Origin of the sequence: Mycobacterium sp., from assembly GCF_035633495.1 — a bacterium.
Lineage (GTDB): Bacteria > Actinomycetota > Actinomycetes > Mycobacteriales > Mycobacteriaceae > Mycobacterium.
Map to the genome: position 1 here is coordinate 1 of NZ_DASQEU010000063.1, position 57,671 is coordinate 57,671.

Annotated in this window: 43 protein-coding genes and 13 pseudogenes (1 of these 56 running past the window's edge); 30 read left to right on the forward strand and 26 right to left on the reverse strand. The window is 65.8% G+C overall.

Translation table 11 applies throughout. From position 1 onward, the window contains the following. Together VET27_RS10575 and VET27_RS10580 are read right to left on the reverse strand one after the other, a co-directional pair. A pseudogene (locus VET27_RS10575) lies at positions 1-145 on the reverse strand (acyl-CoA dehydrogenase family protein); the annotation flags it as partial. Beyond that, a pseudogene (locus VET27_RS10580) lies at positions 142-1,252 on the reverse strand (acyl-CoA dehydrogenase family protein). The pseudogenes VET27_RS10575 and VET27_RS10580, both read right to left, overlap by 4 nt. Here VET27_RS10580 and VET27_RS10585 point away from each other — a divergent pair. Continuing rightward, positions 1,214-1,879 carry a FadR/GntR family transcriptional regulator gene (locus VET27_RS10585; RefSeq protein ID WP_526517881.1) on the forward strand — a complete coding sequence of 222 codons (666 nt, stop codon included), beginning with the start codon at positions 1,214-1,216 and terminating at the stop codon, positions 1,877-1,879. The pseudogene VET27_RS10580 and the gene VET27_RS10585 overlap by 39 nt on opposite strands. Before the next feature lie 16 nt (positions 1,880-1,895). On the opposite strand, the gene VET27_RS10590 is transcribed toward VET27_RS10585, so the two are convergent. The 4 genes and pseudogenes from VET27_RS10590 to VET27_RS10605 all read right to left on the reverse strand — a co-directional run bounded on the left by VET27_RS10590 (position 1,896) and on the right by VET27_RS10605 (position 4,491). Next, positions 1,896-2,549 (reverse strand): VTT domain-containing protein, encoded by a 654-nt coding sequence (locus VET27_RS10590; protein ID WP_526517783.1) that lies wholly within the window; start codon positions 2,547-2,549, stop codon positions 1,896-1,898. Positions 2,550-2,607: 58 nt separating this feature from the next. After that, positions 2,608-3,002: pseudogene (locus VET27_RS10595) on the reverse strand (AMP-binding protein); the annotation flags it as partial. Next, positions 2,981-3,253, reverse strand: a complete 273-nt coding sequence (locus VET27_RS10600; RefSeq protein ID WP_526517889.1) for a hypothetical protein — start codon at positions 3,251-3,253, stop codon at positions 2,981-2,983. The gene VET27_RS10600 and the pseudogene VET27_RS10595, both read right to left, overlap by 22 nt. A 518-nt stretch (positions 3,254-3,771) precedes the next feature. Continuing rightward, complete coding sequence (locus VET27_RS10605; protein WP_526517785.1) at positions 3,772-4,491, reverse strand: TetR/AcrR family transcriptional regulator; 720 nt, start codon at positions 4,489-4,491, stop codon at positions 3,772-3,774. Between the two features lie 131 nt (positions 4,492-4,622). Between VET27_RS10605 and VET27_RS10610 the strand changes: the two are divergent. Together VET27_RS10610 and VET27_RS10615 are read left to right on the forward strand one after the other, a co-directional pair. Next, positions 4,623-5,046 (forward strand): annotated as a pseudogene (locus tag VET27_RS10610) (acyl-CoA dehydrogenase family protein); the annotation flags it as partial. Between the two features lie 111 nt (positions 5,047-5,157). Beyond that, positions 5,158-5,286: a hypothetical protein gene (locus tag VET27_RS10615; RefSeq protein ID WP_526517787.1), complete on the forward strand. Its 129-nt coding sequence runs from the start codon at positions 5,158-5,160 to the stop codon at positions 5,284-5,286. Between the two features lie 11 nt (positions 5,287-5,297). Here the strand turns inward: VET27_RS10615 and VET27_RS10620 are convergent, their stop codons facing one another. Then, positions 5,298-5,933 carry a TetR/AcrR family transcriptional regulator gene (locus tag VET27_RS10620; RefSeq protein WP_526517789.1) on the reverse strand — a complete coding sequence of 212 codons (636 nt, stop codon included), beginning with the start codon at positions 5,931-5,933 and terminating at the stop codon, positions 5,298-5,300. 105 nt (positions 5,934-6,038) lie between these two features. Between VET27_RS10620 and VET27_RS10625 the strand changes: the two genes are divergently transcribed. Both VET27_RS10625 and VET27_RS10630 read left to right on the forward strand, forming a co-directional pair. Beyond that, on the forward strand, positions 6,039-7,073 hold the full coding sequence (locus VET27_RS10625; RefSeq protein WP_526517791.1) for a Rieske 2Fe-2S domain-containing protein: 1,035 nt from the start codon (positions 6,039-6,041) through the stop codon (positions 7,071-7,073). Positions 7,074-7,113: 40 nt separating this feature from the next. Next, positions 7,114-8,205, forward strand: a complete 1,092-nt coding sequence (locus VET27_RS10630; protein WP_526517793.1) for an NAD(P)H-dependent amine dehydrogenase family protein — start codon at positions 7,114-7,116, stop codon at positions 8,203-8,205. Here the strand turns inward: VET27_RS10630 and VET27_RS10635 are convergent. From VET27_RS10635 to VET27_RS10650, 4 pseudogenes are all read right to left on the reverse strand, one after another. Then, positions 8,202-8,560 (reverse strand): annotated as a pseudogene (locus VET27_RS10635) (alpha/beta fold hydrolase); the annotation flags it as partial. The gene VET27_RS10630 and the pseudogene VET27_RS10635 sit on opposite strands and share 4 nt — an antisense overlap. 42 nt (positions 8,561-8,602) lie before the next feature. Beyond that, positions 8,603-8,940, reverse strand: a pseudogene (locus tag VET27_RS10640) (SDR family oxidoreductase); the annotation flags it as partial. A gap of 4 nt (positions 8,941-8,944) precedes the next feature. Further along, a pseudogene (locus VET27_RS10645) lies at positions 8,945-9,031 on the reverse strand (SDR family mycofactocin-dependent oxidoreductase); the annotation flags it as partial. Between the two features lie 42 nt (positions 9,032-9,073). Then, positions 9,074-9,735: pseudogene (locus VET27_RS10650) on the reverse strand (SDR family NAD(P)-dependent oxidoreductase). A 724-nt stretch (positions 9,736-10,459) separates the two neighbouring features. Between VET27_RS10650 and VET27_RS10655 the strand changes: the two are divergent. Genes VET27_RS10655 through VET27_RS10695 form a run of 9 tightly spaced genes read left to right on the forward strand, consistent with a single transcriptional unit; the run spans position 10,460 to position 20,250 of the window. Continuing rightward, positions 10,460-10,693 (forward strand): thiolase C-terminal domain-containing protein, encoded by a 234-nt coding sequence (locus tag VET27_RS10655; protein WP_526517883.1) that lies wholly within the window; start codon positions 10,460-10,462, stop codon positions 10,691-10,693. Further along, entirely contained in the window at positions 10,683-11,492 is an 810-nt protein-coding gene (locus VET27_RS10660; RefSeq protein ID WP_526517795.1) for an MlaE family ABC transporter permease, read from the forward strand. The genes VET27_RS10655 and VET27_RS10660 overlap by 11 nt, the downstream gene beginning before the upstream one ends. Positions 11,493-11,501: 9 nt before the next feature. After that, entirely contained in the window at positions 11,502-12,359 is an 858-nt protein-coding gene (locus VET27_RS10665; RefSeq protein ID WP_526517797.1) for an MlaE family ABC transporter permease, read from the forward strand. A gap of 12 nt (positions 12,360-12,371) precedes the next feature. After that, complete coding sequence (locus VET27_RS10670) at positions 12,372-13,562, forward strand: MCE family protein (RefSeq protein WP_526517799.1); 1,191 nt, start codon at positions 12,372-12,374, stop codon at positions 13,560-13,562. Next, on the forward strand, positions 13,559-14,584 hold the full coding sequence (locus VET27_RS10675; RefSeq protein ID WP_526517801.1) for an MCE family protein: 1,026 nt from the start codon (positions 13,559-13,561) through the stop codon (positions 14,582-14,584). Before VET27_RS10670 ends, VET27_RS10675 begins: the two co-directional genes overlap by 4 nt. Beyond that, positions 14,584-15,669 (forward strand): MCE family protein, encoded by a 1,086-nt coding sequence (locus VET27_RS10680; protein ID WP_526517803.1) that lies wholly within the window; start codon positions 14,584-14,586, stop codon positions 15,667-15,669. Before VET27_RS10675 ends, VET27_RS10680 begins: the two co-directional genes overlap by 1 nt. Before the next feature lie 5 nt (positions 15,670-15,674). After that, positions 15,675-17,147 (forward strand): MCE family protein, encoded by a 1,473-nt coding sequence (locus tag VET27_RS10685; protein ID WP_526517805.1) that lies wholly within the window; start codon positions 15,675-15,677, stop codon positions 17,145-17,147. Next, complete coding sequence (locus VET27_RS10690; RefSeq protein ID WP_526517807.1) at positions 17,144-18,520, forward strand: MCE family protein; 1,377 nt, start codon at positions 17,144-17,146, stop codon at positions 18,518-18,520. Before VET27_RS10685 ends, VET27_RS10690 begins: the two co-directional genes overlap by 4 nt. Further along, a complete protein-coding gene (locus VET27_RS10695; RefSeq protein WP_526517809.1) occupies positions 18,520-20,250 on the forward strand; it encodes an MCE family protein in 1,731 nt (576 codons plus the stop codon). The genes VET27_RS10690 and VET27_RS10695 overlap by 1 nt, the downstream gene beginning before the upstream one ends. Positions 20,251-20,303: 53 nt before the next feature. Here VET27_RS10695 and VET27_RS10700 read toward each other — a convergent pair whose 3' ends face one another. Next, positions 20,304-20,816 carry an Rv2253/PknI dimerization domain-containing protein gene (locus VET27_RS10700; protein ID WP_526517811.1) on the reverse strand — a complete coding sequence of 171 codons (513 nt, stop codon included), beginning with the start codon at positions 20,814-20,816 and terminating at the stop codon, positions 20,304-20,306. 223 nt (positions 20,817-21,039) lie between these two features. On the opposite strand from VET27_RS10700, the gene VET27_RS10705 reads away from it, so the two are divergent. After that, the gene (locus VET27_RS10705) at positions 21,040-21,444 is read left to right on the forward strand and encodes a hypothetical protein (RefSeq protein ID WP_526517813.1); all 405 of its coding nucleotides are present in this window, start codon (positions 21,040-21,042) and stop codon (positions 21,442-21,444) included. 23 nt (positions 21,445-21,467) lie between these two features. Here VET27_RS10705 and VET27_RS10710 read toward each other — a convergent pair whose 3' ends face one another. Both VET27_RS10710 and VET27_RS10715 read right to left on the reverse strand, forming a co-directional pair. After that, the gene (locus VET27_RS10710) at positions 21,468-21,866 is read right to left on the reverse strand and encodes a hypothetical protein (RefSeq protein ID WP_526517815.1); all 399 of its coding nucleotides are present in this window, start codon (positions 21,864-21,866) and stop codon (positions 21,468-21,470) included. A gap of 155 nt (positions 21,867-22,021) precedes the next feature. After that, positions 22,022-23,360 (reverse strand): annotated as a pseudogene (locus VET27_RS10715) (cytochrome P450). Between the two features lie 194 nt (positions 23,361-23,554). Here VET27_RS10715 and VET27_RS10720 point away from each other — a divergent pair. Then, positions 23,555-24,166: a TetR/AcrR family transcriptional regulator gene (locus VET27_RS10720; RefSeq protein WP_526517817.1), complete on the forward strand. Its 612-nt coding sequence runs from the start codon at positions 23,555-23,557 to the stop codon at positions 24,164-24,166. A 16-nt stretch (positions 24,167-24,182) separates the two neighbouring features. Here the strand turns inward: VET27_RS10720 and VET27_RS10725 are convergent, their stop codons facing one another. Next, on the reverse strand, positions 24,183-24,641 hold the full coding sequence (locus VET27_RS10725; protein WP_526517819.1) for an Rv2576c family protein: 459 nt from the start codon (positions 24,639-24,641) through the stop codon (positions 24,183-24,185). Positions 24,642-24,736: 95 nt separating this feature from the next. Here VET27_RS10725 and VET27_RS10730 point away from each other — a divergent pair, with 95 nt between their 5' ends. Next, positions 24,737-25,267 (forward strand): VOC family protein, encoded by a 531-nt coding sequence (locus VET27_RS10730; RefSeq protein WP_526517821.1) that lies wholly within the window; start codon positions 24,737-24,739, stop codon positions 25,265-25,267. Here the strand turns inward: VET27_RS10730 and VET27_RS10735 are convergent. Further along, a complete protein-coding gene (locus VET27_RS10735) occupies positions 25,264-25,989 on the reverse strand; it encodes an enoyl-CoA hydratase/isomerase family protein (protein WP_526517823.1) in 726 nt (241 codons plus the stop codon). The genes VET27_RS10730 and VET27_RS10735 overlap by 4 nt on opposite strands. A gap of 83 nt (positions 25,990-26,072) precedes the next feature. Between VET27_RS10735 and VET27_RS10740 the strand changes: the two are divergent. The 6 genes and pseudogenes from VET27_RS10740 to VET27_RS10765 all read left to right on the forward strand — a co-directional run. Then, a pseudogene (locus VET27_RS10740) lies at positions 26,073-26,747 on the forward strand (AMP-binding protein); the annotation flags it as partial. Positions 26,748-26,751: 4 nt separating this feature from the next. Further along, positions 26,752-28,076: pseudogene (locus VET27_RS10745) on the forward strand (FadD3 family acyl-CoA ligase); the annotation flags it as partial. 148 nt (positions 28,077-28,224) lie between these two features. After that, positions 28,225-29,166, forward strand: a complete 942-nt coding sequence (locus VET27_RS10750; RefSeq protein ID WP_526517825.1) for an Rv1363c family protein — start codon at positions 28,225-28,227, stop codon at positions 29,164-29,166. After that, positions 29,163-29,804: an Rv1363c family protein gene (locus VET27_RS10755; RefSeq protein ID WP_526517827.1), complete on the forward strand. Its 642-nt coding sequence runs from the start codon at positions 29,163-29,165 to the stop codon at positions 29,802-29,804. Before VET27_RS10750 ends, VET27_RS10755 begins: the two co-directional genes overlap by 4 nt. A gap of 22 nt (positions 29,805-29,826) precedes the next feature. Further along, the gene (locus VET27_RS10760) at positions 29,827-30,828 is read left to right on the forward strand and encodes a patatin-like phospholipase family protein (RefSeq protein WP_526517829.1); all 1,002 of its coding nucleotides are present in this window, start codon (positions 29,827-29,829) and stop codon (positions 30,826-30,828) included. A gap of 20 nt (positions 30,829-30,848) precedes the next feature. Continuing rightward, positions 30,849-31,535 (forward strand): IspD/TarI family cytidylyltransferase, encoded by a 687-nt coding sequence (locus VET27_RS10765; RefSeq protein ID WP_526517831.1) that lies wholly within the window; start codon positions 30,849-30,851, stop codon positions 31,533-31,535. Here VET27_RS10765 and VET27_RS10770 read toward each other — a convergent pair. The 3 genes from VET27_RS10770 to VET27_RS10780 are packed head-to-tail and all read right to left on the reverse strand — an operon-like array spanning position 31,513 to position 32,912. Beyond that, positions 31,513-32,238: an IspD/TarI family cytidylyltransferase gene (locus VET27_RS10770; protein ID WP_526517833.1), complete on the reverse strand. Its 726-nt coding sequence runs from the start codon at positions 32,236-32,238 to the stop codon at positions 31,513-31,515. The genes VET27_RS10765 and VET27_RS10770 overlap by 23 nt on opposite strands. Before the next feature lie 9 nt (positions 32,239-32,247). Then, positions 32,248-32,499: an SHOCT domain-containing protein gene (locus VET27_RS10775; RefSeq protein ID WP_526517835.1), complete on the reverse strand. Its 252-nt coding sequence runs from the start codon at positions 32,497-32,499 to the stop codon at positions 32,248-32,250. A 2-nt stretch (positions 32,500-32,501) separates the two neighbouring features. Then, on the reverse strand, positions 32,502-32,912 hold the full coding sequence (locus tag VET27_RS10780) for a DUF6325 family protein (protein WP_526517837.1): 411 nt from the start codon (positions 32,910-32,912) through the stop codon (positions 32,502-32,504). Between the two features lie 547 nt (positions 32,913-33,459). Here VET27_RS10780 and VET27_RS10785 point away from each other — a divergent pair. After that, complete coding sequence (locus tag VET27_RS10785; protein WP_526517839.1) at positions 33,460-36,318, forward strand: MMPL/RND family transporter; 2,859 nt, start codon at positions 33,460-33,462, stop codon at positions 36,316-36,318. Between the two features lie 41 nt (positions 36,319-36,359). Here the strand turns inward: VET27_RS10785 and VET27_RS10790 are convergent. After that, positions 36,360-37,374, reverse strand: a pseudogene (locus VET27_RS10790) (NAD-dependent epimerase/dehydratase family protein). A 125-nt stretch (positions 37,375-37,499) separates the two neighbouring features. Here VET27_RS10790 and VET27_RS10795 point away from each other — a divergent pair. After that, the gene (locus VET27_RS10795; RefSeq protein WP_526517885.1) at positions 37,500-38,714 is read left to right on the forward strand and encodes a low temperature requirement protein A; all 1,215 of its coding nucleotides are present in this window, start codon (positions 37,500-37,502) and stop codon (positions 38,712-38,714) included. Positions 38,715-38,743: 29 nt separating this feature from the next. On the opposite strand, the gene VET27_RS10800 is transcribed toward VET27_RS10795, so the two are convergent. After that, positions 38,744-40,015 carry an MFS transporter gene (locus tag VET27_RS10800; RefSeq protein WP_526517841.1) on the reverse strand — a complete coding sequence of 424 codons (1,272 nt, stop codon included), beginning with the start codon at positions 40,013-40,015 and terminating at the stop codon, positions 38,744-38,746. A gap of 122 nt (positions 40,016-40,137) precedes the next feature. On the opposite strand from VET27_RS10800, the pseudogene VET27_RS10805 reads away from it, so the two are divergent. After that, positions 40,138-40,662: pseudogene (locus tag VET27_RS10805) on the forward strand (MerR family transcriptional regulator); the annotation flags it as partial. A gap of 6 nt (positions 40,663-40,668) precedes the next feature. Here the strand turns inward: VET27_RS10805 and VET27_RS10810 are convergent. The 4 genes from VET27_RS10810 to VET27_RS10825 are packed head-to-tail and all read right to left on the reverse strand — an operon-like array spanning position 40,669 to position 44,595. Beyond that, on the reverse strand, positions 40,669-41,469 hold the full coding sequence (locus tag VET27_RS10810) for an ABC transporter permease (RefSeq protein WP_526517843.1): 801 nt from the start codon (positions 41,467-41,469) through the stop codon (positions 40,669-40,671). Further along, a complete protein-coding gene (locus tag VET27_RS10815; RefSeq protein ID WP_526517845.1) occupies positions 41,469-42,323 on the reverse strand; it encodes an ABC transporter permease in 855 nt (284 codons plus the stop codon). Before VET27_RS10815 ends, VET27_RS10810 begins: the two co-directional genes overlap by 1 nt. Further along, entirely contained in the window at positions 42,320-43,513 is a 1,194-nt protein-coding gene (locus tag VET27_RS10820) for an ABC transporter substrate-binding protein (RefSeq protein ID WP_526517847.1), read from the reverse strand. Before VET27_RS10820 ends, VET27_RS10815 begins: the two co-directional genes overlap by 4 nt. Positions 43,514-43,554: 41 nt before the next feature. Then, on the reverse strand, positions 43,555-44,595 hold the full coding sequence (locus VET27_RS10825; RefSeq protein ID WP_526517849.1) for an ABC transporter ATP-binding protein: 1,041 nt from the start codon (positions 44,593-44,595) through the stop codon (positions 43,555-43,557). Between the two features lie 182 nt (positions 44,596-44,777). Here VET27_RS10825 and VET27_RS10830 point away from each other — a divergent pair, with 182 nt between their 5' ends. The 4 genes from VET27_RS10830 (at position 44,778) to VET27_RS10845 (ending at position 57,231) form a co-directional block, all read left to right on the forward strand. Beyond that, complete coding sequence (locus tag VET27_RS10830) at positions 44,778-45,515, forward strand: glycoside hydrolase domain-containing protein (RefSeq protein WP_526517851.1); 738 nt, start codon at positions 44,778-44,780, stop codon at positions 45,513-45,515. Between the two features lie 524 nt (positions 45,516-46,039). Beyond that, entirely contained in the window at positions 46,040-55,324 is a 9,285-nt protein-coding gene (locus VET27_RS10835) for a fatty acid synthase subunit beta domain-containing protein (RefSeq protein ID WP_526517853.1), read from the forward strand. Positions 55,325-55,367: 43 nt separating this feature from the next. Beyond that, positions 55,368-55,763 carry a holo-ACP synthase AcpS gene (acpS, locus tag VET27_RS10840; RefSeq protein WP_526517855.1) on the forward strand — a complete coding sequence of 132 codons (396 nt, stop codon included), beginning with the start codon at positions 55,368-55,370 and terminating at the stop codon, positions 55,761-55,763. A 76-nt stretch (positions 55,764-55,839) separates the two neighbouring features. Next, positions 55,840-57,231 (forward strand): dipeptidase, encoded by a 1,392-nt coding sequence (locus VET27_RS10845; RefSeq protein WP_526517887.1) that lies wholly within the window; start codon positions 55,840-55,842, stop codon positions 57,229-57,231. Here the strand turns inward: VET27_RS10845 and bcp are convergent. Next, on the reverse strand, positions 57,220-57,671 hold the 3' portion of the coding sequence (bcp, locus tag VET27_RS10850; RefSeq protein ID WP_526517857.1) for a thioredoxin-dependent thiol peroxidase. Its footprint extends 22 nt past the window's final position; only the last 452 of its 474 coding nucleotides appear in the window; its start codon lies beyond the right edge, outside the window; it ends in the stop codon at positions 57,220-57,222. The genes VET27_RS10845 and bcp overlap by 12 nt on opposite strands.

Below are 57,671 nucleotides of genomic sequence, written 5' to 3' on the forward strand. Positions count from 1 at the left end.
CGTAGAGCGAGCCTCCAACGAGTGCCTCGCGTACCGCCGGGTCGGCTTCGGCCCGCTGCACCAGCTCATCGCCGCCGGCCGCTTCAAAGGCCCGAAGAGCCTGGCGCCCAAACTCCTTCGCCTCGTCGCCAAGGTCGGTGATCATCGTGCCCCCAGCAGGTATCGCGACAGCAGGACGCGTTGCATCTCGATGCTGCCCAACGAGACGGTGGAGGCCTGCGAGCAGGGCCAGTGGTCTTCGACCTCGCCACGGAACAACGCGGTGCCCTCCTCCGGCGCTTCGGCGGCGATCTCCATCAGGACCTCGGCGCTGTCGTGGTCCAGCTTCGTGACGGCGATGCGGTAGGCCGCGACGTCGGTGGGCTGCACGCGCCCCTCGCTCTGCAGCGACACCAGGCGATAGGCGAGCAGTCGCGCGCGGCGGCAGTGGGTGAGCATCTGGGTCCACCGACCGCGCAGTTCAGCGGGCAGGCCAGCCCAGCGTTCGCCAAGCTGCTCGGGCGCCATCTGCAGCAGTCGTTCGCACCGGGTATGGCGGGCGATGCCGAGACGTTCGAACGACAACACGTCGGCGACGGTCGACCAGCCGTCGTCGAGTATCCCGAGAATGTCGGCCTCGGTCACCCGGAGGTCGTCGATGAAAACCTGGTTGGTGATGCGGGCCATCATGCAGCCGATCGGCCGCACGGTGATGGCGGGGTCGTCCATCGGCACCAGGAAGATGGTCAGCCCTGCCTGCTTCTTGGTGGTGTTCTTCTCCCACTTGGTCGTTCGCGCGAGCACGAAGCACCACTACGCCATGGTGGCGTACGACGTCCAGATCTTCTGGCCGTTGATTCGCCATCCGTCGCCGTCGCGTGTGGCCGCCGTGCGGAGCGAGGCCAGGTCCGAGCCGGCCTCGGGTTCACTGAATCCCTCACACCAGATGACCTCGCCCAGTGCGATCGGCGGCAAGTGCCTGAACTGTTCTTCGGCGGTGCCATGGCGCATGAGCGTCGGCCCCACCCAGTTCACGCCCGTGTACTGCGCGCCGCGGGGTTCGTGGTGGGCCCACATCTCCTCACGCACCACGGTCTGCTCCCAGACGGACGACCCGCGCCCCCCCGAACCCTGGCGGCCACGACATGCATAGCAGGCCGCGCTCGGCGAGGAGGTGACAGAACGTCTATGCGACCTCCAGATCGGCGGGGTCGCGAGCGAGCTGCGCGAGGGCATCCTCACGGGGCGGATGGGTGACCGCCTTCCCACCCAGGACCAGCTGGTGAGCGACTTCGTGGTGAGCTATCCGTCTGTGCGCGAAGCATCGCGGATCCTCGAGACCGGGGGACTGGTCACCGTGCGACGGGGCAGCATCGGAGGCGCGGAGGTGCACCGACCCGATCAATCGTCGGGCGCGTATCACCAGGGACTGCTGCTGCTCGAACCGTTGTGCGCTGGCGAGGTGGCCCGGCGCACGGACCGTGGTACTGCCGTCGTCCCCGCGCTGACCGCCAACGTCGATGCCTCCGCGGACGCGGTGTCCGACGGCGTCGCCTTCACGCGCATCGCGCGCGAGTTCCACGACCTCGTCGTTGCTGCGTCCACCCCGAACGACACGATGCTCTACGTGGTGCGAAGCCTCGTCGCACTCTGGTCGGCTCAGGAACGGCAGTGGGCGCCGACACGGACCAAGCTCGGTGAATACCCCTCGCCGACTGCCGCACGGGGTGCGGTGCGTACCCATCGACGGCTCGTCGACGAGATTGCCGCCGGGCACGCCGACGAGGCGAAGTCGATTGCGCGCAGGCATCTGGCTGCGACGCAGGCTCTGGTGCTGGAACGCTTCACCGACGACGTCGTGAATGCTGCCTCCGCGCGCTCGGGGCGTGTCGTGCCGTGACGCCGGCGGGATCTCGCTAGATCTTCCTGAGCGTGTCCCAGTCGTGCTCGTCCTCCAACTTGGCGATCGCAGTGGCGGTCCGTTCCTTCATCACCAGCGTGAAGGCGACGCCGATCACCACGGCGAGGACCAGCGCGACCCAGGAGAACCGGGACAGCCATTTCTCCGCGGCCAGGCCAAGGTAGTACACGACGGCAGTGGTGCCTCCCGCCCAAAACAGGGCACCAGATGCATTGGCGGCCAAAAATTTTCGGTACGGCATCTTCAGCGCTCCCGCGAGCGGCCCTGCGAAGATGCGGAGCAGCGCGATGAAGCGTCCGAAGAACACCGCCCACACGCCCCACCGGGTGAAGAGCTGCTTGGCCAAGGCGACGTGGCCGGGGCCAAAGTGCTTGGGGAAGCGGCTGCCCAGCCGTTCGAAGAGCGACATGCCGTAGCGATGGCCGATGCTGTACCCGATCGTGTCACCGATGATCGCGCCGATGGTGGCCGCGGCGGCGACGCCCGCGGGGTTGATGTCGAGGGTGTGTCGTGAGGCGAGGAGCGCAGCGCTGACGAGGGCGATCTCGCCAGGCAGCGGAATGCCCAGGCTCTCCAACCCGATCACCACGCCGACCACGAGGTACACCGCCAACGGCGGGATGGTCTGCAGCAGGGCGTCGACGTTCACGCGCTAAGAATGCCTGATGGGTCGGTCGGCACGTGGTTTAGCCGCGATCTGATGGGCTAGAGACCTGTTCGCCGCGGACGTAGAGCTCGCCGGTGTGGCCGGGGCCAAGCACGGTGCCGTCGTCTGCGCGGATCTGGACCTCGATGCCGGGAACGGGTTGGCCGACCGAGGCGACGCGTCGCGCGGCGGTCTCGGTGAGCCCGTAGCCGTTGACGAACCGAACCCGACCGCCGGCAGCAAGGACAGCGCCTTGCGGACCAGCGGGAGGGCAACCTTGGATCCGCCGTAGGCCAGAGTGCGCGGGGAGGGCAGCGTGGCGCTGGTGGATTCGAGCACGGCGACGATGCGGTCGAGCATGGTCGGCACGACGGTGGGGGACGTGACGTTTTCGGTACCGACCAGGCGGACTCACTCATTGGCGTCGAAGTGGTTCAGAGACAACATCTTTCGGCCGTGCTGTGGACCGAGGTTCCGCCGGCTTGGCGCGCGGCGGTGACCTTGGCGTGCGTCGCACGGTCCATCGAGGCGGGATGGTGCAAGAGGCCGCACGTCGTGACGACGTTTGATGCAGCGGCGAGCAATCGGCAGATCTGATCGACGTCCGGCGCGTTGGGCATCGCGTTGGGCATGTAGAGCACGCAGTCCGGCGCAATGTCCACGATGGCCTCGGCGTCGTCGGTCGCGAGGACGCCGGTCGGCGACAACCCGGACAGGTCACCGGCATCTTGCCCTTGTCGCTGCCGTGGACGTAGACGCCGACCAGTTCCAGGTCGGGGTGGTCGACGATTCCGCGAATCGACCGGATTCCGATGGTGCCGGTGGACCACTGGACTACCCGGTAGGTCGGAATCGGTTGCACTGTCCCTCAGTTCGTCATGCGCGATTCGACTCTTGGCGGTACCAGGCGACAGGAGGCCATCGGTCCCTTCGTCTGCCTCGCCGTGATGGACAGCGTGCTAAATGACCGGCCCTCGTGATGCCGGGTGACGTCGTACTCGACGGCTTCACCGGCGCGGCCCTCCACAGGGAGGCGGCTCGGACGAACTGGGCTAGCAGTTGTCCGCCGAAGACGCGGTAGTACTCGAGGTGTTGTTTGTGGCCGGTGAAGCGGATCTCCGAGCCGTCGCCGTCGAACCGCAGACACCCCAGCAGGTCTGACCAGGTATCGGGCACTCGACCATTACAAGCGGAACTCTCCGAGAAGGAGAATGCAATTCTCGGATTAGTCGGCGGCGAAACCTCGAGCCACGAAGTCCCAGACTTCGTCCGCCGAAATCGGCTTGTTGGCCTCGTCATCGGAGCCACTCGACTGAGCGACGAACATTGCAGTCTGCATGGTCATGGCGGCGATGCGCTTGGGGTTGATGCTTGGGCGAAGTTTGCCCGCAGCGGCCGCGTCTTCCATCAGCTCCGTCAGAAGCATCAGAAGCGGCGCATGAGCCACCTTGACCTCCGGCGCATGCGATACCAGCAGCCTGGGCGCGAAGTCGGTGAACAAGGGGAGCTTTGCTGCCGGGTCCGGACGGGACGACTCGAAGAGCAGTTGAACGGCCACCTTGAGCCGCTCCAACGGATCCATCTGGCCCGAGGTCGCGGCGCGGATCTGGTCGGCCGAGCGGCTCAACGCATCTTCGAAGAGCGCGAGCAGAAGTTCGTGTTTGCCGTCGAACTGGAGGTAGAAGCTGCGCAGAGACTGGCGCGAGCGATCGACGACCTCTTGCACGGTGAAGTCGGTGCTGCCCTTTTCGATGATGATCGCCTGGGCGGCATCGAGAAAGCGCTGCACCCGCTGTGCGGCACGCAATTTCGCGGTCTTGATGGAACGTTCGACCGCGCGCTGCTTCCACGCCGGTTCTTCGCTAGGACTGGTAGTCACCGGTGCCTCTGACGTGGGCCGATCCCGGAGAACATGCATGGACTGTACCGGAGAACGCCTCTGCATCATGCTCTGGCCTTCCTTGGGTTAAGCGTGCCTGAGATTGTAACTTTCTCATCCTGAGAATATTATTCTCGTTTCCCTAATCAAGACTATTAAGAGAAGTCTCTTGGGGAAAGGCGCATTCCAAGGAGTAAGTGCAGCTGACGTTCGATCCCCAGGTCGAGATCTTCCTCACCGACTTCGTGGCGTTCGAACAGAACGCCCCCGCCGACGCAGAGCGCTCGAACGGCCGCGGTCGTCCTCGCACGTGCCGGACTGGGCCCGTCGGTGGCAGCGGATGTTGTTCAACGCCGGCTGGCTGGTGCCGGGCAACCCGCCGGAGTTCGGCGGCCGCAACGCAACGATCCTCCAGCAGCACGTTCACCAGACGGAGATGGCCCGCCGCAGGATCGTTCCGAGCTTCAACTCACGAGACGTCGGGATCATCGCGGCGTCGCTCATCACCTTCGGCAGCAGCAGAAGTGGGCGATACCGATCCTGCGCGCCGAGATGACGGCTGTGTTGGGCATGAGCGAGCCAGGCGCCGGTTCCGATCTGGCATCGCTGCGTACCAAGGCCGAACGTGTTCCCGCGCTGTCAGTGTTGAAGCTCCTCGGCGCCGAGACGGTGTAGGCGGCCACGGAACGCGCACTCGACTCGCGAGGCGCATAGGGACTCAATCACCAGCACATGACCGCCCCGTGCGTGCCGCTCGACCTCTACGCGTACGCAGGCTGTTGGGCCGACCGCTTCATCCACTCGTTCGCAGGCACCATCGCAGGCGCGGAGTGCAACGGGGTCATCGTCTCCGGCTTCTGAGGTTCGGGGCCCTAGCCGTCTACCGGCGACTGAGACAGGTAGGCGACGAGGGCCTTGGTCAGCGTTTCCCTGGCGACGTCGAGATCGGCATAGGAACCCAGTTGGCGTTCCGAGACAAGACCCCGCATCGCTCCCGGGATGAGCGTGGCCACTCCGTGCACTCTCTCGGGTGCGATGTCGAGGCCGACGAATGCCCTCTGGCAGGTCTCGAGCCAACTCTTGCTCCAGGAGGCAAGCTCCGCAGCCGTTCGCGGGTAGAGCCGCTCGAGCTCGTCGGGATCACGAGGCAACGCCGCCCGGAGATTCTCGATTGCGCGTGAATCTGCCGACGACAGACCGTGATACAGGGTGTCGACGATGCGACCCACGCGCCGATGCAAAGACGTATCCGGTTCCACGGGCGTGGACAGCAGGCCGGCCCTGCGTTCGGCGGTGCGGTGAAGGACCGCCGCCCAGAAGCCGTCGATGTCGCCGAACTGGTACTTCACGGCACCCCAGGTGGCACCGACGTCCTTGGCGATGCGGTTTGCCGACACCGATCCCGGCTGTCCAGAGGCGAGTGACTTCAGCGCCGCCTCGAGAATGTTCTCGCGGGTCGCGAGGCCACGGCGGTTGGTGCGCCGCCCCACGATTCCCGCCTCGGTCATGAGCCGATCGTATCGGCTAGGCAAGTTTCACAGAACCCGCTGTCATTTTTTCATCGAAGTATCTACCATTCGACGCGGGCGCACACACAAGGAAGGGAAGCGAAGATGGCGAAGCCGCCGTTGTCGATGAAGCCGACCGGATGGTTCCAGGTGGCATGGTCCGAGGAGATCGGCGTCGGCGACGTCCACACGATGAAGTACTTCGGCCAGGAGATGATCGCCTGGCGTGCGGAATCGGGTCAGCTGACGGTGATGAACGCCTACTGCGAACACCTCGGCGCCCACCTCGGTTTCGGCGGCACGGTCGTCGGCGAGGTGTTGCAGTGCCCGTTTCATGGCTGGCAGTGGAACCAGGAGGGTCGCAACGTCTGCATCCCCTACGAGGACCGCCCCAATCGCGGCCGACGCATCACGACCTACCCGGTGACCGAGTGCAACCAGTCCGTCTACGTCTGGCACGACCTTGACGGCCGCACGCCGTTCTTCGATGCGCCCGACGTGTTCGCAAGCTTCGCTGACGGCAGCAGCCTCGGCGCGTATTACCCCCAGCAGCGACTGTTCCGGCAGGGGCTGGAGCTGCACCCGCAATACGTGCTGGAGAACGGTGTGGACTTCGCCCACTTCAAGTACGTCCACGACACGCCGATCGTCCCGGTGTTCACGCGTCACGACTTCGCCGACCCCGTCTCGTACGTCGACTTCACCATCACCTTCGAGGGCGACGACGGTCAGAAGATCGAAGACGTCAACAGTGGCGTCGAGGCCATCAACGGTGGGCTGGGCATCGCCGTCACCAAGAGTTGGGGCATGGTCGACAACCGCACGATCTCGGCCGTTACCCCGGTCGACGAATTCACCTCGGACGTCCGGTTCATGGTCTACATCGGGCGGCCGGGCGGGCGGACTGCCGAGAAGGACCCGGGGCGTGCCGAGACGAAGGCAAGGGCTTTCGGGGAAGAAGTCATCCGGCAGTTCAGCCAGGACGTCCATATCTGGGCCCACCAGCGCTACTCCGATCCGCCGGCCCTGGCGAACTCCGAGCGGGAGGGATTCACCGCAATCCGCAAGTGGGCCAAGAAGTTCTATCCCGACGGCAGGGGCGGCAGCGCAGCCGAGTTAGCCGCCGCCGCACAATCCTGACCCAACCCGACAACGACGACGTTCCGAGAAAGGCGATCGCATGACCAAACCCGCCACCCTGCCGATCAAGGTCTTCCAGGTTGCCACCGGCAACGTGGGCAGCGAGATGATCAAGCGCATCCAGACCCAGCCCGATCTAAAGTTGATTGGGGTGCATTGCTATTCGGCCGACAAGGTCGGCAGGGACGTCGGGGAGCTGGTCGGCATCGGACCCGTCGGCGTCACGGCCACCGGCAGTATCGAAGAGATCATCGCCGCCAAGCCGGACGTGCTGACTTTTCACGGGGTGTTCCCCGACGAGGATCTCTACGTGAAGGTCCTCGAGGCCGGGATCGACATCGTCACGACCGCCGACTGGATCACCGGCTGGCACCGGGACAGGAATCATCCCCACCCGTCGGGCAAGCTGGTGTCGAAACTCCTTGCCGAAGCGTGTGAGAAGGGCGGCTCGACCTTCTATGGCACCGGAATGAACCCTGGCGTGAATCAGATTCTGGGCGTGGCGTGTTCGGCCGACGTCGCCGACATCGAGAACGTCACGACCATCGAGTCGGTCGACGTGTCCTGCCACCATTCGAAGGACACCTGGCTCGAGGTCGGCTACGGGTTGCCCGTAGAAGACCCGAACATCCCCGGAAGGCTGGAGAAGTACACCCGCGTGTTCGCCGACAGTGTGCTGATGATGGCCGACTGCTTCGGCCTGGAGCTCGACGAAGTCAAGTTCACCTACGAACTCGGCGCCTGCACCAAGGACGTCGACCTGGGTTGGTACATCCTGCCGAAGGGATCGCTGGGCGGCAACTACATCAAGTACCAGGGCATGGTCGGCGGGGTGCCGAGAGTGGAGACCCACTTGGAGTGGCAGATGACGCCGCACACCGACCCGAGCTGGGACATCAAGGGCTGCCACATCACTCAGATCAAGGGCGATCCCTGCATCTATAACAAGCACATGATCTTTCCCAGGCCCGGCGTCGACCTGTCCAACCCGGACAACTTCGCGTCGATCGGGATGACCGTCACGGGCATGCCAGCGCTCAACTCGATCACGTCGGTCGTCGAGGCACCGCCGGGATTGCTCACCAGTGCAGATCTCCCGCTGCGCGGGTTCGCCGGACGGTTCACGCTCTAGTCGGGGACGAGAGGCCCGACTGGCATGGTCGTGGCGGCATGCACCGGAGTCTTGCAAGCTCTGCCGGCCTGGACAGGAACGGCGAGTGCGATGCGTCGATGGTCAGTTGCTCGACGCCGAGTCGCCGTGCCACCGTATCGGCCAACCACCGCGGTATCGATCTGTCCTGCTAGCAGAGGATGTGGCTGCGCGGCAGGTCGGCCTCCCAGAAACGGGCAACCGACACCGGCGTGACCGTCGTAACGCCGAAGCGCTCCCGGCCGAGGCGTTCGAATGCCCAGCCTGCCGTTTCCTCGTCGCAGTCGTGGTAGAAGTCCTTCTACGCACCGTAGAAGTCGGCGAAGGTCATGGCGCCCTTCCGAGATCGCGAGTTCCGTTGTCCAAGAGTTAATTGGCGTCAGTTGTGGTAGTCGTACCACTTGAGGTAGCCGCCCGCGTCGACGCGCAGCTGTGCGCCGGTGACGAAGCGTGACTCGTCCGAGGCCAGCCACAGCACGGCGTTGCTGATGTCCTCGGGTTCGATGAACGCCACCTTCATCGCCTGCTGCACGGTAGGACACCGGCTCGGCGTCGGGTGCTCCAGATCGGGTCGGAACGACCGGTACATCGGATCGCTCTGCAGCATCGGCGTGTTGCACTTGGTGGGTGCACGACGTTGGTCCGGATTCCGCGCGGTGACAGCTCGGTGGCCAGGTCGTGGACGAAGTTGGACAGCGCCCGCTTGGAGTGCACGTGTCCGCTCTTCGGCCAACCGGATTGCGTGACTGCGCCCCTGCCCGCGTGCGGCGCCCGTGATGAATGCGACCTTGCCCTCAACACGTCCCATGGTTTGTCCTCTCGTCAGCCTGTTCGGTCATTGGGTGTTGGGTTAGATGTTGCGGCCGCCGTTGACGCCGAGGATCTGGCCGGTGATGTAGCCGGCTTCGTCGGAGATGAGGAACGAGCAGGCGGCGGCGATGTCCTCGGGCTTGCCGATCCGCCGTACCGGGGTCTGTTCGATGGTCTTCTCGATGTCGCCGAGGAAGCCGCGGCGCTCCGCTTTGCGCAGCATGGGTGTGTCGATGAAACCGGGCGGGACCGCGTTGACCGTGATGCCCGCAGACCCGTATTCGAGGGCCAAGTTCTTGCTGAGTCCGTTGACCGCGACTTGGCCGATACGTAGTGCGACATGTAGGGAGTGCCCGAATGCGTGCTCGACGAAGAGATGTTCACGATGCGCCCCCAGCCCGCTTCGACCATGTCGGGCAGCGCCGCTTGGATGCAGTGAAAGACTCCGTTCAGGTTGACGTCGATGACACGTCGCCAAGTGTCGAAGTCGATGTCGAGGAAGCGCTTGAAGCCGTCCAGACCGGCAGCGTTCACCAGGATCCGTGCCCAGCTGGGTACGGATGCCGTCCAGCGCTGCGTCGATGGCCGCGCGGTCGGTCACGTCCGCCGTGAAGGCGAACTCCTCGTCGGAGGGGTTCAGATCGAGCGTCGCGCGTGATAGCCGTCGGAGGGCAGGCGGCGGTTCGCGATCGCCGCGCCGATGCCAGAACCGACTCCGGTGACGACGGCGTTCCTCCCGCTAGGTCCTCCAGGGACGGTCGTGCGATATGTTAAGAATACTGCTTCCGAATTTGAGAACTCTAATCTCGAATAAGGTGATCTCGCAAGACAACTAGCCGATCGGTTCGCCAGAACCGTGCTCGTCGCAAGCCTCCCGACCCTTTGACGAGGTGCTCTACGCCTGCTTGTGTTCTCATCGAGCGAATGTAGGATTCGCCACTGATGAGAACGAAATTTCCATCATACTGAGGAGGATGATGGGCCAGACACCGACGATCCCCACTGACGGGCACGCAGATTCGAGTGCGCACGCGCCTCGGTCGAACAGCGATCGGCGCATGCTGATCGACGGGAAACTCCTCGAGACCGAGCGGACCTTCGCATCCCTCAACCCCGCGACCGGTGAGGTGTTAGGACCCGCGCTGAACGCGACGGTCGAGGATGCGCAGGCCGTTGCCGCGGAGCCGTCAATCCTCGGGCGCGCTTGCGATTCGACATCACCGTCGAGCAGTCCCTGGCTGAGCCCGGTCCTCAAAGTGACTGTGCCGCAGCTCTCGTCGTCGCGGCCGAGCACTTCACGGGGACGGAATCCGCTATGCGTCAACATGAGTCGGAGGCGACTACCCGCCGGGCTACCGTGAGTACGACCGGCCACGTCTTCGCGATGGCGCGGCTCGTGCAGTCGGACGTCAGCTGCGGAAGGGAGATGTCCACCGTCGGCAGTTCGTTGCCCGTGAATCTCGCTCGAGGTTTAAAGACCAAAGCGCACCCCCCGGGTGCCAATGGTGTGGCACAGTGCGTCGAGTTGTTCCAAGAACTCTGTGGTGAGGCCGTCAATCACGTCGGCGGTGCCCGGATTGCACTGGCGCTCAACATCGGGGGTTCGGCTGCAGGGCCAGTCGTGACGATTCTGGAAGGACCCGGAACCAATGGCAGTTAAGGGGCCGGAACGCTGGTCGCCGGGCATCTACCTGCCCAAGGGGTTCGCCGGGGCGATGCAGGCCGTCGGCGGCTTGTTCTCGATGGGCGTGGATGCGTTCAAGTTCATCTTCGTGCGGCCGTTTCAGTGGCGGGAGTTCCTGGAGCAGTGCTGGTTCGTGGCACGGGTGTCGCTGGTGCCGACTTTGTTGGTCGCGATCCCCTTCACGGTGTTGGTGAGCTTCATCCTCAACATCCTTCTGCGAGAACTGGGTGCGGCCGACTTGTCAGGGGCGGGTGCCGCGTTCGGTGCCGTCACTCAGGTCGGCCCGCTCGTCACGGTTCTCATCGTCGCCGGGGCGGGAGCGACGGCGATGTGCGCGGATCTGGGGTCACGCACCATCCGGGAGGAGATCGACGCCATGGAGGTGCTGGGCATCAATCCGGTACAGCGCTTGGTGACGCCGCGCATGCTTGCCTCGTGCTTGGTGGCGTTCCTGCTCAACAGCCTGGTGGTGATCATCGGCATCCTCGGCGGCTACTTCTTCTCGGTCTTCGTCCAGGATGTGAACCCAGGCGCGTTCGCCGCCGGGATCACGCTGTTGACCGGTGTTCCCGAGGTCATCATCTCCTGTGTGAAGGCCGGGTTGTTCGGTCTGTTCGCCGGCCTCATCGCCTGCTACCGCGGGCTGACGATCACCGGCGGCGGCGCCAAGGCCGTCGGTAACGCGGTCAACGAGACGGTGGTGTTCGCGTTCATGGCGCTGTTCGTGATCAACGTTGTCGTCACGGCCATCGGCATTCAGTTGACGGCGAAGTAGGGGCCGGCCATGGGAACCTTGCAAGTTCTGCGGGGCACGTACCCCCGGGCCTTTCGGACGTTCAACCGTCCGGTCGGGGTGTTAAGTCGCATCGGGGATCAGACGCTGTTCTTCGGCAAGGCCATTGGTGGGATACCTCATGCGGCGGCGCACTTCCGCAAGGAGATCATCCGTCTGATCGCCGAGATCAGCATGGGCGCAGGCGTTCTGGCCATGATCGGCGGAACGCTGGTGATCGTCGGGTTCCTGACCCTGGCCACCGGCGGCACGCTGGCCGTGCAGGGCTACAGCTCGCTGGGCAACATCGGCATCGAAGCGCTCACTGGATTCCTGGCCGCGTTCATCAACGTCCGCATCGCCGCACCCGTCGTGGCAGGTATCGGCCTGGCTGCCACCTTCGGCGCCGGGGTGACCGCGCAATTGGGCGCGATGCGCATCAACGAGGAGATCGACGCGCTGGAGTCGATGGGCATTCGGCCGATCGAATACCTGGTGAGCACGCGCATCGTGGCGGGGTTGATCGCGGTCACGCCGCTCTACTCAATCGCGGTGATCCTGTCCTTCATCGCCAGCCGGTTCACCACCGTCGTGCTCTTCGGGCAGTCCGGTGGCCTGTATGACCACTACTTCGGGACGTTCCTGAACCCGATCGACCTGTTGTGGTCGTTCCTCCAGGCATTTCTGATGGCGCTGGCCATCTTGCTGGTGCACACCTACTACGGCTTCTACGCCACCGGTGGCCCGTCCGGTGTCGGGGTCGCCGTGGGCAACTCGGTGCGGACCTCGTTGATCATCGTGGTGTCGGTGACCCTGCTGATCTCGCTGGCGGTCTACGGCTCAAGCGGCAACTTCAACCTGTCGGGTTAGGGAGGTACATCGATGTCCAATGCCGTCCGCCCGCTGGCGGGTCTGGCCACCGTCATCGTCATCGTCGCGGTCGTCGTCTTCTCCATCGTCATGTTCCGGGGTGGGTTCGGCCAGACCGTGCCGGTCACGGTCGTCTCCGAACGTGCCGGCCTGGTGATGAACCCCGAAGCCAAGGTCAAGATGCGCGGGGTTCAGGTCGGCAAGGTGCAGTCCATCGAGACCCGACCGGACGGCAAGGCCGTCCTCCACCTGGCGATGGATCCGGCTCAGCTGAAGGACATTCCGGCCAATGTTCTCGTGGACATCACGTCGTCCACGGTGTTCGGCGCCAAGTTCGTGCAGTTCGTCGAGCCCCCCGATCCATCGGCGGAGAGGCTTGCCAAGGGACAGCAGGTCGACGTCCAACACGTCACCGTCGAGATCAACACGGTCTTCCAGCAGCTCACCTCGGTGTTAAAGGCGATCGACCCGGTGAAGCTCAACGAGACCCTGGCAGCGGTTTCGGGGGCGCTGAACGGCCGCGGCGAGAAGCTGGGCCAGACGGTGACCGACTTCGACCAGTTCCTGACCAAGATCAATCCGAGTCTGGACAACATCAACCGCGATCTCGAGCTCGCGCCGGTCGCGCTCAACGCGTACGCCGATGCGGCACCTGATCTCATCAGCATCCTCGACAACACCACCAAGGTGAGCAACACCCTGATCGACCAGGAAGACAACCTCGACAGGTTCCTCGTCAGCGCCATCGGACTGGCCGACGTCGGCAACGACGTGCTCGGCGAGAACCGGCAACCGCTCACCGACGTCCTGCGGATGCTGGTGCCCACCACCGACCTGACCAACGAGTACAGCGACGCCCTCAGATGCGGAATCGAAGGCCTGTTTCCCTCCTTCAAGTGGCTGCCGTTGCAGAAACCCGGTGTCGACGTGTCGTCCACTTTCACGTTGGGCGTCGAACGCTACCGCTACCCCGATGACCTGCCCAAGGTGGCGGCCACGGGTGGTCCGCAATGTAAGTCGCAGATGATGCCCCTGTTGCCGAACGGAAAGTTCCCGCCCTTCCTGGTCGCCGATGTCGGTGCCAACCCGTGGAAGTACGGAAACCAGGGAGTCCTGCTCAACTCCGACGCGCTCAAGCAGGCGCTCTTCGGACCCATCTCGGGGCCACCGCGAAATTCCGCGCAGATTGGACAACCCGGATGACCGATTCGCGGAACACGATCATCAAGTTCGTCATCTTCGCGGCGATCATGTCGCTGCTGACGGTGTTCCTGTTCTTCACCTTCGGGCAGTATCGGACCGGATCCACCAACGGGTACTCTGCTGTCTTCACCGACGCCTCGCGGTTGGCGGCGGGGGAGACGGTACGCGTGGCAGGCATCCGGGTGGGAACGGTGACCGACGTCTCGCTGCAACCGGATCGCACGGTGGTCGTCGAGTTCGACGCCGACCGCGCGATTCCGCTGACCACCGGAACCCAGGCCGCGATCCGCTACCTCAACCTCACCGGCGACCGCTTCCTCGACCTCATCGACGGTCCCGGCTCGACCCGGTTGATGCCGCCCGGATCACAGATCCCGGTGGACCGCACCCAACCCGCACTCGACCTGGACCTTCTTCTCAGCGGCCTGAAACCGGTCATTCAGGGGCTGAACGCGCAGGACGTCAACGCGCTTAGCGCGTCGCTGGTGCAGGTGTTCCAGGGCCAGGAGGGCACCCTCGATTCCCTGTTGGCCAAGACCGCGTCCTTCACCAACACGTTGGCGGACAACAGTCAGACCGTCGAGGATCTGATCGACAACCTCAACACCGTCCTCGACACCCTCTCCAAGGACGGCGAGCAGTTCTCCGGCACGATCGACCGACTCGAGAAGCTCATTACCGGGTTGTCGCAAGACCGCGACCCGATCGGTACCGCCATCGCTTCGCTCGACAACGGCACCGCGTCCCTCGCGGATCTACTCACCCAAGCGCGGCCGCCGCTGGCAGGCACCATCGATCAACTGAATCGCCTGGCCCCCAACCTCGACGCCAAGACGTCGGTTCTCGACGGGGCGTTGCAGAGGTCGCCGGGCAACTACCGCAAACTGGCGCGGATCGGCGCCTACGGCTCGTTCGTGCAGTACTACATCTGTGACCTCACCATCCGCGTCACCGACCTCCAAGGGAGGGCTTCCCTATTCCCCTTCGTGAAACAGGAAAACGGAAGGTGCGCTGAGCCGTAATGCTGAAATATCGCGCCGCAAACCTCGTCCGCGCCGGCTTCATCGGCGTCGTCCTCGCCATCCTGGTCATCGCCGTAGGGCTGCAACCGGAACGGCTGCTGTCCTATGCGACGTCGCTGCAATATCAGGCGCGGTTCGCCGAGGCGGGCGGCATCTTCGTCGGCAACGACGTGACCCTGTCGGGCATCAAAGTCGGTGCCGTGACCGATGTTTCGCTCGACAACGGAGACGCCCTCGTCGGGTTCACGATCGACAGCAAATACCCGCTCGGGTCGGAGACCTCCGCCCACATCCGCACCGGATCACTCTTGGGGCAGCGGGTGTTGAGTCTGGAATCAGCCGGCAGCGGGGCATTGAATCGCGCCGACGCCATTCCGGTGTCGCGGACGTCCTCGCCGTATTCGCTCAGCGATGCGGTCGGCGAGCTGACCACGAACACCGCAGGTACCGACACCCAAGCGCTCAACCAGTCGCTGGACACCCTGTCGACGACCCTCGATCAGATCGCGCCGCAACTAGGCCCGGCCTTCGACGGACTCACCCGGTTGTCCCGATCCCTGAACAGCCGCGACGAAAAACTGGGCGAGCTTCTCAAGTCCGCCGCGGACGTCACCGGGATCCTGTCTGAACGCAGCCAGCAGGTGAATACCCTGATTCTCAACGCCGACGATCTTCTGGCCGTGCTGGTCGAGCGCCGTCAGGCGATCGTCGGCCTCCTCGCCAACACGTCGGCCGTCTCCAAGCAGCTGGTCGGCCTCGTCGCCGATAACGAGAAGGAATTGGCACCGACGCTGGGAAGGCTCAACCGGGTGAACGCGGTGCTCGAACGCAACCGCGACAACATCGCCAAGGCATTACCGGGCCTGGCGAAATACCAGGTCACGCTCGCCGAAGCCGTCTCCAGCGGCGGCTACTACACCGCGTACGTCCCGAACTTCTCACCGGCGCAGACATTGCAGCCGTTCCTCGACTACGCATTCGGATTCCGGAGGGGCCCATTCGGCAGCGGAGCCCCGCCCGCCGAGGCCGGGCCTCGCGCTGAGCTGCCGCTCCCGTACAACGCGGTCCCCGGAGGTTCTCGGTGACCTCAGTGACGTCCCGGAAGTGGTTCGTGCCCGCCGTCGCGGCGGTGCTGGTGGTCGCGCTCGTCGGCGGCGGCTTCCTCGCCATCCGTGCAGCGTTCTTCGCGCCCAATACGATCACCGCGTTCTTCACGACGGCCACGGCCATCTATCCCGGCGACGACGTGAAGGTCTCCGGTGTCAAGGTCGGCACGATCAGTGCGATCGAACCACAGGGTACTCAGACCAAGATCACCATGGCGGTCAACTCGGGCGTGCCGGTGCCTGCCGACGCGCAGGCGGTCATCGTCGCGCAGAATCTGATCGCCGCCCGCTACATTCAGTTGACACCGGCATACCGGTCCAGTGGCCCGACGATGGCCGATGGCGCCCTTATTCCGCTGGAGCGCACCGCGATTCCCGTCGAATGGGACGAGGTCAAGGTGCAACTCAACCGCCTGGCGACCGACCTCGGGCCCAACGGTGACTTGTCGACCAGTTCGGTGGGCAGGTTCATCGAAAGTGCCGCTGGCGCTCTGGAGGGCAACGGCGACAAGCTGCGACAGACGCTGGCGGAGCTCTCCGGAGTAGGCCGGATCCTGGCCGAGGGAAGCGGCAACTTCGTCGACGTCATCAAGAACTTGCAGGTCTTCGTCACGGCGCTGCGCGACAGCAACCAACAGATCGTGGCCTTCAACAACCGGCTGGCGACGTTGTCGAGCGTGCTCGACGGGAGCAAGTCCGACCTCGATGCGGCTCTGACGGATCTCTCGGTTGCGGTCGACGAGGTGAAGCGCTTCGTCGTGGGATCCCGCGACCAGACGGTCGAACAGATTCGGGGGCTGACCAACGTCACCCAGACATTGGTCGACTCCAAGCTGGACTTCGAACAGATACTCCACGTCACGCCGAACGCGATCGCCAACGCCTACAACATCTACGATCCGGACATCGGCGCGCTTCGCGGCGGGTTCGCGATCCCGAACCTGTCCAACCCCATGCAGTTCATCTGTGGCACCATCGGCGCCCTGCAGAACACCACTGCGCCCGAAACCGCGAAGCTGTGCAGCGACTACCTCGGCCCCGCATTGCGGTTGCTCAACCTCAACTACGTTCCGGTTCCGATCAACCCGTACCTTGCCAAGTCGGCCAGCCCCGACAACATCGTCTACTCGGAACCCAGGCTGGCGCCAGGCGGCGAAGGGCCCAAGCCGGGACCGCCGGAGATACCGCCGTCGGTCTCCGCGTACACCGGGCTGGACGGCGACGTCCCGCCGCCGCCCGGCATGGGGCCTCCTGGCGTGCCGCTCCCGGTCAACGATCGACTGCCGGCCTACCCGTCGCCCGCGCTGTATCCGGGCGCCCCGGTGCCGCCTGGGCCGCCCCCGCCAGCTCCGCCGGGGACGCCGAGCCTGCCAGCATTGCTGCTTCCCGCCGAAGCCCCGCCACCGGCTCTGGGCCCCACGCCCGGGCCGCCACCTGCCGCCGAGGGGACACCATGACGACGCGAGCAACGATCGGTCGGCTGTTCGCGGCGGGTACGTGCGTGGCGCTGACCGCTACGGGGTGCGCATTTCAGGGAATCAACTCGCTCCCGTTGCCCGGCGCGGTGGGACGCGGCTCAGACGCAGTCATCTACCACGTCGAGATCGCGAATATCTCTACACTGGAGTCGAATTCTCCCGTTCTCATGAACGACGTCGTGGTCGGCAGTGTCGGCAAGATGGAAGTCAAGGACTGGCACGCCAACGTCGAGATATCGGTCCAGCCCGGTGTCGACGTACCGGCCAACGCGGTAGCGAGCGTCGGGCAGACCAGCCTCCTTGGCTCGATGCACCTGGCCCTGAATCCGCCGCCCGGCCAGCAGCCTGAGGGCAAGCTGGCGCCCGGCGCCACGATCGGGCTCAACGACTCGTCGACCTACCCCTCGACGGAACAGACCCTGTCCTCCCTGTCCGTCGTGGTCAATGCGGGCGGCCTGGGCCAGATCGGCGATATCGTCCATACCTTCAATATCGCCCTGTCGGGACGCGAAGCCGACTTCCGTGATCTGCTGACCCGACTCGACACCTTCATCGGCACTCTCGATCAGCAGCGTGACAACCTCGTCGGGACGATCGACGCGCTCAACCGGGTCGCCTCGACCTTCGCCGGGCGCCGCGACGTCATCAACGAGGCATTGCAGCGGATACCACGTGCGCTCGAAGTGCTGGACCGTGAGCGGCCGCAACTGACCACCGCGCTCACCAAGCTCGGAAACTTCAGCGACACCGCCAACCGGCTCGTCAAAGACACTCGGGCTGACCTGGTGAAGAATCTGCAGAACCTCCAGCCGACGATTCAGGCGCTGGCCGACGTCGGACCGGACCTCACCGAGGCACTCGCCTATCTGACGGTATTCCCGTACGGCCAGGGTCTCATCGACCGGGGGGTGAGGGGTGACTTCATCAACCTGTTCGTGACAATCGACATCTCGGGCCCTCGACTGCGTCGGTCGATCTTCCTGGGATCACGTGCTGGACAGGAAGGCCGTGACCTGGTTCCGCTTCCCGGCGAGCCGTTCTTCCAGCGTTACACCTATGATCCGCTGGGGCGCCCGCTGGCGCCTCCGCCGCCGGGTGGCCCGCTCTCGGCGCTGCCCGGAAATCCCCCGACGGCCGGATTGCAGGCTGACCCGCCTGGGGCCGAACGAAGCTTGCCGGGGCCGGGGTCGCTGCCGGCCCAGGCGCCCCCGCCGGTCACCGGACCCGTATTGCCCGTGGTTCCGCAGCAGACTGCCGACGAGGCGGCGAGCGACAGCCCACGGCCACCGGGGGGCGGCGGTCCAATCTTCGCCGGGCCGTACGCAGCCGCACCGACGGCCGGAGGTAGCTGATGTTGACACGGCTGATCAAGATCCAGCTGGTGATCTTCACGATCGTGTCGATCATCGGCGTGGTGGTGATGGCCTTCACCTACATTCAGGTGCCCACTCTTCTGGGGATCGGCCGCCTCACCGTGAAGTTGCAGTTGCCCTCCTCCGGTGGGCTCTACCGGTTCAGCAACGTGACCTATCGTGGCGTCGAAGTTGGCAAGGTCACCGGGGTGGAGCTCACTCCGGACGGCGCAGAAGCGACGATGAGAATAGCCACTTCCCCAAAGATCCCCGCGGACCTCCAAGCCGAGGTCCGCAGCATCTCGGCGGTGGGCGAGCAGTATGTAGACCTGCGGCCGCGGACCGATTCGGGGCCGTATCTGCACGACGGTTCCGTCATCACGGCGGCGAACACCACCCTGCCCCAACCCGTTGGGCCGGTGCTGGACCGGGTCAGCACGTTGGTGGACACGTTCCCGAAGGACAGGCTGAGCGCCCTGCTAGACGAGACGTACAAGGGGTTCAATGGTGCCGGTGACGATTTCGGCTCGTTGCTGGACTCCGGCGCCACGCTGAGCGCCGACCTCAACGGTGTCGCCGATCAGGCCCGCGCCCTCGCCGACGACAGTCGCCCGCTCCTGGCGTCGCAAGCCGATACCGTCGACTCGATCCGAACGTGGGCGCGCAGCCTCGCGGGGTTCACCGGTCAACTCGCCACCAACGACCCGCAGTTCCGCGCGGTGCTCCAGAAGGGGCCGGCTTTCGCGGACGAGGTTTCGGGTCTACTCAGCGAGATCAAGCCGACGCTCCCGGTCCTGCTGGCGAACCTCGGCACCGTCAGCGAGATCCTGATGACCTACAACGCGTCGCTCGAGCAGCTTCTGGTACTGCTTCCGCCGTATGTCGCTCAGCAACAGTCGTATTCGCCGACTAACGATTCAACCGGCGCCGCTCGGGGGGACTTCGCGATCACGGTGAGCGATCCGGCGCCGTGCACGGTCGGCTTCCTCCCGCCGTCGTCGTGGCGTTCACCCGCCGATGAATCCGACATCGACACCCCGGATGGGATCTACTGCAAACTGCCGCAGGATTCGCCTATCGCCGTTCGCGGTGCCCGAAATTACCCATGCATCAGGAAACCGGGTAAACGCGCGCCGACGGTCGCGATCTGTAACAGCGACAAACCGTTCATGCCCCTGGCGCTGCGACAGCACGCGCTGGGCCCGTATCCGATCGATCCCAGCCTGATAGCGCAGGGCATCCCGATCGACGACCGCTCGACTCTCAAAGACGACATATACGCGCCAGTGGAGGGCACGCCGTTGCCCCTCGGGGCGGTTCCGGCCGGAACGCCCCCCGGCGCACCGCCCGGTGCGCCTCCGATCTCGCCACTGGAGGCGCCGTTCACACCTGCCGCGACTCCGCCACCTCCGCCCGAAGGCAATTCGTTGAACGGCCAACCGATTCCGCCGCTTGGTCCGCAGCCCGGGCCCGTGCCCGGGGAGGTGCCGCAGGTGCCTGCGCCACCGACGGATGTGCTGCCGGCCCCTGCCGCGGACGGCGCAGCGCCCATCGCTGCGCCTAGTTCATTCAGTACTGGCACGTCAGGAGCCGTTCCGAAAGTTGCCGTTGCCGAGTACAACCCGCGTACGGGCGAGTACATCGGGTCCGACGGCAAGCAGTACAAGGTCACGAACCTCGCGGCCAACACTCCGCTTCCGAAGACATGGCGGGACATGCTGCCTCACTAGCGCGTACACGCGCGAACGCCCGCCGACGACGGCGGGGCGGCGCAGGCCGACGATCAGTCGATCTTGGTGATCTTGACCGGCAAAACGAGCACCAGCGAGCGGTTCCTGCCGCAGTTGCCACTGACGCCGGTCGTCTCGTCCACGCCGAGCAAAAGGTTTGACCCCTGTTGGCCCCCGCCTTCCTCGTTCGCGTGATTGAAACGGTAGACCTGAAGCCCGGGTGCTCTGGTGCCGTCCGGGCACGGAATCCAGTCGGGGACATAGTGTTTGACGTACCAAATGCCGCTCGTAGTGTAGATGTCTTCGGTCCAGCCCAGGCTGCTGGTGACCTTGCCGGCACAGGTGATGGCAGTGGAACAGGTGCTGCTCACGGTCCACGTGCTGCGTACCGTCGGCTCATCCTGGTATCGGTCGTTCATCGTGGCCCATTCACCGTTCGACACCACGGAGAAGGTCCCGTTGATGGCGTAATCACCGTCGGTTGCGGTTGCCGATGGTGCAGTTCCCAATCCGATCGCAGCCGCGAAGAGCACCGCGACGCCCGGGATCAGCTTCGTTGAGCCCATGACTTGCTCCTCGATACGTCCACGTTGCATGCCCACCGCCGTGGCGTGTGCTCGCCGTGGCAATGTCATTCTCATGCAAGAGAATAACACCGCGGCGACCTGCCAAGGATGGGTTCGAGCGACGTCGGCCTACCGTTCGCCGTGGCGCTTACCAGCGGGCCCGCGGCCATCCAGCTTCTTCGAACGGACAAATTTTGCTCTCCTTCATGCGAGAGTAGCTACCGTGCGCATCGTCGTGGCTGCCGTTGCCGGCCTGTTGGCTGCCGGGCTCTTGACCGCACCTTCCGGATCAGCGGATCCGGCTGACCCTGCGCCAGCCGATGATCCGACGTCATGCAATGAACCCGCATGCGTGCCGGGCATCATGCCGGGCGTGGTGCTCGGTGCCCCGTGCGAACAGACCACCTATTACGTGTTCGGGGTGACCGACTGGGGCAGGGTGGTGTTCTGTGGATCTCCGCGGCGATATGCACCTCGCTGGTTCCGGTCCCCTGAACTGCGCGGCGTCAAGCTCGAGGGCGGCAATTGCTCGGGCCGTGACGGCGAGATGGCGCAGGCGCCCGACGGGTTGTTCCTGTCCTGCGACACGCGTAACGGCGTAAGTGTCTGGACGCGCGGCGACCTCTAAACTTAGGCACGTCCGCCGCTGACTCAGAACCGTTGCAGCGAAAAGGTATACGTGCTGGTGCCACCGGGCGCACCGTAGCAACCGGCGTCGTACGTCGACACGATCGTGCCAGCCAGTGTCGCTGCGTCCCAGGAGTAGACGTCGTGCGAGTGCAGGTTGAAGCCGATGCACCGCACGCCGTCGATGACATCGACCGTGAGGGTGTACCGGCCGTCGGCGAAGAACGCCGTGTTCTGGAACCTCTGACTCTTCAAGGGTCGGGGGATGGCGATCACGTTGAGGTTGTCGGTTGCGGGGGCGATGATCGGGTCGACGAAGTAGGTGCCACATTCGGGGTCGTTCTTGCACGAATGCGTGACCGACCAGACCCACGAGTGATCATTCCAGCGGTCATTTAGAACTTCGTAGTTTCCGATCTTCATTCCGGCAGCATGGGCGGCCGGAGCGCATACCATCGCCGCGGTCAAGAACGCAGCGCCCACTAATGGCATCGCTGCCTTTGCCGTTGTGGCCATGGCCCTCTCCCGTCCTAGCGTGTTCGGATCCACTCGCAGCCTATCGGGACTCGCGTCCGCGATCAGCCCGTTTGGCAGCGGCATTTCTCAACGCGTTCAACGGATTCGCGAAGCGCGTTGACTTGGGCCACGGGCGAGAACATGATGTTGATCTCCGTGAGCCCGCGCAGGATGAAGGTGGGCTCGTAGTCGAAGCTGCGATCGCCTGCGGTCCGTGCTCCTCCTCGTCGATGGTGATATCAGCCATCCGGTCGAGGATGCGCTCGATGGACACCCGGCCCTCGACGCGGGCCAGTGGGCCGCCTGGGCATGAGTGCACGCCGCGGCCGAAAGCGATGTGTTCGCGGACGTTCTTGCGGTCGAGGCTGAACTCGTGCGGATGTGCGAACCGCACGGGGTCACGGTTCACCGCGCCAGGACACACCATCAGCGTGGTGCCCGCGGGCACCTCCATGTCGCCGACGGTGGTGTTCTTCTTGGCCAACCGGAACTGGCTCTTGACGGGAGCATCCATGCGAAGCGCCTCCTCGATGAATATCGGGATGCGACTGCGGTCTTCTCGCAACGCATCCTGAATGTCGGGACGGTCGCCAAGCACCTTCAACGATGCCGACAGCAGCTTGGTCGTCGTCTCCTGACCGGCGGCGAAGAGGAATGTCGCCGAACGGGCCACCTCGATGACTGGCGGAGTGGAGCCGTCGGGGTACTTCGCGGTGGCGAGCGCGGTGAGCACGTCGTCCCTCGGAGTCTCGCGGCGGTCTTCGAGGTAGGAGACGAACTTCTCGTCGAGCCACTCCAGCGGGTTGCTCCCGACGGACTCGTGGTCGAGGGATCCCACCACTGAACCGGGGCGAGGTGACCCTAGAACGTTGCGGAACTCGTCGTGATCCTCGTGCGGAACGCCCAGCAGGTCAGCAATCACCAACAGGGAGAACGGCTTTGCGTAGGCGCCCAGGAATTCGCACTTGCCGTCGGCGACGAAGTCGTCGAGGCACTCGTCGGCCAGGCGCCACATGAAGTCCTCGTTCTCCTTCAGCCGGCTTGGGGCGAGGAGCCTGTTGAGGAGGGAGCGGGCGTTGGTATGGTCTGGCGGATCCATGGTGACCATGTGCTCGAACATCGGCATCAGCGGGCGATGCGCGGTGATCTGGTCGGAGATGTCGTCGCCCTCGGGGTGAACGGCAGCGGGGGAAAGGGGCCCGCCACCGCGATGCACGACGAGAACGTGTCGGTGTCCTTCAGCACGGTGTTGGCTTCGTCGTAGCCCGTGATCGCCAGCACGCCGTAGTGCGGTTCACGGACGACGGGGCACATGCTGCGCAAGTGGTCGAAGTACGGATGCGGGTCGGGCACCAGTGACTGATCGGTGAAGTAGTCGACGGTGTCGAAGTCGGCGGTCATCTCTTGGGTTCCTTCCAGAACTTCGTCTAGCGAAAGTGCGTGCTTTGTTAGCGGCGCAAAGCGCCCGGCGAAAAGAAGCTGAAAGTGCTGAGCGCCTGCTTAGCATGGGCTAGTGTCGAGGTCAAGGTCACGTGGCCGACCGGCGTCTACGATTTGCCTGTCGAAACGCTCGAGCCCAGCGAAGGAAGGTTGGCATGGCATCGGACCGGAGGATCGGGGCCCCGGACGCCAAGAACCGCGGCGTCCTGCTCGACGCCGCCGAGCAGCTCATGCTCGAAGACGGATACGCGGCCGTGACGTCGCGGCGGGTCGCCGAGCGCGCGGGCCTGAAGCCGCAGCTCGTCCACTACTACTTCCGCACGATGGACGACCTCTTCATCGAGGTGTTTCGTCGCCGTGCCAAGCAGGGTCTCGAAGCCCAGGCGCGGGCGCTCGAGTCGACGCAGCCGCTGTGGGCGCTGTGGGAGTTCGGCACCGATCCGGCCGGCACCCGACTGACCATTGAGTTCATGGGATTGGCCAACCATCGCAAGGCGTTGCGTGCCGAGATCGGCGTGTTCGCCGAACGCTTTCGCGAGCAGCAGGTCGCTGCCATCGCCACCGCACTGCGACGGTACGGCTTCGAGACGTCCGACGTACCGCCGGTGGTCTGGGCCGTATTCGCGACGAGTGTCTCCCGAGTCCTGATCATGGAACAGGCGCTCGGGATGTCGGCCGGTCACGGTGAGATGCTGACGTTCTGCGAGCGTTGGCTGCACCGCCTGGAGGGCGAACGGATACCCGTGTCGAGCCCGGCATCTGCCTGAGTCGCCCGTTGCCGCCTCACCAATTGCGAATCGAGCAGAGTGCTCCCTTGGGCCCCTCGTTCGTGAACACCACTTTGCCGTCTACGGCGATCACGCAGTGGAAGTTCGGCCGTTGCGGAGAGTCGAGGCTGCTCGCCGTGACCATCGCCCACTGGTCGGGATTGGCGAGCATCACGTCCATGGTCCACATCTGACTCGGCCCGACGTCGGCCTCGACGTTCGGGCTGAACTGATACGGGTTGTGGCTGTAGTCCGCCCAGTTCGCCGGATCGACGTCGCGGTAGTAGATCTCGGCGTTCCGAAACGGTGTCTCGGAGAAGACGGTGTACTGGACGTGATGCAGCGGTGGACCCGGGACCGGGTCGTCGTCCGCGGTGGCCACGGCGGTGCCGAACACCAGGCTCCCCGCCGCAATCAATGGGCCGAGCCCTAGCAACAGATGGCGAGCTGGCCCCTGACGTCCCGGAAAGATCATTTCCAGATTTTAGAACGTGATTACCCAGGGGTGGTGAGAATGGCGTAGAAACGGGTCCCGATGGTGAAAGTTGAAAACGCCACGGCGAGTACGTCGTGACCTCGCCACTGCCCGGTCCGATTCGTCAGATCGGTTACGTGGTGCGCGATCTCGATGCGGCGCTGACCGAGTGGATCGCGTTGGGCGTCGGGCCGTGGTTCGTCGTCCGCGAGTACGCCCAGCAGGTGATCTATCGCGGTGAGCCGTGCGAGGTGACGATCTCGATCGCACTCGCCAATTCCGGTGAGCTGCAGGTCGAGTTGATCCACCAGCAAGGCGACACCCCGTCGATCTTCACTGAATTCCTCAACTCTGGACGCGACGGATTTCACCAGTTCGCCTGGTGGGTCGAAGAATTCGATTCCGCAGTGGCTGCGGCCGAAGCCGCAAGCTGGCCGGTGGTGTGGTGCGGTGCCGAGGAAGCAACGACCCGCTTCGCCTACGTCGAGCCGTCCGCCGGTGGACCCGCGACGATCTTCGAGATCATGGAACTCAACGAGGCCACCGCCGGCATGGGCGCCTTCGTCCGCGATGCGGCGAAGGACTGGGACGGCAGCGACCCGGTCCGGACCGTCGGTGGCGGCTAGTCGGACCGCTTGCCGCGGTTCATCACCCGGTCCGCGGCGGCCCAGTGTTCGTCGGACACCCAGAGCGTGGCGAACGCTCCGATGGCGTCGTCGGCCGAGGATCCCGCGATCACACCCTTGATGGCGGCGACCGGCGGGGCGGCCAGCTTGCGGGCCAGCGCGCGCCACTCGTCCTCGAACGACGAACGGGGCACGACGACGTCGACCAGGCCCAGTCGCTGAGCCTCGACCGCGTCGAGTACGGAGCCCGTGCCCGCCAGAAGCAGGGCCCTGCCCTTCCCGACCAGTGCGGCGAGCCGCTCGGCGCCGCCCCAGGCGGGCATGATCGCCAACGACACCTGGTTGAAGCCGATCTTGACGTCGTCGGCAGCCAACCTGATGTCGGCGGCCACGGCGACTTCGGCGCCGCCACCGAGGGCATGGCCGTTGAGCGCCGCCAGCACGGGACCCGGGAACGCCGCAATGCGGTCGCACACTCCACGCATTCGCCGTGCCATCGCCGCTGCATCGGCCTCGGTCCTCAGCGCGCTGAGTTCCTTGAGGTCACCGCCGGAGACGAAGGCCTTGTCGCCCGCGCCCTTGATCACGAGCGCGCGAGCGCCCTCTGCCCCGTCCAGGGCGTGGTCGAGCTGATCCATCGTCTCGAGCGAGATGGCGTTGCGCGCATGTGGCCGGTCGATGGTGACGACGGCCACGCCATCCTCGACTTCCAGGTCGACCATGTGTCGTTGTCCCACCGTTCTCCGCGAGCGATATTAGCATTCTCGTTTTGGGAGAATGGCATCGCCATGTGGTCGCCCACTCCTTGCGCATCATCCCTGCCGAGCTGGCAAGACACTATGCGGATCAGGGCTGGTGGACGTCGGAGACCCTCGGAGCCATGGTGGCGCGAGGACTCGAGGCCGCTCCGGATGCCGGCTTCCACGTGCACTCCGACCAGCGGGCATGGTCCGGCTCATTCCGCGACGTCGAGATCGTGGCCCGTCGGCTCGCGTCGGGTCTGCGCAAGCGGGGGCGTCGGCCCCGGCGATGTCGTCGCACTGCAGTTGCCGAACTGGATGGAGGCTGCGGCGGGATCGTGCACTTCTACGGACGCAAGGAGGTCTCGCACATCCTCGCGACCGCGAAGTCGACGGCCTTCGTCACGACCCGGCAGTTCGGTCGGATGACGTTCCAGCCGGACCTCTCCGAGGACGTGCCCGTCGTTGCGCTCGTCGGCGAGCAGAGCTTCGACGACCTTCTCGACGACGTGCCGCTGACGGGCACCCTCGACACGGATCCCGCCGCTCCAGCACTCATCGCGTTCACCTCCGGCACCACCCGCGATCCGAAGGGCGTCATCCACAGCCACCAGACCCTCGGCTTCGAGACGCGCCAGCTGTTGGTGAACTACCCGCCGGACCGTGGCAGACAGCTGACCGCCACCCCCGTCGGCCACTTCATCGGGATGATCGGCGCGTTCCTGATTCCCGTCCTCGAGCAACGCCGCGGGCGCGTTCGCCGGGTTCGGCATCGGCAAGGGGGACCGGGTCGCGGTGTGGGCCCCCAACTCCGCGGAATGGATCGTCGCGGCCTTCGCGATCATGACCGCGGGTGCGGTGCTGGTGCCGGTCAACACCCGGTTCAAGACCGAGGAATGCGCCGACGTCGTGTCACGCAGCGGCGCCAAGGCGGTCATGGTTCAACGAGGTTTCCTCGGGCAGGACTTCGGCACGGCACTGGATGTGCCGACGATCGACCTTCGGTCGGAATTCCTGGCCGGCGGGTCGCGGTTCGAGCGCGACCCGGGGGAGTGGCTGGACGGAGCCGACGTCTCCGACGTCATCTACACGTCGGGCACGACGGGTCGGCCCAAGGGCGCGATGATGAACCACCGCCAGACGCTTCGGATGTACGAGGAGTGGGCGACACTCGCCGATCTGCGCGAGGGCGACCGCTACCTGATGATCAACCCGTACTTCCACACCTTCGGCTTGAAGGCGGGACTCGTCGCGTCCTTCCTCCGCGGCGCCACGATGCTGCCGGTGGCCGCTTTCGACATCGATCAGGTCGTGGAACTGATTGACCGCGAACGCATCACGATGCTTCCGGGCCCTCCGACGCTGTATCACTCACTGCTCACGGTTGCCGACAAGGGCAGGTTGTCCACGTTGCGCGCAGGCGTGACCGGTGCGGCCGACATCCCGGTGGAACTCGTGCGGCGCATCCATGACGAACTCCCGTTCCACACGTTGATGACCGGCTACGGGCTTACCGAGTCCGGGAACGTCACGCTGTCCCGTCCCGGCGATTCGTTCTCCGACGTGGCCACCACGGCCGGCCTCCCGTGCGACGACGTCGAGGTTCAACTGGCCGATGACGGTGAGGTCCGGTGCGTGGATACAGCGTCATGCAGGGTTACCTCGACGATCCGGTCGCGACCGCCGAGGCGATCGACGCGAACGGGTGGCTGCACACCGGAGATCTCGGCGAGTTCACCGACACGGGCCGGTTGCGCATCGTGGGCCGCAAGAAGGACATGTTCATCGTGGGCGGTTTCAACGCCTGTCCCGCTGAGATCGAGGGTTTCCTGGCGGAGCATCCGTCGATTGCCCAGGCCGCTGTCATCGGCGTGCCGGACGACCGGATGGGGCAGGTCGGCAAGGCGTTCGTGGTGCTTCGCTCCTCGGTCGACCCGATCGGTAAGGACGAACTGATCGAGTGGAGTCGGCAGCGAATGGCCGGATACAAGGTGCCGCGGTATGTAGAGTTTGTCGACGACCTGCCCACGAACGCCACCGGGAAGGTCGTCAAGGATCGATTGCGCTGATTGCTCGTACAGCTAGGAAACAGCATTTCCGCAGTTGGCAAGGCTGTCTGAGCAGGTCTGCGGATGGGGTATCGTCAGTTTGATACTCAAAAATGAAAATGCCATTCTCATTGTGTTTCGACGCTTCACGGATAAGACAGGAGGTCGCATGCCGTCCCGCAAGCGAACCTCGTCGATGCTCAACGGCGACGCCAATCACGACCCCGAGGGGTCCGTAGAAGAAGGGGCCGTCGAAGAAGGGGCCGGGGAAACTAGGGCACCCGATGAGGCAATGGCGCTGGAGCTCGCCGAAGCCGAGGCCGAGGCCGCCGAAGCGGAGGCCGTTGTCGTCGCTGCGCGGGCACGTGCGCGCGCGATCAAACTGCGTCGGCAGGCCGAGGCTGCGTCATCGAGCAGGGCCGCCACCGTCACGGCGCCAGAGGTAGCCGAGCCGGCAGAACTCGAGCCGACCGAAGCAGGCGAGATCGACGAACCGCGGCCCGCCGACGAGACCGCTGACGATGGGGTCGCCAGCGAGTCGACGGCCACGGACGCGCTACCGGAGGAGGCCGACGACGTCGACGCCGAGTCCGACGCACCCGCCCGTCGGCGCATCAAACTGCCCAGAATTCGTCTGAAGGTGGTCGCGGCAGCTCTCGTGGTCGTCGTAACGGTGGGCTTCTTGGCGGCCAGCGCGTGGATGACCTTCCAGCATCGCCAAGTCAACGCAGAGCGGCAGCGCTCGGCCGAATTCTCCGCCGCGGCTCGCCAAGGCGTGGTCACACTGATGTCGCTGAACTTCAACAACGCGGCCGACGACGTGAAGCGCATCATCGACAGCACGACGGGCGACTTCAAGAAGGACTTCGAGAGTCAAGCCGCTGACTTCACCAAGGCAGCCCAGGAGTCGAAGGTGATCACCGAGGCCAACGTCAACGCCATTGCCGTCAAGTCGATGACGCAGGACACCGCGACGGTCCTGGTGGCCGTGACGACCAACGTGTCGAACGCGGCCAGCAAGGAGCAGCAACCGCGCTCATGGCGACTCAACGTGGACGTGGCCCGTGACGGTGGACAGATCAAGTTGGCGAAAGTCGAGTTCGTACCGTGACCGGAGACAAGGACGACGAGGTGACCGCCGACGAGGTGACCGATGTCGACGGCAGTGCCGAGGACTTGGCCGACGAGACCGAGGACCTCGACGAGACTGACGACACCGATGGACCGTCACCCGCCGCGGAGCGGCAACCTCGCAGCGCTCGATTCACGGGCTTGCTGATACCGGTCGCGCTGGTGGTCGTGTTGCTTGCCTCGGCAGGACTGGCCGCATGGATCTACCTCAATCAGGCGCGCCCCGACAGGCAGACCAACGCCGCCGTGGCCGCCGAGACCGTCAAGGCGGCTTCCGACGGTGCCATTGCGCTGCTGTCGTACGCGCCGGACACGATGGACAAGGATTTCGCAGCCGCCAAGACCCATCTCACCGGGGACTTCCTGAACTACTACAGCCAGTTCACCAACGACATCGTGACCCCCGCCGTCAAACAGAAGTCCGTGAAGACGTCGGCGCAGGTCGTTCAGGCGGCGGTCTCCGACCTGAAGCCCGAGTCGGCCGTCGTCCTGGTCTTCCTGAACCAGACCACCACCAGCAAGGAGAACCCGGACGGGTCCTTCACCGCCAGTTCAGTGAAGGTGGGTCTCACCAGGGCCAACAACGCCTGGTTGATCTCGGCCTTCGACCCCGTCTAGTCGTACCCGTACCGTCGTTGGCGTGACCAACGTCAAGCGTGCCGATCTGGTGCTGTCGGGAGGCGGCGTCAAGGGCGTCGGTCTGGTGGGTGCCGTCGTCGGCCTCCTGGATGCCGGCTACGTGCCTCAACGCATCTCCGGCACCTCGGCGGGATCCATCGTCGGGGCCGTCGTCGCGGCCGCGGCGCACACCGGTGCAATGACCGGCGCGCAGGTCAAAGAGCTTGCGTTGCAACTGGACTACCGGAAGTTCCTCGATCCGGGCCCGCTGGAACGGGTGCCGCTGATCGGACCCTCACTCGCTCTGTTCCGCGGATCGGGGATCTACAAGGGCGACTACGTGCACGAGTGGGTCCGCGGGCAGTTGGCCGACCTCGGCGTGACCACCTTCGGGGACCTCGCCCTCGACGACGACGAGTTGCCGCCCGAGCGGCGCTACCGACTGGTGGTCACCGTCGCCGACGTCACCATGGGTCAGTTGGTCCGCCTGCCGTGGGACTACCGCCGGGTCTACGGCCTCGACCCCGATCAGCAGGTGGTCGCCGACGCCGTTCGTGCGTCGATGTCCATCCCCTTCATCTTCCGGCCGGTATCGCTGACCAGCACCGCAGGTCTGACCTCGACACTCGTCGACGGCGGATTGCTGTCGAACTTCCCGCTCGACTCACTCGACCGGACGGACGGCCGGGCGCCGCGCTGGCCGAGCTTCGGCATCACCCTGTTGCCGAACCTGCCCGACGGCAATGACAGCGTCATCCCGGCACTCGCAGCGCTGCGCCCCCTGGGAGCGCCGCACCTGCTGGAGGACGTCCTCACCACCATGCTGGTGGGTCGCGACCAGGCCTATCTGAGTCAGCCGTGGGTCGCTGCCCGTGCGATCCGCGTGGACTCGACCGATGTCGGGTTCCTCGACTTCGACATCACCGAGAACGAGGTCGAAGCGCAGTACCTCAAGGGGTACGGGGCGGCCGAACGGTTCCTCGCCGACTGGAACTGGGAGGCCTACCTGCGCCGGTTCCGCTGACCGGAGCTACTGTCTCGACGATGGACCAGTGCGCGATCGTGCCGCTCGTGCACGCGGACGACCTCGCGGCAGCCACTGCGCTGGTGGCAGGCGAGGCGCCGCTCGTGTGCGTCGTGCGGTCGGTCCTTGGTGCGGTGACCGAGGAACGCGTCGTCGTCGCGACGCTGCCCACGCTCGCCGCCGGTGCGCGGGCCTGCCTGCGTGCGGCCGGTCTGGGAACGGCGATCGCCGTCGCCCGTGAGCCGGGGTCGCGGTCCCAGGTCATTCGTGCGGGCCTGGAATACCTTGGCGCCGAACCTGATACGCCAGCATCGGTCCTCATCTGCGACCACCGGTACCCGCTGTCGCCCAGCGAGGTCGCCGACGGGGTGCTCGCGGCCCTGCGCGGCGGGCACGACGTCGTGGTGCCGACCCTGCCCGTGACCGACACCGTCAAGACCGTCGACGAGCGGGGCTCGGTGCTCAGCACCGTGGACCGTTCCACACTGCGGACGGTGCAGTACCCGCGTGGCTTCACTGCATCGGTGCTGTGGCGGCTGGTGTCGATCTCGCCTGCCTCGACGTCCGATGACGTCGACGAGTTCGGTGCGGCCCTGCGCGCTGGTCTCGACATCGGCACCGTGGCCGGCGATGCCAACGCCTTTCACGTCGAGTTGCCGCGTGACGCGCAGCTGCTGGACGCGGTCATCGCCTGCCGTCCCGACTGATCCCGTCCTGCAGAAGGCGCTCCGCGAGTCGCACGTCACTTGCGAACGTCACCTTGAGATTGGTTGACGCGCCAGGAAATACGCGGACCTCGACATCGGTGAAACTCTGGACGCAGGACGCCGTGTCAGTCCCCTCGAAGCTGCCTCCGGCCGCCAATCGGTATGCGGTGAGCAGCGGCTGAGCGCGAAATGCCTGCGGCGTCTGAACCCGGACCAGTGTGCCGGCAGCGGGTGAGAGTTCGCCGCCTGCATCGGTTTTCACCACGTCCGTGGCGGGAAGCACCGGGATGGCGCCACCGAAGGCGCGTGCCGTCGTCAACGCGGTGTCCATCATCGCCGGTCCGGCAAGTGGACGGGCGGCGTCGTGAATGAGCACGACGTCGATGGCCCCCGATTCGATGTCGGGTGCCAGATGGCGTAGGACGTTCTCCTCGGAACCGTGGCGGGTGTCGCCGCCTTCGACGAGTTCGACCGCCACGTGGGGAAGTTCGGCGGCCAGCGTGCGCGCGGCCAGGTCGCGTTCACCCCGGCGGAACACCAGAACGGTGCGCGCGATGCTCGTCGATTGGGCGACCGCCTCGACCGACCACGACACCATGCTGCGCCCCGCCAGCGGCAGATAGGCCTTGTTGCCGTCGGCCCCGACTCGCGTGCCCATACCCGCGGCCAGCACCACGCCGACCGCTGCGGGCGTCGTTTGCATCAGCCCACGCTAACCTGCGAGGAGACGTGCCTTCTGAGCGGTGAACTCGTCCTCGGTGAGGACCCCGGAGTCGCGGAGTCGTCCGAGGCGTTCGAGCTGGGCGAGCACGTCCACGACCGGTTCGGCTGTGGCTGGCGCTACGGGTGGTCGGGGTTCGGCCGTCGTCGCGGCGGTGGCCCAGCGGTCACGCTGGCGCTGTTGAACGCGACCGTGCACCGAGCTGGCGACCGCGACACGGCTCATGGATCGAAGCAGGCTCATCGTCAGACTCCCTCTAGCGCCGCGTCGATGTCGTCGACGTTGACGTGACCTTCGGAAACCACTGTGGCGCCGTCGTTCTCCCAGGCCGCGAGGACGTCGAGGATGGACAGGTCTTCATAGACCAGTACGGCGGCCGTGCTGCCGGGGGCGAGTCGGGCGGCGACCGCTTCGAGATCGTCGTGATCGAGCAGGCCCGAGGATGCTCCGTCGAACGTCCCCAACTCGGCGGCAACCGCAGATGCCGGCACCACCCGTGTGGCGCCGTCTTCGGCGGTGACGAACTCCAGGTCCAACACCCGAATGAGTCCCGCGTCCGCAAGTCCGAGCAGACGGGTGAACCCTGCCCGAACCGTCGTGCTGTCGGTGAACTCGACGACGACGTGTTCTACGGGGCCGAAGCGATCCTCGTGCATCGCTACGTTCTACCACCACGCGTGTGAAGCGGTCTGACCGCGTTGTTGATCGCGTCAATTCGTGGAAGGGGCAGAGCCCGAGCCGCTAGCGCGGTGCGCGTGCCCTCGGACAGGAACGCGATCATGTCATCGGAGAGTTCGTCCACGGGATCCACGGTAGGTGCGGATGTCGAACACCGTTCAGTCATTGGCATGCCGGTCGTGGTCCCACCGCTCCAACTGCACTTGGAGACAGTGCAGTGCACATCCGATCATGCCTGCGGCCATTACCAGACACAGTGCCAGGAGCGCGGTCACCGGGCCGTCTCCGATTGATCTTCGTCCACTCACTCATCGTGAAGTCCCGACCGCGCGCGATCACGCGTAGTTCACTACCCGAAGGTGACGGCCGCGCGAATCAGACCCGTACTGCGCACAGCCGTCCTGCAATTGACAGAAGACAGTTTGACGGCCTAAATATATGACACGCGAGGTGCAGTCCGTCGCGTGGCCTCAAGTGGGCCGATGGCGTCGGTGTGATCGAGGAGGGCCAGGTGAACTCGCAGGTATGAGTGGCACGCGGCGCGAGCCCTCGAAGATCGCTCGCTTCATCCGTGTCTTCGCACTGCCGATCGTGTTCGGATGGCTGGCGCTGACCGTCATCACGAACGTCGCCGTTCCGACGCTCGAGAAGGTCGGCGAGGCGCACACCGTCTCGATGAACGCCAAGGACGCTCCATCGATGATATCGATGGAGAAGATCGGCACGACCTTCGACGAGTTCAAGTCCGACAGCAACGCAATGATCATCTTGGAGGGCGACCAGCCGCTGGGTGCCGACGCCCACCGGTACTACGACGGGCTGATCAAGAAGCTCGAAGCCGACACGACTCACGTCGAGCACATCCAGGACTTCTGGGGCGACCCACTGACGGCCTCGGGCGCGCAGAGCAATGACGGCAAGTCCGCCTACGTGCAGGTCTACCTGCACGGCAACATGGGCGAAACGCTGGCCAACGACTCCGTGAAGTCCGTGCAGGCCATCGTCGCCCAGACTCCCGCCCCGCCCGGTGTTAAGGCCTACGTCACCGGCGGAGCGCCGTTGGTGTCCGACCAGAGCGCCGCCGGTAATACGAGCATCATCATGGTCACGATCATCACGCTGGTGGTGATCGCGCTCATGCTCGTGCTCGTCTACCGGTCGGTCGTCACCATGATCCTGATCTTGCTGATGGTGTTCTCCGAACTCGGAGCGGCCCGTGGCATCGTCGCCGTCCTCGGCTATCACGAAATCATCGGCCTCTCGACCTTCGCGACCAGCCTGTTGACCCTCATGGTCATCGCCGCCGGAACCGACTACGCCATTTTTCTCATCGGCCGCTATCAGGAAGCCCGGGGAGCCGGCGAGGACAAGGAACAGTCGTATTACTCGATGTTCCACGGGACTGCCCACGTGGTGCTCGGCTCCGGCCTGACCATCGCCGGTGCGATGCTCTGCCTCAGCTTCACCCGGCTGCCGTACTTCCAGTCCCTAGGAGTGCCCTGCGCAGTCGGAACGCTCGTTGCCGTGCTCGCCGCACTAACCCTGGGGCCCGCGGTGGTCGCGATCGGCAGCCGCTTCGGGCTCTTCGAACCGAAGCGCGCCATCCGGTCTCGGGGCTGGCGCCGGGTGGGCACCGCGGTCGTGCGGTGGCCCGGACCGGTTCTCGCCGCGACCATCGCGCTGGCATTGATTGGTCTGCTGGCCCTGCCCAGCTACAAGACGAGCTACGACAACCGCCTGTACCTGCCCAAGGACATGCCGGCCAACGTCGGTTATGAGGTGGCCGACAAACACTTCAACGCGGCCCGGATGAATCCGGAGCTGTTGATGATCGAGAGCGATCACGACCTTCGCACCTCGGCGGACTTCCTCGTCATCGACAAGATCGCCAAGGCCATCTTCCACACGCCTGGCATCTCGCGAGTCCAGACGATCACCAGGCCCGACGGAAAGCCGATCAAACACAGCACGATCCCGTTCCAGATCAGCATGCAGGGCACCTCCTCGAAGATGAATGAGAAGTACCAGCAGGATTCGTTCGCCAACCTGCTCAAACAGGCCAACGACATGCAGACCATGATCGACACCCTGACTCGCATGCTGATGCTGATCGACCAGCTCTCCGACAACGTCAACGATCTGGCCACGAAGATCACGGATCTGACGGACACGGTCTACGAACTGCGTGACAACATCGCGGACTTCGACGACTGGTTCCGACCGTTCCGCTCCTACCTCTACTGGGAGCCGCACTGCTACGACATCCCGCTGTGCCAGGCGGGGCGGTCATTGTTCGATGCGTTGGACGGCATCGACGCGCTCAGTGACCAGATCGGCGCCGTGGTCGTCGACACCCAGAAACTGGCCGCCCTCACGCCGCAGTTGGCGGATTCTCTACGACCCCAGGTCGAGCAGCTGAAGTCGGTGAAACAGATGTTGCTGACGACGTATCAGACCCAAAGGGGTATGCAGGACCAGATGTCGGCTATGTCAGACAACTCGACTGCGATGGGCGACGCGTTCGACGCGTCGAGGAACGACGACACGTTCTATCTGCCGCCGGAGATCTTCGACAACAAGGACTTCAAGCGGGGGATGAAGAACTTCATCTCACCCGACGGTCATTCGGTGCGGTTCATCATCAGCCACGAGGGCGATCCGGCGACCGCCGAGGGCATCTCGCACATCGACGCCATCAAGCAGGCCGCGAAGGAAGCCATCAAGGGCACCCCGCTGGAGGGGTCCAGCATCTACCTGGCCGGCACCGCCGCCACCTACAAGGACATGCGCGACGGGTCGTTCTACGACCTGCTGATCGCCGGCATCTCCGCGGTGACGCTCATCTTCATCATCATGCTGATCATCACCCGCGCGGTGGTGGCGGCTGCGGTGATCGTGGGCACGGTGCTGCTGTCGCTCGGCGCGTCGTTCGGTCTGTCGGTGCTCCTCTGGCAGCACCTCCTTGGCCTGGAACTGCACTGGATGGTGTTGGCGATGTCGGTGATTCTGCTACTGGCGGTGGGTTCGGATTACAACCTATTGCTGGTCTCCCGGTTCAAGGAGGAGCTCCACGGCGGGTTGAAGACCGGCATCATCCGCTCGATGGCCGGCACGGGTTCGGTGGTGACGTCGGCAGGCGTCGTCTTCGCCGCCACGATGGCGACGTTCGCATTCAGCGATCTGAAGGTGATGGGTCAGGTGGGTACGACGATCGCCCTTGGCCTGCTGTTCGACACCCTAATCGTCCGGACGTTCATGACTCCTGCGATCGCCGCGCTCATGGGTAAGTGGTTCTGGTGGCCGACGATCGTCCGTTCGCGAGCCGCCATGCGCGTTCCTCCGCCGCCGGGGTCCGCCAGCGAACCGGTCGTCACGGGAGTCTGACGGTCATCGTCAACTAGGCACTGCAGCAGTCGTTTTCGTGTTCACCCACCTGAGTTGCGCAATCGGCTCCGTTGATCCCGGTACCAATCTGCCGCACGCTGAATCGAGTCGTGGATCGGGTCGGGCTGCCAGCCGAGTTCGCGTTCGGCCTTGCCGTGGTCCATCGGCGGCATGATGTGCATCAGTCGCACGCTCGTCGTGGACAAGAGGGAGTCCCTGCCGCGTGCCCGGGCCACCGCGTCGGTTGCACCACCCGCGAGGGACATCTCCCACAGCGGGACGCCGAACCGCGGCGGGGTCGCGCCAGTCGCCCCAGCGGCCAACGCGTACAACTCGCGGGCGGACGCCATCCGTTCGGAGATGATGTAGCGCTCGCCGATTCGGCCCTTCTCCGCGGCGAGCAGCAGGGCGGCCGCCGCATTCTCGATGCCGACGACCTCGCTCGCCCAACCGTCGATGTAGAACGGGATCTTGCCTGCGGCCGCCAGCGCGATCTGCTTGCCGTGCGGTGTCGGCAGCCAGTCGCCTGGCCCGTACGTGTTCGCAACACACATCGCGACCGCGGGCAAGCCTCGTTCGTTGGCGTAGCAAAGAACCAGGTTCTCCGCCTGCACTCGGGTCTGGATGTAGCTACCACTGCGGTCCGCCCAGTTGAAGGCATCGTCCTCGGTGGCAAGCCGGTCGTCGGCAGGGATGCCGATGGTGCCGATGCTGCTGGTGAAGACGAACCGGCGCAGGTCCGCTTCGACCGCGGCGTCCAGAACGTGTTGCAGCCCTTCGACGTTGGTGCGGAACAGGGGAGCGGGGTCACGCAGCCAGGCCCTGGTGTCGACCACGCAGTAGTACACGTCGTCGACCCTGGCCATCGCGGTTCGCAGCGCATCGTCGTCGAAGACGTCGCCGTAGTGTCGTTCCACGGGCAGGTCGTCGATCGCCTTGGTGGAACTGGTCCTGCGTAACAGCACCCTCACCTGGTCGCCGCTCGACGAGCTGACGTGTGACGTGCGAGCCCAGGAAGCCGCTTGCACCGATGACCAACTTCGTCCGACCTGCCATGGTCGTGAATGTAGCGGCACGACTCCGCATTGGGTACGGTCAACCGCCGTTGGAAGGGAGTTCGTCGGGTGAACGAGTCGGAGCCATCAACCCCCGCCGTGCTACGCGCACACCACGTCCGACCGATGGCGGGCCGCGATCCGCACGAGCGGCACCGCGTGGCCACCCCGCTGGAACTGCTCTTCGATCTGACCTTCGTCATCGGTTTTGGCGTCGCCGCGTCGGAGTTGTCCCACGCCCTCGCCGCCGGACACGTCGGCGTCGGGCTGACGGGATTCTTCTTCGCGACGTTCGCGGTGTGCTGGGCGTGGATCAACTTCACCTGGTTCGGGTCCGCCTACGACACCGACGACTGGCTGTACCGACTCCTGACGATGGGGCAGATGGTGGGGGTGCTCGTCCTGGCGCTGGGCATCCCGCCGTTCTTCGCCTCGATCGGACACGGCGGACACCTCGACAACGCCCTGATCGTCGCCGGTTACGTCGTGATGCGCGTGGCGATGGTGGCGCAGTGGCTGCGCGCAGCTCGCCAGGATCCCGAGCGCAAGTCGGCGAGCCTGACCTACGCGACCGTCATCACGGTCGTCCAGGTCGGCTGGATCGCCTCGATCTTCCTTCCACTGTCCGTCTCTCTGGGACTCGTCGTGTTCGCGCTGTTGGCGCTCGCGGAGATGGTCGGGCCGTGGCTCGCCGAGACCCGCATGGGCGGCACGCCGTGGCACGCCCACCACATCGCCGAGCGGTACGGACTGCTGGCGATCATCGCCCTGGGCGAGGGTGTCGTCGGCACCGTCGCCTCCCTGACTGCCGTCGTCGGCGAACACGGGTGGACGCCGGACGCCATCATCCTGGCCGTCGCGGGCACCGGACTGACGTTCGGCATGTGGTGGATCTACTTCGCCGTGCCCGCCGCCGACCTGCTGCATGCGCACCGCGAGCGGTCATTTACGTTCGGCTACCTGCACATCGCGGTGTTCGGCGCCATCGTGGCCACCGGCGCCGGATTGCACACGGCCGCCTACTACGTCGAGGAGCACTCGGAGCTGGGCTCCGTCGGCACGGTTCTCGCAGTGGTCATCCCGGTGGGGGTCTACATCGGGCTGGTCTTCGTGCTCTACGGGTTGATGGTCGGGGCGTTCGACGCGTTCCACATCCTGCTGGCGGTGCTGACGGCGGGCGTCTTGATGGCGGCCGTCGTGTCGGCGGCTGCCGGCGTCCCGATGACGGCGTGCCTCCTGATTGTCACCCTGGCGCCCGTGGTCAGCGTCGTCGGATTCGAGGTACTGGGCCATCGACATGCCGAAGCCGCGGTCGCAGCGAGCGCCAAGGACGGTCCATAGTCGCGCCTCTCGGCCGAACGCCGCTGACGTCAGCGCTCGGGAGCGCTCACGTCGAACGTCTCGAACAGCGAGCGCTCCTGCTCGGCCTTCATCAATCGCCGTGCCTTCCCGCGGGTGACGAGGATCCCGGCGACGGCGAGTACCCAGATCACGTACTGCACCGTCCACGCCAGCCGGAACGACTCGAGCGAGTAGCCCCCGGCTGCACCGAGAATGACGCCCATGGCCTGCATCACCAAGAGTGAGGCAATGAATCCGCCCATGTTGACCATGCCCTGAGCAGTGCCCAGCGTGGCGCTGGGGTTGAACGTCCGCGCGAAGTCGAACCCGACCATCGAGCCGGGACCGCCGACCGAGATCACGACGACGAGGACGACGAGCAACCACAGCGGAGCCCGGCCGGGTAGCGCGAGGACGACCGTCCACACCAGCGCGTTGCTGGCGATGATCGCCAGCACGATCCACGACCGCCGGTGCGGATACCGTCCGGTGAAGATGCCGATCCCGATTCCCGCCGCGATCGCGACGGCCACGGAGACGGTCAACAACGCGCCCGCGACACCCGTGGACTGCCCTTGAGCGACCGTGAGGTAGGGAACGCCCCACATCAGGCAGAACACCGTCACGGAGAACTGGGTCCCCATGTGGGTGAAGAATCCGAGTCGGGTGCCAGGCCGCAGCCATACCGTCTTCACGCTGGACAGCACGGCGCGCGCCGACAGGTTCTCCGTAGCGGTGACGCGCCCGTGCGGGGTGTCCTTGACCAACGCCAGCACCAGCACCATCGCGAGCACGCCGAGCGCCGCCACCGAGACGTAGGCGGTCGCCCACGTGGTCCCGGTGAGCAACGCCAGGAAGGGCAACGCCGAGAGCACCTGCCCGAGCTGGCCGCAGATCCCGGTGAGTTGGGTCAGCAGCGGCACCTGGCGCGGTGGGAACCAGTGCGGAACGAGTCGGAGCACCGAGATGAAGGTGACGGCGTCACCGAGCCCGACGATGGCGCGAGCGCCGATGGCCACGGGCAACGACTCGGTCAGGGCAAGCAGTAGTTGACCGCTCGCCATCAACGCGGCGCCCGCCACGATCAGCGCTCGGGAGCCGAAGCGGTCGAGAAGGACGCCCGCGGGCACCTGGGCGCCCGCGTAGACGACGACCTGGAGTACCACGAAGGTCGACAACACGCTGGGGCTGGCCGCGAACCGATCGGCGGCGTCGAGCCCGGAAACGCCGAGCGTCGTGCGATGGAGCACGGCGACGATGTAGGCGAATAGCCCCGTCGCCCAGATCGTCCAGGCACGCACTCTGTCAATCGTCGCAAACCGCGGTGTTCGATGGCGAATCGAAATTCCGGAGATCCCGTCAATATCGTGAGCGAGGCCTTCTCGGCGCGCCTCGCCGCCAAGGTTGATCGGCTTACTACGACGACCGTCACCTGTCTCAGCTGCGAACCATCAACGAGCTCCTGCGCAAGGGGTTCACCTCCGCGCACATCGCGGAGTTCCTCTCCAGCACGCGGCAGGGTCACGATCTGGCCGACATCCTCGGACTTCAGCAGGCCATCTTCGGTCGTCCCCGGCGCGGCATCGCCGTCGCCCTCGACATCGATGCCGATGTCGTCGATGGACGGCTGACGTTGGTCAACCCGAACATCGCGGAGATCGTTGGCGGCGCCACCGAGCAGTTGCGCTACGTGCAGACGATCCTGCGGGTCGCCGATGGCACGGATCAGCTCGACGAGCTCGCGAAGTCGGTCGTGAACACGTTGGCGGAGAGCGTGTTCGCCGGTTTCGGTCGCCATTACGTGCCCGACCCCGAGGACGTGCTCCTCGGGCGACGTGTGGTCGCCGACCAGTTCGAGGATGCCTTGCAGCGGCAGCTCTTCACCGCGGTGTCCGACTACACCACCGACGTCATGCTCGACGGTCGCCGCGGCGCGACGGAGCTCTGAGGAGACTCACACCCTGGTGGTCGCGGGATCGCCGCCGAACCGCTGGGCCAGCCACACCGGAATGATCGCCAACACGGTGAGTGCTGCGGCGACCACGTTGATCACGGGGGCCTGGTTGGGGCGGAACAGGTTTCCGAAGATCCAGATCGGCAGGGTCTGCACGGCGGGGCCCGCGGTGAAGGTGGTCACCACGATCTCGTCGAAGCTCAGGGCGAATGCCAGGATCGCGCCTGCGACCAATGCCCCGCGCATCATCGGGAACGTCACGAATCGGAACGTCTGCCACGTCGACGCGCCCAGGTCGGCTGACGCATCCTCCAGATCGGTTCCGAGCCTGCGCAACCGGGCCTGCGTGTTGTTGAAGACGATGACGATGCAGAACGTGGCGTGTCCGACGATCACCGTGGCCAGGCCGAGAGTCACGCCGAGCGTGGAGGTGAACGTGGCGTTCAGTGCGATGCCGGTGACGATGCCTGGCAACGTGATCGGCAGGACGACCAGGAAGCTGATCGTGTTGCGGCCGAAGAACTGGTGGCGCTGGACGGCGAAGGCGACCATGGTGCCCAGCACCAGCGCGATCGCCGTGGCGCCGAGCCCGACGAGCACCGAGTTGGCCAGCGACGTCCACATACCCTCGCTGTTCCACGCGTCGGCCCACCAGCGCAGCGTGAAACCGCTCGGGGGGAAGGCGAAGGTTCGCGACGAGTTGAAGGCGTTGACGACGACGAGGAGCAGTGGTGCGTAGAGGAAGACCAATACCAGCACGGTCCACGCCCGAACCGCGCTTCGAGCACCCTTGGACAACATCACACGTTCTCCAGCGCGCCGGTGCGCCGCATCGCGAGCAGGTACAGGATGACTGCCGCCAGTGGGATGATCGAGAGTGCCGCGGCCAGTGGCTGATTGTTGGCGGTGACCAGCTGTCCGTAGATGACGTTGCCCAGCATCTGCGTCTTGCCGCCGACGATGGTGACGGCGATGTAGTCACCGAGCGACAGGGAGAAGGTGAATATCGAGCCGGCGGCGATGCCGGGAAACACCAACGGTGCAACCACCATTCGCAGCGTAGAGAAGTCGGAGGCGCCCAGATCCGAGCTCGCGTCGATGAGATGGTTGGGCACGCGTTCGAACGCCGCGAACACCGGGATGATCATGTACGGCAACCACAGATACGTCAGAGTGACGACGGTGGCGACCAGGCCGTAGCCGGGGCTGTAGCCGATGGCCCACGACAGCGGGCCCTCGGGGGACAGCAGCACTCGCCACGCATACGCCTTGACCAGGTAGCTGGCCCACAGCGGAGTCGTGACCGCCACCACCAGCGCCAGACGCATCGGTGGTGAGGCGACCTTCGCCATGTACAGCCCCAAGGGAACGGCGAGCACCGCGCAGATCACGGTCACCAGCAACGCCACCCCCACGGTGCGGACGGTCACGGTACGGAAGACCTCGTCGGTCAATACCCGGACGACGTTGTCGCCCGTGACGGTGTGCACCACCGCTCCGGTGAACGAGTTAGTGGTCCAGAAGGCCGAAACCAGCAGCACGGCAAGGGAACCCAGGTACGCCACCATGAGCCACGCCAACGGCGGGACCAACAGGAAGGCCAGGCTCAGCCGACCCCGCCGCGCCGCCGCAGAGGCGGGCGCGGCTTCGCTCACCCCTTGATCTGCTGCCACTTGCTGACCCACTCGTCGTAGGCCGTGCAGTTGTCGCCGCTACCGTCCACGCACTGCTTCTGCGGCGTCGTCCAGTAGTGGAGCTGGGCGGCGTACGCCTCGTCGGTGGCGTGGTAGATGTCGCAGAAGTCCTTCTCGGAGGTGAACTCGCACGCCTTGGTCTGCGCGGGCGCCTCGCCGAAGTACTCGGCGACCTGGGCGTTGACCTGAGGGGAGGTGATCCAGTCCATCCACTTGTACATGCAGTTGGGATGCGCGGCCTTCGCCGCGACCATCCACGTGTCGGACCACCCCGTGGCCCCCTCCTTCGGGAGCACGGTGTTGACCTGCACCTTGTTCTCGCCCCCGATGGTGTTGGCGATCACCTGCCAGGTGGTGCCGATGACCGACGTGCCCGACTCGAACGCCTGCACTTCCTTGGTGTAGTCCGACCAGTACTCGCTGACGTTCTCACGCTGCTTGGTCAGCAATTCGACTGCGGCGTCGAGCTGTTCGGTGGTCAGCGAGTAGGGATCCTTGATCCCCAACTCCGGCTTGGTCTTCATCAGGTACAGGGCCGCATCGGCGATGTAGATCGGCGAGTCGTAGGCCGTCACCTTGCCCTTGTACTTCCCGGCGTCGGTGAACACCGCGGCCCACGAGTCGGGGGCGTCGGTGACCACGCCGACGTTGTACATCAACAGGTTGGCGCCCCAGCCGTGCGGAATGCCGTACATCTGACCGTCCACCGAGTTCCACGGCTTGTCCTTGAGGAAGCCCGAGATGGTCGAATAGTTCGGCACCAGTGCGGTGTTCACCGGTGCGACGTCGCCCGCGTAGATAAGTCGCAGGGTGGCGTCACCCGACGCCGATACACCGTCGTACTGTCCGGTCCGCATCAGCTGCACCATCTCGTCGGACGTGTTGCCGACCTTCACGTTGACCTTGCAGCCCGACTGCTTCTCGAACGGCGTCACCCAGTCCACCGTCTTGTCGTTGGAACCGTTCTCGGCGTAACCGGCCCACGCGATCAGGTTGAGCTCGCCCTCGCCGTCGCCCAGTGCGCCGAGCGGTTCGATCTTGGGAGGCGCGGTTCCTGCGTCGCCGCCGCCGGATTGCGAGCTGGAGCATCCGACGACGAGGGCGGTGCACGCGGCGATGGTGAATCCGATCCGCAACACGGTGAGTTTCATGACGCTCCGTTCAGTTCGATTCAATTGGCTGTCAATCGTTTTCAGTTGGTCAGGTCGTGTACGGCACTGTCGGGCCAGGCCAGGGTGATGGGGGTGCCGTGGCCCAGGTCGTCGGGCAGTGAGGCGGCGGCGTTGAGGACGGTCGCCGTGAGCGTGACGCCCGGCGCGGCGACGGCGGCCACGCGGGTGGTCGGCCCCGCATAGATGACCTCGGCGACGGTGGCGTCGACGGTGCGACTGCCAGGGGCCGCCCCTCCGCCCGCTGCCAGCACCGCGATGCGTTCCGGTCGTACCGCGAACATGCCGGGCCGGCCGACGAGTGCCTCCGCGACGTCGCCGTCGAGCACGTTGGAGGTGCCGACGAAGTCGGCGACGAATCGGTTCACCGGGTTCTCGTACACGTCACGTGCCTTGCCGACCTGTTCGATGCGCCCGTCGTTGAAGACGGCGAGCCGGTCGCACAGCGTGAGCGCCTCGTCCTGATCGTGGGTGACGATGACGAAGGTGATGCCGACTTCGCGCTGAATGGCCTTGAGCTCTACTTGCATCTGTTCGCGCAGCTTGAGGTCGAGCGCGCCGAGGGGCTCGTCTAGCAGGAGGACCCTGGGCCGCCCCACCAGGGCGCGCGCGAGGGCGACGCGCTGACGCTGGCCACCGGACAGTTGCGCGGGTTTGCGCGGTCCGTAGTCGGCGAGCCGGACCATCTCGAGCGCCTCGGCCGTGCGGGTGCGGCGCTCGCCCTTCGCCACACCGCGGACCTTCATGCCGTATTCGACGTTCTGCGCGACGGTCATGTGAGGGAAGAGCGCGTACTCCTGGAAGACGGTGTTCACGTCGCGGCGTCGCGCCGGAAGCTCGGTGACGTCGACGCCGCCGAGCTTGATCGTCCCCGCGGTCGGCTGCTCGAAACCGGCGATCATCCGGAGCACGGTGGTCTTGCCCGAACCGGAGGGGCCGAGGATCGCGAACAGTTCCCCGTCGTCGACGGTCAGGTCGGCGCCTGCCACGGCCACGATCGAGTCACCGAATACCTTGCGTACGCCCGCGAGTTCGATCCGTGGTTCGCGGGGGCCGGTCGGCATGGGCTGAATCGTATGGATCCGTCGTTCGCACCGCAGCGCAACGTATGGATTCCGTGCGATTCGGATGTTTGACCGACGGTTTTCGTTCCCACCGAGCAGGTATTCAGTGCTGGCCCAATCTTGATACAGATGTGATCAGTGGCGTTGATGAGAAAATTGAGGCAGTTGTCATATCCTGAGGTGTGGCGATTTCCCGACGAGACGTGCTCAAGTACGCTGCCGCCGCGCCGGCGGTCGTCGGACTCGGAGGCGCCCTGGCAGGTGCGGTGTCGGCGGCCCTTGCTCCCGCCACGGCCTCGGCCGCCCCGCTGGGCGTGCTCCTCGACTATGCGGCCGGAGTGATTCCGGCCTCGGCCATCCGCGCGGCCGGTGCGTCGGGTGCCATTCGCTATGTCTCGGACCGCCGTCCCGGTGGCGCGTGGATGCTCGGAAAGCCGATACAGCTACCCGAGGCGCGCGACCTCTACCAGAACGGCCTGAAGATCGTGTCGTGCTACCAGTTCGGCAAGCAGGACAACGCCGACTGGCTGGGAGGCCAGAACGCGGGCGTGCAACACGCGAAGCGCGGCTGGCAACTGCACGTTGCGGCGGGTGGCTCATACGGCGCCCCGATCTACGCGTCGATCGACGACGACCCGTCACTCGAGCAGTACAAACAGCAGGTGGCGCCCTATCTGCGCGGGTGGGAAGCGGTGCTGGGCCACCAGCGAGTCGGCGTGTACGCGAACTCCAAGACGATCGACTGGGCCTTGCAGGATGGTCTCGGCGCCTACTTCTGGCAGCACAACTGGGGGTCGCCCAAGGGATTCACCCATCCCGCAGCGCACTTGCACCAGGTCGAGATCGACAAGCGAAGCGTGGGTGGTGTCGGCGTCGACCTCAACCACGTGCTGAAGCCGCGCTTCGGGCAATGGGACTAACATTACCGATCAGTAAGTTTAGCCAGCAAATAATTTCCCACTCGGACGCGTCCTGAGTAGACATTCCCGTCGTGTGTGTCGACTTTTTCGAGATTGCGAGCGTCGGGCGAGGCGCACGATCATCGAACATAACGATTCGATAACAATACTGCCTTGAACTGCGCTGTTATTGCTACTCGACCGTAACCACCTGCAAGCAGGACGTTTGTACGGGAACTCTGGAAGGCGCCGCGAAGTCCGCGTTATCCAATGTGGGGTTACCCGTGCGTAGAACTCGCCAGTAACCATTTGGGGGGCGAAAATAGGGCAGGTTCTTATGACACTCTTATTGGGTCGGCCTGCACGCCCGGGCCGTCCCAGAAGTGACCTGAGCCCGTCGGGATCCGACACCCGACTCGAGAACCGCGGACACCCGTAGGGGCGCGGGGCCTCACCGCCGAGGACGCAGTAGACGCACGCAGTAGACGAGCCGTGCAGACGTGAGAAGCGATACGCGCGAGAGCGCAACGAGGAGATGGCAAGACGTGACGATCAACGAACACGACAGAGTGACCACCGGCCGCAAGGGTGGTCCGGCCGACGGCTCCTCGGTGCAGACGGGCGCTCACGCGCTCGTCGACCTGCTGAACGCGGGTGAGCCCTACGCCGTCGCGTTCGGCGGGCAGGGCGGCAACTGGCTGGAGAACCTCGAGGAGCTGATCAGCTCCGCGGGCATCGAGTCCGAACTGAGCGAGGTCATCGGCGAGGCTGCGCTGCTGCTGCAGCCCGTCGCCCGCGAGTTGGTCGTGGTCCGGCCGATCGGCTTCGAGCCGATGCAGTGGGTGCGTGCACTGGCCGCCGACGAGCCGCTGCCGACGTCCAAGCAGTTGACCACCGCCGCGATCTCCGGTCCTGGCATCCTGCTGACCCAGCTGGCCGCGATCCGCGCCTCGACACGCCAGGGTCTCGACCTCTTCAACACACCGCCCGTCGCCATGGCGGGCCACTCCCAGGGCATCATCGCCTGCGAGGCACTCAAGGCCAAGGGCACGCGCGACGCGGAACTGCTCGCGATGATTCAGCTGATCGGTGCGGCCGGTTCGCTTGTCTCGCGGCGGCGCGGCATGGTCGGCCGGGGTGACAAGTCGCCGATGGTGTCGGTCACCAACGTCGATCCCGAGCGCATCGCGGAGCTTCTCGAGGAGTTCTCCCAGGACGTCCGCACCGTGCTGCCGCCCGTGCTGTCCATCCGCAACGGCAGGCGCTCGGTGGTCATCACCGGCACACCCGAGCAGCTGTCGCGATTCGAGTTGTACTGCGGCAAGATCACCGAGAAGGAAGAGGCGGAGCGCAAGAACAAGCTCCGCGGCGGTGCGGTCTTCAGCCCCGTGTTCCACGGCATCCAGGTCGAGGTCGGCTTCCACACCCCGCGGCTGGCCGACGCGATCGACGTCGTCGACGGGTGGGGCGCCAAGCTGAGCATCGACTCCGAGCTTCTCCACCGCTTCGCCAGGACGATCTACATCGAAGCCTTCGACTGGGTGGAGGAGATCGAGAGGCTGCACGAGTCCAGGGCACGCTGGATCGTCGACCTCGGCCCCAGCGACACCATCACCCGCGTCACCGCCCCCGTCATCCGGGGTCTCGGAGTCGGCATCGTCCCCGCGGCCACCAGGGCCGGACAGCGCAACCTGTTCACCGTTGGTGCGGCCCCCGAGGTCGCGCCCGCGTGGTCGAGCTACGCGCCGTCGGTCATCACGCTGCCGGACGGATCGGTCAAGCTCTCCACCAAGTTCACAAGGCTCACCGGACGCTCGCCGATCCTGCTCGCCGGCATGACCCCGACGACCGTCGACGCCAAGATCGTCGCTGCCGCGGCCAACGCGGGCCACTGGGCCGAGCTGGCCGGCGGCGGTCAGGTCACCGAGCCGATCTTCGACAACCGGATCGCCGAGCTGACCCAGCTGCTGGAGCCGGGCCGTGCGGTGCAGTTCAACGCCCTGTTCCTCGATCCCTACCTGTGGAAGTTGCAGTTGGGCGGAAAGCGCCTGGTGCAGAAGGCCCGTCAGTCCGGTGCCCCCATCGACGGCGTGGTGGTCAGCGCCGGCATCCCCGAGTTGGAGGAAGCCGTCGCGCTGATCGAGGAGCTCTACGAGATCGGCATCACCCTCGTGTGCTTCAAGCCGGGCACCGTCGAGCAGATCAAGTCGGTCATCAAGATCGCGGCCGAGGTGCCGAACAGGGACGTCATCGTCCACATCGAAGGCGGCCGCGCGGGTGGGCACCACTCGTGGGAGGACCTCGACGACCTGCTCGTGTCGACCTACGGCGACCTGCGCAAGCTGTCCAACATCACGCTGTGCGTCGGTGGCGGCATCGGAACCCCCGAGCGTGCCGCGCAGTACCTGTCCGGGCAGTGGTCGCAGGCCTACGGATTCCCGATCATGCCGGTCGACGGCATCCTGGTCGGCACTGCGGCAATGGCAACGCTGGAGGCCACCACCTCGCCCGCGGTCAAGCAACTGCTGGTCGACACCACCGGCACCGAACAGTGGGTCGGCGCCGGAAAGGCGCAGGGCGGCATGGCATCCGGGCGCAGCCAGCTCGGTGCCGACATTCACGAGATCGACAACGCGGCATCCCGCTGTGGTCGACTGCTCGACGACGTGGCAGGTGACGTCGACGCCGTCGCCGAACGACGCGACGAGATCATCGCCGCGATGGCCGATACCGCCAAGCCGTACTTCGGCGACGTCGCGGACATGACATACCTGCAGTGGCTGCGGCGTTACGTCGAGCTCGCGATCGGTGACGGTGACAGCACCGCTGACACCAAGCGTCCCGATTCGCCGTGGCTCGACGTCAGCTGGCGTGACCGTTTCGAGGAGATGCTCAAGCGTGCCGAGGCCCGCCTGCACCCGCAGGACTCCGGCCCGATCGAGACTCTGTACACCGTCGACACCGAAGGTGAAGCGCTGCTGGAGAATCCGGAGCGCGCCCTGGCGGCACTGCTGTCGCGGTACCCCGACGCCGAAGACGTAAAGCTGCATCCGGCCGACGTGCCGTTCTTCACCACCCTCTGCAAGACGCTCGGCAAGCCGGTCAACTTCGTGCCGGTCATCGACAAGGACGTGCGGCGCTGGTGGCGCAGCGACTCGCTGTGGCAGGCCCACGACGCGCGGTACTCGGCCGATCAGGTATGTGTCATCCCGGGCACCGAAGCGGTCGTGGGGATCACCCGCGTCGACGAGCCCGTCGGCGAGTTGCTCGACCGGTTCGAGAAGGCCTCCGTCGACGAGGTGCTCGCCTCCGGTGCGCAGCCGGCCTCCGTGGTGTCGCGCCGCCAGGCCCGGGCCGACGTGACTGGTCCACTGGCCGTCGTGCTCGACTCGCCCGACGTGTTGTGGGCAGGCCGGGCCGCGATCAACCCCGTGCACCGCATCGGTGAGCCGCGGGAGTGGCAGGTACACGAAAGCCGTTCGGCGGGCAGGAGCGAAGCGACCGGGGAATCTGCGGTGGCGACACACCCGTCCACGGGATCGCGCCTCGAGCGCAGCGGCGAGCACGTGGTGCTGAGCGTGCCGCTGTCCGACATCTGGATCACCATCCGCTTCACGCTGCCCTCCACCACGGTCGACGGCGGCATGCCGGTCGTCACCACCGAGGACGCGTCCGCCGCCATGCGAGCCGTGCTGGCGATCGCCGCGGGCGTCGACGGTGCCGAGACCCTGCCGACAGTCGTCGACGACAGCACGACGGTCACCGTGTCCTGGGATCCGGAGGAGGTCGCCGACCACACCGGCGTCACCGCCACGTTCGGCGCACCGCTGGCGCCCGGCCTGACGCTGGTGCCCGACGCGCTCGTCGGTAGCTGCTGGCCGGCAGTGTTCTCGGTCATCGGAGCCGCGGTCACCGAGTCCGGTTTCCCGGTCGTCGAGGGTCTGCTCAGCCTGGTGCACCTCGACCATGCGGCGCACCTGCTGGCGCCGATGCCGACGGCGAAGTCCGAATTGACCGTCACGGCAACGGCTTCGGCCGCGGTGGACACCGAGGTCGGCCGCGTCGTCCCCGTGTCCGTGACGATTAGCGATGCCGACGGAACGGAACTGGCGAAGCTCGAGGAGCGGTTCGCCATCCGCGGCCGCACGGGCGCCATCGCGCTGACCGATCCGGCTCAGGCCGGCGGGGCGATCACCGACAACGCGACCGACACCCCCCGTCGCCGCCGCCGCGACGTCACCGTCACCGCGCCGACCGACATGAGTGCGTTCGCCGTCGTCTCCGGTGACCACAACCCGATCCACACCGACCGTGCCGCCGCGCTGCTCGCCGGGCTGAAATCGCCCATCGTGCACGGCATGTGGCTGTCGGCCGCTGCGCAGCACGTCGTGACCGCGACCGACGGCCGGGCCACGCCGCCCGCACGTCTGGTCGGCTGGACGTCGCGCTTCCTCGGCATGGTGATGCCCGGCGACGAGATCGACTTCCGGGTCGATCGCGTCGGCATCGACCGCGGCGCGGAGATCATCGAGGTCACCGCGAAGGTCGGCACCGACCTGGTGATGTCGGCGACTGCTCAGCTCGCGGCGCCCAAGACGGTCTACGCCTTCCCCGGCCAGGGCATTCAGTCCAAGGGCATGGGCATGGAGGTACGGGCCCGCTCGAAGGCCGCCCGCAAGGTGTGGGACACCGCCGACAAGTTCACCCGCGACACCCTGGGCTTCTCGGTGCTGCACGTGGTGCGCGACAACCCGACCAGCCTGATCGCCAGCGGCGTGCACTACCACCATCCCGAGGGCGTCCTCTACCTCACGCAATTCACCCAGGTCGCGATGGCCACCGTGGCTGCCGCGCAGGTGGCGGAGATGCGTGAGCAGGGTGCGTTCGTCGAGGGCGCGATCGCCTGCGGTCACTCCGTCGGCGAGTACACCGCGCTGGCCTGCGTTTCCGGCGTGTACCCGCTGGAGGCGCTGCTCGAGGTGGTCTTCCACCGTGGCAGCAAGATGCACGACATCGTGCCGCGCGACGAGAACGGCCGGTCCAACTACCGACTCGCCGCGATCCGCCCGTCGCAGATCGACCTGGACGATGACGACGTCACCGACTGGGTTGCGGGAATCGCCGAGCGCACGGGCGAATTCCTGCAGATCGTGAACTACAACCTGCGTGGATCGCAGTACGCGATCGCGGGCACGGTGCGCGGTCTCGAGGTCCTGGAGGAGGAGGTCGAGAAGCGTCGCGAGATCTCCGGCGGCAAGCGATCCTTCATCCTGGTGCCAGGCATCGACGTGCCGTTCCACTCCGAGGTGCTGCGGGTCGGCGTCGCCGACTTCCGTCGCTCGTTGGAGCGGGTCATGCCCATCGACGCGGATCCCGCGCTGCTCGTCGGCAAGTACATCCCGAACCTGGTGCCGCGGCCGTTCACCCTGGACCGCGACTTCATCCAGGAGATCCGCGACCTGGTGCCCGCCGAGCCGCTCGACGAGATCCTCGCCGACTACGACACGTGGCTCAACCAGCGCCCCCGCGAGATGTGCCGCAAGATCGTGATCGAACTGCTGGCCTGGCAGTTCGCCAGCCCAGTGCGCTGGATCGAGACCCAGGACCTGCTCTTCATCGAGGAGGCCGCGGGCGGACTCGGCATCGAGCGGTTCGTCGAGATCGGCGTCAAGTCGGCACCGACCGTCGCCGGCCTGGCCACCAACACGCTGAAGCTGCCGGAGTACTCGCACAACACCACCGAGGTGCTCAACACCGAGCGTGACGCCGCGGTGCTGTTCGCCACCGACACCGACCCGGAGCCGGACATGGAGGAGGACACCGCGCCTGCTCCTGCCGCCGAGTCGGTTCCCGCCGCGGCGGCAGCCGCACCCGCCCCCGCGGCAGCGCCTGCCGCTCCCTCGGGTGGACCGCGTCCCGACGACATCGCGTTCGGCGCCGACGACGCCACGCTGTCGCTCATCGCACTGTCGGCCAAGATGCACGTCGACCAGATCGAGCCGTTGGACTCGATCGAGTCGATCACCGACGGAGCGTCCTCGCGACGTAACCAGCTGCTGGTCGACCTCGGTTCCGAGCTGAACCTCGGGGCCATCGACGGCGCCGCCGAAGCCGACCTGGCCGGGCTGAAGGCTCAGGTCACCAAGCTGGCCCGTACCTACAAGCCCTATGGCCCAGTGCTTTCCGATGCGGTCAACGATCAGCTGCGGACCGTGCTCGGGCCGTCAGGCAAGCGGCCCGCCGCGATCGCCGAACGCGTCAAGAAGGATTGGGAACTCGGCGACGGCTGGGTCAAGCACGTCACGATGGAACTCGTGCTCGGCACCCGTGAGGGCACCAGCGTCCGCGGCGGCAACCTCGGTCACCTGCACGAGGGTGCACTGCCCGACGCGGCCACGGTCGACAAGGTCGTCGACGCGGCCGTCACCGCCGTCGCCGCCCGCCGCGGCATCGCCGTGTCCCTGCCCTCGGCGGGAGGCGCAGGGGGAGGCGTCGTGGACTCCGCGGCGCTGGTCGAGTTCGCCGACAAGGTGACCGGTCGCGACGGCGTGCTCGCCTCGGCGGCCCGGATGATCCTCGGCCAGCTGGGCGTGGACGCTCCCGTGAACGTCGGCGAGACGGTCAACGACGCAGACCTCGTCGACCTCGTCACCGCCGAACTCGGTTCTGACTGGCCGCGTTTGGTCGCGCCCACGTTCGACGGCCGCAAGGCGGTGCTGTTCGACGACCGTTGGGCCAGCGCCCGTGAAGATCTGGCCCGGCTCTGGTTGAAGGACGAGGACGAGATCGACGCGGACTGGTCGCGGCTCTCCGAGCGCTTCGAGGCCGCGGGCCACGTCGTCGCCAGCCAGGCGAACTGGTGGCAGGGCAAGGCCCTGGCCGCCGGGCGCAACGTGCACGCGTCGCTCTACGGACGCGCCGCCGCCGGTGCGGAGAATCCCGGCACCGGTCGCTACAGCGACGAGATCGCCGTGGTGACGGGTGCCTCGAAGGGCTCCATCGCCGCGTCGGTGATCGCGCAGCTGCTCGACGGCGGAGCCTCGGTCATCGCGACCACGTCGAAGCTGGATGACGACAGGTTGTCCTTCTACAAGGAGCTGTACCGCGACAACGCCCGCTTCGGCGCCACGTTGTGGGTGACCCCGGCCAACATGGCCTCGTACACCGACATCGACGCCCTGGTCGGCTGGGTCGGCAGTGAGCAGTCGGAAAGCCTTGGACCGCAGTCGATCCACCTCAAGGACGCCCTGACCCCTACGCTCCTGTTCCCGTTCGCGGCGCCGCGTGTCGCGGGCGACCTCTCCGAGGCCGGTTCGCGTTCCGAGATGGAGATGAAGGTTCTGCTGTGGGCCGTGCAGCGGCTCATCGGTGGCCTTTCGCACATCGGCTCCGAGCGTGACATCGTGTCGCGTCTGCACGTCGTGCTGCCCGGTTCGCCGAACCGCGGCATGTTCGGTGGCGACGGCGCCTACGGCGAAGCCAAGTCCGCATTGGACGCACTGGTGACGCGGTGGAAGGCCGAGACCTCGTGGTCGCAGCGAGTGTCGTTGGCGCACGCGCTGATCGGCTGGACCAAGGGCACCGGGCTGATGGGTCACAACGACGCCATCGTCGGCGCGGTCGAAGAGGCCGGCGTGACCACGTACTCGACCGAGCAGATGGCGTCGATGCTGCTCGACCTGTGCGACATCGAATCCAAGGTGGCTGCGGCACGCGAGCCGATCCATGCCGACCTGACCGGTGGGCTGGGCGAGATCGACATCGACATGGGCGAACTGGCCGCCAAGGCCCGCGAGGACATGGCCGCCGAGAGTGCAGCGACCGCGTCCGACGAGGACGTCGACGCGAGCACGATCAAGGCACTGCCGTCGCCCCCGCGTGGTTACTCGGCGGCACCGCCGCCGGAGTGGGACGACCTCGACGTCGACCCCGCCGACATGGTGGTCATCGTCGGCGGCGCGGAGCTGGGACCGTACGGTTCGTCGCGGACCCGCTTCGAGGTCGAGGTCTCCGGTGAGCTGTCGGCGGCAGGCGTGCTCGAGCTCGCCTGGACCACCGGCCTGGTCAAGTGGGAGGACGATCCCAAGCCGGGTTGGTACGACACCGCGTCGGGCGATCTGGTCGACGAGGGCGAGCTGGTCGAGCGCTACCACGACGCCGTCATCGAACGGGTCGGCATCCGCGAGTTCGTCGACGATGGTGCGATCTCCGCGGATCACACTGCGCCGCTGCTGTTTTCGGTCTTCCTCGACAAGGACTTCTCGTTCGTCGTGTCATCCGAGGCGGACGCTCGCGGCTTCGCGCAGTCCGACCCCGAGCACACGCTGATCGCGCCGGTCGCCGACAGTGGCGACTGGCAGGTGACCCGCAAGGCGGGCACCGAGATCCGCGTGCCGCGCAAGGTGGATCTGACGAGAACGGTCGGGGCGCAGATTCCCACCGGATTCGACCCGACCGTCTACGGCGTGTCCCAAGACATGATGAACTCGGTCGACCGTCTGGCGCTGTGGAATCTCGTCACGACCGTCGACGCGTTCCTGTCGTCCGGCTTCACTCCCACCGAGCTGATGCGGTGGGTTCACCCAAGCCTGGTAGCCAGTACGCAGGGCACCGGCATGGGGGGCATGACATCGATGCAGAAGATGTATCACGGCAACCTGCTCGGCCAGAACAAGCCGAACGACATCCTGCAGGAGGTCCTCCCAAACGTCATGGCCGGTCACGTCGTGCAGTCCTACATCGGTAGCTACGGCGCGATGATTCACCCGGTGGGAGCGTGTGCCACTACGGCAGTGTCGGTCGAGGAAGGCGTCGACAAGATCCGACTTGGCAAGGCCGAGTTCGTGGTCGCGGGGGGCTACGACGACTTGACGCTGGAAGCCATAATCGGGTTCGGCGACATGTCGGCGACCGCGGATACTGAGGCGATGCGTGCCAAGGGCATCAGCGACGCGAAGTTCTCGCGCGCCAACGACCGGCGCCGACTCGGGTTCGTCGAAGGACAGGGTGGCGGAACCATCCTGCTAGCCCGCGGTGATTTGGCCCTGAACATGGGTCTGCCGGTACTGGCAGTGGTGGGCTACGTTTCCTCGTTCGGCGACGGCGTGCACACGTCGATCCCAGCGCCCGGCCTTGGCGCGCTAGCCGCGGGCCGCGGCGGCAAGCAGTCGCAGCTGGCCAAGTCACTTGCCAAGCTGGGCGTCGGCCCCGACGACATCGCCTTGGTCTCCAAGCACGACACGTCGACGCTGGCCAACGATCCCAACGAGACCGAGCTGCACGAACGGCTCGCGTCCGCCATGGGTCGGTCGCCGGGCAACCCGTTGTTCATCGTCAGCCAGAAGAGCCTGACCGGTCACTCGAAGGGCGGCGCGGCGGCGTTCCAGATGATGGGCATGTGCCAGATGCTGCGCGACGGCGTGATCCCGCCGAACCGAAGCCTGGACTGCGTCGACGAGGAACTCGCCCACGCTTCCCACTTCGTGTGGGTGCGCGAGGCCTTGGAGATGGGGGAGACGTTCCCGATGAAGGCAGGCCTGGTCACCAGTCTCGGCTTCGGACACGTGTCCGGACTGGTCGCACTGGTGCACCCGCAGGCGTTCCTGGCTGCGTTGAATCCGGAGCAGCGCGAGGACTACCGACTGCGTGCCAATGGCCGTGTGCTGCAAGGTCAGCGGCGGTTGGCGTCGGCCATCGCGGGTGGGCCCGCCATGTACGAGAAGCCGGCCGATCGTCGCTTCAACCACGACTCCCCCGAGAAGCGGCAGGAAGCCAACATGCTGCTCGATCCGGAGTCGCGCCTCGGCGAGGATGGTTGGTATGGGGCGTGAGGCCTTGCAAGAGGCGCCGACGGGCTCAGCTAGCGTTCCTGGCATGAGCATCGTCGGGGTCGGCATCGACCTGGTCTCCATACCGGACTTCGCCGAGCAGGTCGATCAGCCGGGGACGGTGTTCGCCGAGACGTTCACCCCGGGTGAGCGCCGCGACGCCGCGGACAAGAGTTCGTCCGCGGCGCGCCACCTGGCAGCACGCTGGGCCGCCAAGGAGGCCGTGATCAAGGCGTGGTCGGGCTCGCGGTTCTCGAAGCGGCCGGTGCTGCCCGAGGACATCCACCGCGACATCGAAGTGGTCACGGACATGTGGGGCAGGCCGAAGGTACGGCTGTCCGGTGACATTGCCGAGCACCTGAAGGACATCATCATCCACGTGTCGCTGACTCACGATGGCGACACCGCCGCCGCGGTAGCGGTTCTCGAGTCCGCCGGCTAGCCCCACCTCCTTCTTTTCTCCTTCCCACCCCTCCTTCTCCGCGAGCGTGCGTGTCTGCGGGCGACACGCCGCTGCGATTGGGGACAACGCGCACGCTCGTGCCGACCACGATGCGACTAGCGTCGATTTCGTGAGCGATCTGGTCGAACGGGTGAAGTCGGTACTGCCAGCGGTGCGCGCCGACCTCGAGCACCTCGTCCGCATCGAGTCGGTATGGGCCGACCCCGCCCGCCGCGACGAGGTCCGCCGCAGTGCCGAAATGGTGTCGAAGCTGTTGTCGGAAGCTGGTTTCGACGACATTCGCACCGTCAGCGAGGGCGGTGCTCCAGCCGTCATCGCCCGCCATCCGGCGCCACCCGGTGCGCCGACGGTTCTGCTGTACGCCCACCACGACGTACAGCCCGAGGGCGACGTGTCGCAATGGGCGTCGCCGCCGTTCGAACCCACCGAACGCGACGGCCGGCTCTATGGCCGTGGCACGGCGGACGACAAGGCAGGCATCGCCACGCACCTAGCTGCGATCCGGGCATTCGACGGCAGCCTCCCGGTTGGCGTCACGGTGTTCGTGGAGGGTGAGGAGGAGTCGGGTTCACCTTCACTGGGCGCATTGCTCGCCGCCCATCAGGACCTGCTCGCCGCCGACGTGATCGTCATCGCCGACTCGATGAACTGGACCACCGAGATTCCCTCACTCACGGTGTCGCTGCGCGGTTTGGCCGACTGCGTGGTGGAGGTGGCCACCCTCGACCATGGTCTGCATTCCGGAATGTGGGGTGGGGTCGTTCCCGACGCGCTGAGTGTTCTGGTCCGTCTGCTGGCGAGCCTTCACGACGACGACGGCAACGTGTCGGTGGCCGGAGTGCACCAGGGGACCGCCGCCGACGTGGACTATCCGCCCGAGCAGGTACGCGAGGAAACCGGCGTGCTCGACGGTGTCACCGAGATCGGAACGGGTTCGGTCGTCGAGCGACTGTGGGCCAAACCGGCGATCACGGTCATCGGCATCGACACGACGTCCATCGCGAAGTCGTCGAACACGTTGATCCCACGGGCACGCGCCAAGGTGAGCATGCGCGTCGCGCCCGGCGGTGACGCCGGACAGCACCTGGAAGCCTTGACCCGTCACCTCGAGCAGCATGCGCCATGGGGTGCGCAGGTCACCGTCACGCCGGGCGACCTCGGACAGCCGTATGCCATCGATGCGACCGGCCCCGTCTACGACGCCGTACGCGCCGCGTTCCGGCAGGCGTGGGGCACCGATGCCATCGACATGGGAGTCGGCGGGTCAATTCCGTTCATCGCCGAGTTCGCGGCCGCGTTTCCGGACGCGAAGATCCTCGTCACCGGCGTCGAAGACCCGGGGACGCAGGCGCACAGCATCAACGAGAGCCTGGATCTCGGTGTCCTCGAGCGTGCGGCGATCTCGGAGGCACTGCTATTGGACGCCCTCGGCGCGCTACACCGCTAGGTCGCGACGCAGCTTCGCCACGTGGCCGGTGGCCTTGACGTTGTACTGCGCGACCTCGATCTTGCCCTTCTCGTCGACGACGAACGTCGAGCGGATGACGCCTTGAACCGTCTTGCCGTACATCGTCTTCTCGCCGAAGGCGCCCCACTCCGCGAGCACCTTGCGCTCCGGATCGGACAACAGCGGGAACGTCAGTCCTTGGGCGTCGCGGAACTTCGCGAGCTTCTCCGGCTTGTCGGGGGAGATCCCGACGACGTCGAGGCCCGCGTCGTTCAACTCCGCCAAGCTGTCGCGGAAGTCGCAGGCCTGCTTGGTGCAGCCGGGCGTGGACGCCGCAGGGTAGAAGTAGACGACTACCTTGCGCCCCTTGAAGTCACTCAGCTTGACGGTCTTGCCGTCGGCGTCGGACAGGCTGAATGCGGGGGCCTTGTCGCCCGCCG

Coding starts and splice junctions, on each gene's coding strand:
- VET27_RS10820 (WP_526517847.1), bottom strand. CDS start 43,513: ATGAAACTCACCGTGTTGCGGATCGGATTCACCATCGCCGCGTGCACC.
- VET27_RS10825 (WP_526517849.1), bottom strand. CDS start 44,595: ATGCCGACCGGCCCCCGCGAACCACGGATCGAACTCGCGGGCGTACGC.
- VET27_RS10620 (WP_526517789.1), bottom strand. CDS start 5,933: ATGACCGAGGCGGGAATCGTGGGGCGGCGCACCAACCGCCGTGGCCTC.
- VET27_RS10785 (WP_526517839.1), top strand. CDS start 33,460: ATGAGTGGCACGCGGCGCGAGCCCTCGAAGATCGCTCGCTTCATCCGT.
- VET27_RS10655 (WP_526517883.1), top strand. CDS start 10,460: ATGTCCACCGTCGGCAGTTCGTTGCCCGTGAATCTCGCTCGAGGTTTA.
- VET27_RS10725 (WP_526517819.1), bottom strand. CDS start 24,641: ATGATCTTTCCGGGACGTCAGGGGCCAGCTCGCCATCTGTTGCTAGGG.
- VET27_RS10770 (WP_526517833.1), bottom strand. CDS start 32,238: ATGCAAACGACGCCCGCAGCGGTCGGCGTGGTGCTGGCCGCGGGTATG.
- VET27_RS10630 (WP_526517793.1), top strand. CDS start 7,114: ATGACCAAACCCGCCACCCTGCCGATCAAGGTCTTCCAGGTTGCCACC.
- VET27_RS10660 (WP_526517795.1), top strand. CDS start 10,683: ATGGCAGTTAAGGGGCCGGAACGCTGGTCGCCGGGCATCTACCTGCCC.
- VET27_RS10670 (WP_526517799.1), top strand. CDS start 12,372: ATGTCCAATGCCGTCCGCCCGCTGGCGGGTCTGGCCACCGTCATCGTC.
- VET27_RS10710 (WP_526517815.1), bottom strand. CDS start 21,866: ATGAAGATCGGAAACTACGAAGTTCTAAATGACCGCTGGAATGATCAC.
- VET27_RS10780 (WP_526517837.1), bottom strand. CDS start 32,912: ATGCACGAGGATCGCTTCGGCCCCGTAGAACACGTCGTCGTCGAGTTC.
- VET27_RS10625 (WP_526517791.1), top strand. CDS start 6,039: ATGGCGAAGCCGCCGTTGTCGATGAAGCCGACCGGATGGTTCCAGGTG.
- VET27_RS10680 (WP_526517803.1), top strand. CDS start 14,584: ATGCTGAAATATCGCGCCGCAAACCTCGTCCGCGCCGGCTTCATCGGC.
- VET27_RS10795 (WP_526517885.1), top strand. CDS start 37,500: ATGGCGGGCCGCGATCCGCACGAGCGGCACCGCGTGGCCACCCCGCTG.
- acpS (WP_526517855.1), top strand. CDS start 55,368: ATGAGCATCGTCGGGGTCGGCATCGACCTGGTCTCCATACCGGACTTC.
- VET27_RS10750 (WP_526517825.1), top strand. CDS start 28,225: ATGCCGTCCCGCAAGCGAACCTCGTCGATGCTCAACGGCGACGCCAAT.
- VET27_RS10765 (WP_526517831.1), top strand. CDS start 30,849: ATGGACCAGTGCGCGATCGTGCCGCTCGTGCACGCGGACGACCTCGCG.
- VET27_RS10810 (WP_526517843.1), bottom strand. CDS start 41,469: ATGTTGTCCAAGGGTGCTCGAAGCGCGGTTCGGGCGTGGACCGTGCTG.
- VET27_RS10735 (WP_526517823.1), bottom strand. CDS start 25,989: ATGGTCGACCTGGAAGTCGAGGATGGCGTGGCCGTCGTCACCATCGAC.
- VET27_RS10605 (WP_526517785.1), bottom strand. CDS start 4,491: ATGCAGAGGCGTTCTCCGGTACAGTCCATGCATGTTCTCCGGGATCGG.
- VET27_RS10775 (WP_526517835.1), bottom strand. CDS start 32,499: ATGAGCCTGCTTCGATCCATGAGCCGTGTCGCGGTCGCCAGCTCGGTG.
- VET27_RS10695 (WP_526517809.1), top strand. CDS start 18,520: ATGTTGACACGGCTGATCAAGATCCAGCTGGTGATCTTCACGATCGTG.
- VET27_RS10700 (WP_526517811.1), bottom strand. CDS start 20,816: ATGGGCTCAACGAAGCTGATCCCGGGCGTCGCGGTGCTCTTCGCGGCT.
- VET27_RS10675 (WP_526517801.1), top strand. CDS start 13,559: ATGACCGATTCGCGGAACACGATCATCAAGTTCGTCATCTTCGCGGCG.
- VET27_RS10690 (WP_526517807.1), top strand. CDS start 17,144: ATGACGACGCGAGCAACGATCGGTCGGCTGTTCGCGGCGGGTACGTGC.
- VET27_RS10665 (WP_526517797.1), top strand. CDS start 11,502: ATGGGAACCTTGCAAGTTCTGCGGGGCACGTACCCCCGGGCCTTTCGG.
- VET27_RS10615 (WP_526517787.1), top strand. CDS start 5,158: ATGACCGCCCCGTGCGTGCCGCTCGACCTCTACGCGTACGCAGGCTGT.
- VET27_RS10720 (WP_526517817.1), top strand. CDS start 23,555: ATGGCATCGGACCGGAGGATCGGGGCCCCGGACGCCAAGAACCGCGGC.